The sequence below is a fragment of the Ruegeria intermedia genome (assembly GCF_900129345.1).
GTDB lineage: Bacteria > Pseudomonadota > Alphaproteobacteria > Rhodobacterales > Rhodobacteraceae > Ruegeria > Ruegeria intermedia.
Genome location: NZ_FQVK01000010.1, coordinates 1 through 55,547, shown reverse-complemented (window position 1 = coordinate 55,547; position 55,547 = coordinate 1). Strand labels below are relative to the sequence as shown.

Genomic DNA, 55,547 nt, shown 5'->3' with positions numbered 1-55,547 from the left:
AGGACGAGATCGCCGCGCTGGCCGGGCTGCCATATGAGGAAATCGCATTCCGCGTCATGTGGCCCTATGTCAGCGGTTCATTCGCCGGGGACGAATTCAAAGCGATCATTGCTCGCGCCTATGCCGGGTTCGGCCATGATGCCCGCGCACCGTTGAAGCAGCTGAACGAGAACCACTTTCTGCTGGAACTGTTCCACGGGCCCACGCTGGCCTTCAAGGATTTCGCCATGCAGCTGATCGGCCAGCTGTTCCAGGTCGCGTTGAAGCGGCGGGGCGAGCGTGTGACCATCGTCGGCGCCACCAGCGGCGATACCGGATCGGCCGCGATCGAAGCGTTCCGGGGGCTGGATGCGGTCGATGTGTTCATCCTGTTCCCGCATGGCCGCGTGTCCGAGGTGCAGCGTCGCCAGATGACCACCCCCGCCGACAGCAACGTGCACGCGCTGGCCGTGGATGGCGATTTCGACGACTGTCAGGCCGCCGTGAAGGATATGTTCAACGATTTCGACTTCCGCGACGGGGTCAAGCTGGCGGGGGTGAACTCGATCAACTTTGCCCGCGTGCTGGCCCAGGTGGTCTATTATTTTTCGGCCGCGACCAGCCTTGGCGCGCCACACCGCAAGGTCAGCTTCACGGTGCCCACCGGCAATTTCGGCGACATCTTCGCCGGCTACATCGCCAAGCGGATGGGTCTGCCCATCGACCGTCTGGTGGTAGCGACCAACCAGAACGACATCCTGCATCGCTGCCTGTCGGGGCAGGGCTATTTCAAGGGCGACACCATCCCCTCGATCAGCCCGTCGATGGACATTCAGGTCAGCTCGAACTTTGAGCGCGCGCTGTACTATGCCTATGGCGAGGACGGGCGGGCCGTGGCGCAGTTGATGGACGAGCTGAAACAGGGCGGCTTTCACGTCAGCCAGGGCGCGATGGAGGCCCTGCGCGAAAGCTTCGCCTCGGGTCGTGTGTCCGAAGAGGAAACGCTCGCCACGATCAAATCCACGCTGGAACACAGCGCCGAGCTGGTCTGCCCGCACACTGCCGTGGGCATCAAGGTGGCCGAAGACACCCGCGCCGCCGATGTGCCGATGGTGACGCTGGCCACCGCGCACCCGGCGAAATTCCCCGCCGCGGTCGAGCAGGCCAGCGGTGTGCATCCGCCTCTTCCCTCGCGCATGTCCGATCTGTATGAACGTCCGGAACGGGTGACCCGCATCGCCAACGATCTGGGCGCCATCGAGGATCATATCAAAAGGCATATTGCTGAGTGACTGTCAGACTGGACCAACTAACAAACGGCTTTTGGATCGTCAGCGAGCAGATGCCGGGGCTGCAATCGGCCGCCATCGGCATCTGGGTGACCGCCGGCGGGCGGCACGAGCGGATCGAACAGAACGGCATCGCGCATTTCCTCGAGCATATGGCCTTCAAGGGCACCGAGCGGCGCTCGGCCCTGCAGATCGCCGAGGCGATCGAGGATGTGGGTGGTTACATCAACGCCTATACCTCGCGCGAGGTGACGGCCTATTACGCACGCGTCCTGAAGGATGACGTGGCGCTGGCGATGGACGTGATCGGCGACATCGTCCTGAACCCCGTCTTCGACCCGCGCGAGATCGAGGTCGAGCGCGGCGTGATCCTGCAGGAAATCGGCCAGGCGCATGACACGCCCGACGACGTGATCTTTGACTGGCTGCAAGAGGAAAGCTATCGCGATCAGCCGCTGGGTCGCACCATTCTGGGGCCGACCGAACGGGTCAGCGCCTTTTCGCGCGACGACCTGTCGGCCTTCGTGGCCGAGCATTATGCGCCCGATCAGATGATCCTGTCGGCGGCGGGCGCGGTCGATCATGACCAGCTGATGAAACTGGCCGAAGAGATGTTCGGCCATCTGCAACCCCGCAAGGGGCTGCCGGCGGAACCTGCGCGGTTCACCGGCGGCGAGGTGCGGCGGGACAAGGCGCTGGAGCAGGCGCATTTCGCGCTGGCGCTGGAAAGCCCGGGCTATCGCGATGACGAGATCTATGCCGCGCAGATCTATTCGACCGCGCTGGGCGGCGGCATGTCCTCGCGCCTGTTTCAGGAAGTGCGTGAGACCCGCGGGCTGTGCTATACGATCTTTGCCCAGACGAGTGCCTATGCCGATACGGGAACGACCACGATCTATGCCGGCACCTCGGCCGATCAGGTGGGCGAACTGGCCACCATCACCATCGACGAGATGAAGCGCGCCGCCGAGGACATGAGCCCCGAAGAGGTTGCCCGCGCCCGCGCGCAGATGAAGGCCGGGATGCTGATGGGGCTGGAAAGCCCCTCGAACCGGGCCGAGCGTCTGGCCCGGCTGGTGCAGATCTGGGGCCGTGTTCCGCCGCTCGAGGAAACCGTGGCCAAGATCGACGCGGTCAGCACCGCCGACGTCCGCGCCTTCGCCGAAAAGATGGCGGTTCAGGCCCCGGCGGCTCTGGCGCTTTACGGGCCGGTGGGCGGTGCGCCGACGCTTGAGCAGTTGCAGGAGAGGCGCGCGGCGTGATGCTGTTGGGCAGACGCAGGCTGAAACTCGAGACCGAGCGGTTGAGCTTGCGCCCGCCCGTGCATTCCGACTTCAACGACTGGGCCGCGCTGCGGCTGGCCTCGCGCGAGTATCTGACCCCGTGGGAGCCGATCTGGGCCAAGGATCATCTGACCCGCAAATCCTTCACCAACCGTGTCTACTGGGCGCAACGCTCGGTGGCCAATGGCACGGCGGTTCCGCTGTTCCTGTTCCGCCGCGCCGACGACGTTCTGGTGGGCGCCATCACGCTGGACAATATCCGCCGGGGGCCGGCGCAGGCCGGAACGCTGGGCTATTGGACCGGGCAGGCCTTTGCCCGGCAGGGTTACATGCGCGAGGCCATCGGCGCCGTGGTGCACTACGCCTTTACCCGCCTGGACCTGAGCCGGATCGAGGCCGCCTGCCTGCCGGAAAACGCCGCCTCTCGCGGGCTATTGGAAAGCTCGGGCTTCAAATACGAGGGCGTCGCGCAGTCCTATCTGCAGATCAACGGACGGTGGCGGACGCATGTGCTCTATGCGTCGCTGCGCTCGGACCGGCGCGGGCGGACGGACGCGGGCTAGGGCGCCCGTTCGGCCCTGATGTGGGCGGGACTGTTTCCGAAATCTGGGCCCCGTGACGTGACTCGGGTGCCGGATGCGCTAGACTTCCGATCATGCGGAGTATTTTAGCGGGTCTGATCTTGCTGGCAGGGACGGCGGCGGCGCAGGAGCGTCGGCCGAGCCATTGCATCGCCATCGCCCAGAACACCCCTGGAATCCAGTATCTGCACAAGGCGGCGTGGCAGGACCCGGTGCCCGAATTCTCGGTACGGATTAGCTATGTCGCGCATGCGTCCTTTCTGATCCAGACACCGGGCGGGCTGAATGCCGTGACCGATTTCACCGGATTCATCGGCGGAGCGGACCTGATCCCCGACATCGTGACGATGAACCACGCCCATGACACCCATTGGACCGCCTATCCCGATCCGGCCATCCCACATGTGCTGCCGGGTTGGGGTGAGTTCGGGCAGGGCATCGAACATTACCTCGACCTGGGTGAATTGCTGGTGCGCAACGTATCGACCGACATCCGGTCCGCGTATGGCGGGGTGGAAGAGCGCGGAAACTCGATCTTCGTGTTCGAGGTCGAAGGCCTGTGCATCGGCCATTTGGGGCATCTGCACCATGTGCCGTCCGACGAACAATTCGCGGCCCTCGGGCGGCTGGACGTGGTCATGGCGGCGGTGGACGGGGGCACGACCATGCCCTTGCCCGAGATGATCTCGGTCCTGCGGCGGCTGAAAAGCTCGGTCATCATTCCGATGCACTGGTTCTCGGGCTATTCGCTGGACCGGTTCCTGGCCGATATCCGATCCGATTTCCCGGTGCGTCGGGACGGGGTTTCGGAAATCGAAGTATCGCTGCGGACCCTTCCGGACCGCCCGACGGTGTTGGTGCTCGAGCCGCGATACCTGATGGAATTGGAATAAGCCTTGCCGTGCGCCGCGGGCTTGGGCATGCAGAGGGCATGCATTTGAACCCTGCCGACGAAACCTTTGCCGAAACCATCCGCGCCCGCCTGGGTGACGATATACTGCGCCCGGTCGAGCCGCGCTATCTGGAAGAGCCGCGCCGCCGCTTCGCCGGGCAGGCGGGTCTGCTGGCCTTGCCCCGCACGACCGAACAGGTCGCAGCCTTGGTGCGTTTGGCGTCCGAGGTCCGCGTGCCGGTGGTGCCATACGGCGGCGGCACCGGTCTTGTAGGCGGGCAGGTCATGGTGGATGGCCCTGCGCCCCTGATCCTGTCGCTCGAGCGGATGCGCGCGATCCGGGCCGTCTATCCGACCGAAAACATCCTGATCGCCGAGGCCGGGGCGGTGCTGGCCGACATTCAGGCCGCGGCCGAAGCGGCCAACCGGCTGTTTCCGCTGTCGCTGGCGGCGCAGGGGTCCTGCCGGATCGGGGGGAACCTCGCCACCAATGCCGGGGGCGTCAACGTCCTGCGCTATGGCAATGCGCGGGATCTGTGCCTGGGGCTCGAGGCGGTTCTGCCCAGCGGGGAGATCTGGCACGGTCTGGGGCGGCTGCGCAAGGACAACACGGGCTATGACCTGCGCAACCTGCTGATCGGGTCCGAGGGCACGCTGGGGGTCATCACCGCGGCCTCGCTCAAGCTGTTCCCGCGCCCTGCCGGGCTGGGAACGGCGATCTTTCAGGTGGCCAGCCCCGAAGCGGCGATCGACCTGCTGGCCCTGGCCCGCGATCATCTGGGCGAAACCGTCAGCGCGTTCGAATTGATCCACAGACAGGGGCTGGATTTTCTGGCCGAGGTCCTGCCGGACGTGCGGCAACCCTTTGACACACCGCCAGAATGGTCGGTCCTGATCGAACTGGGATTGCCGGCCGGGCACGAGCCCGAGGCTGCGCTGGAGGCCTTGTTCGTGGCTGCCGAGGCCCGTGGTCTGGTGTCGGACGGCGTCATCGCCCAAAGCGCCGCGCAGCACGATGCGCTGTGGTCGGTGCGCGAACGCATCCCCGAGGCGAACCGGCTGATCGGTTCGGTGTCCAGCCACGATATCTCGGTTCCGATTTCGCGCATCCCCGATTTCATCCGGCAAGGCGGCGAGGCGATTGCGGCCCTCGGGCCGTTCCGGGTGAACTGCTTTGGTCATCTGGGCGACGGTAACCTGCACTACAACGTTTTCCCGCCCAAAGGCCACGACCGGACCGAGTTCGATGACCAGCGCGCCGCGATCAAGCGCGCGGTTCATGATCTGGTACATGAATTTGAAGGATCGGTCAGTGCCGAGCATGGGGTGGGCCGCCTGAAGACCGATGATCTGGAACGCTACGGTGATCCGGCCAAGTTGACGGCCATGCGCGCCATCAAGTCTGCCTTGGACCCGCGCGGGATCATGAATCCGGGTGCCGTCCTGTCAGATGCGTGAGTGCGGCGCGGGTGCCGGCCATCGCGTTGCGGGTGGCTCACAGCCCTTCGAATTCACACAGGACATGGACGTCCATGCCCATCTCCTCCAGCACCTTCCGGCCGCCCAGATCGGGCAGGTCGATGATGAAGGCGCAGCTGACGATCTCGCCGCCCAGACGTTCGATCAGCTTGATGCCTGCCGCTGCAGTGCCGCCGGTGGCCAGCAGGTCATCGACCACCAGAACCTTTTCGCCGGGCTGGATCGCGTTATCGTGGATCTCGACGATGGCCTCGCCGTATTCCAGCTTGTATTCCTCGCTGATCGTGGTGCCCGGCAGCTTGCCCTTCTTGCGGATCGGAACGAAGCCCACGCTCAGCTGGTGCGCGATCGCGCCCCCCAGGATGAAACCGCGCGCCTCGAGCCCCACGACCTTGTCGATGCGCTCGCCGGCATAGGGGTGCAGCATCTGGTCGATGGCCATGCGAAACCCGCGGGGATCGGCAAACAGGGTCGTCACGTCGCGGAACATGATCCCTTCGTGGGGGAAATCGACGATGGTCCGAATGTAATCCTTGACCGTTTTGCTTCTGGACATGGGGTGACCCTTCTTGCGTCAGAACAGGGCGGTGTTTGGCGTATCGCGGCCAGTCATGCAAGCGGCAGTTGCCGGCCTGCGCGTTTTTGCTGCGGGGCTCAGGCCGGGCGGCGCAGCACCGCCGTGGCCACGCCCATTCCGATCAGGGTCAGTCCTCCGAAACGGGTCATGCCGGTGACGATGCCGGGGCGGCCGATTACGCGGCACAGCCGGTCGGCCAGCAGCGCATAGGCCAGCGCGTTCAGCCCCGCCAACCCCACGAAGGTGGCGATCAGGATCGCGAACTGCGGGCCCAGCGGCTCGGTCGGGCGCAGGAATTGCGGCACGAAGGCGATGAAGAAGGCGATGGATTTCGGGTTCAGGGCGGTGACGGCGGCCGCATGGCCGAACACGCCGCGCGCGGTGACGTCGCGCCCGGTGGACACCGCCTGCATCCCTCCGGACGGCGCACTGCGCAGCAGCTTGATGCCCAGCCAGACCAGATAGGCGGCGCCCACCCATTTCAGCACCGAAAACAGCGTGGCCGACGCCAGCACCAGCGCCCCAAGCCCCAGCAACGAGGCGGTCATGGCGATCAGGTCCCCCAACGCAACCCCGGTGGCCGAGGCCACGGCCACGCTGCGCCCTTTGGACAGCGCATAGCTGAGCACCAGCAGAACCGTCGGGCCCGGGATCAGCAGAAGGGCGGTCGAGGCGGCGACAAAGGCCAGCCAAAGTTCAAAATCCATAACAAACCTCCGTCAGATCCGCCGCAGCGAGCCTGAAAAAAACACGTGGCCGTCAAGGCCGCCTACAATACCCGGCCCGCCACCGCATCCAGCTTGGTCAGCACTTGCGGGTCGCGCTTTTCCGGGGCCGTCAAAATCGCGTGGTCCAGCGCCCGGTCGCAGCCATGCCGGCAGGGCGCGCGCTCTGCTCCCAGCAGGGCGGGCAGGCTCTTGACCAAGGCGCGCGCCTTCTCGGCATTGCCGGTCAGCGTCGCGATGATCGCGGTCACGTCCACTTCGCCGTGATCGGGGTGCCAGCTGTCATAGTCGGTGACCATCGCCACCGAGGCATAGCAAAGCTCGGCCTCGCGGGCCAGTTTGGCCTCGGGCATGTTGGTCATGCCGACCACGTCGCAGCCCCACTGCTCGCGGTACATCTTCGATTCCGCCAGCGTCGAGAATTGCGGCCCTTCCATCGCCAGGTAGGTGCCGCCGCGATGCACGGTGATGCCCGCCGCCCGGGCGGCGGATTCACAGGCATCGCCCAGGCGCGGGCAGGTCGGATGGGCCACGCTGACATGGGCGACACAGCCGGTGCCGAAAAAGCTTTTCTCGCGGGCGAAGGTGCGGTCGATGAACTGATCGACGACCACGAAATCTCCCGGCGCCATGTGTTCGCGGAAGGAGCCGCAGGCCGAAACCGAGATCACATCGGTCACCCCCAGCCGTTTCAGCGCGTCGATATTGGCGCGATAGGGCACCTCGGTCGGCGAATGCACATGCCCGCGCCCGTGGCGGGGCAGAAAGGCCATCTCGATGCCGTCCAGTGTCCCGGTCAGGATCTGGTCGGACGGCGCGCCCCAGGGCGTTTCCACGGTAACCCATTGCGGCGTCTCCAGCCCGTCGATGTCATAAATTCCCGATCCGCCGATGACGGCAATCTTTGTCTGGGCCACGTTCGTTCTCCGCTGCGATACCTGCCTGTGGGAATTTCTGCGGGCTTGTCGGGCATTTGGCAAGGCTTGCCGGTGTTTTTGCGGCTCACAGGAGCGACAACGGGCGTCGCCTTGCAGTTTTTGCATGACAGCCTGCCATCGATGGGCTAGCAGACAGCGCCGAAGGCGGGTATACGACCGCCTTCGCGCGAACATTCTGACCCACAGGACCAATTCATGCCCCGAGCCTTGCTGGCAAGCTTTGCCAATCGCCTCGCCATTCCCGATCTGAGCTGGATGCCGGACGAAAAGCTGACCCCCGCCCGCCTGCGGATCGAGCTTTTGTCGGGCCTGACCGTCGCCCTGGCCCTGGTGCCCGAAGCGGTGGCCTTTGCCTTCGTCGCCGGGGTTCACCCGCTGGTGGGTCTGTATGCGGCGTTCCTCGTGGGGCTGATCACCGCGCTGATCGGGGGCCGTCCGGGTATGATCTCGGGCGCAACCGGTGCGCTGGCGGTCGTCATGGTGGCGCTGGTGGCGCAGCACGGGGTCGAATACCTGTTCGCCACAGTGGTTTTGATGGGCATCCTGCAGATCATCGCGGGGGCCATGCATTGGGGCCGGTTCATCCGGCTGGTGCCGCATCCGGTGATGCTGGGCTTTGTCAATGGCCTGGCCATCGTGATCTTTCTGGCGCAACTGGGCCAGTTCAAGGTGCCGGGCACTATGGAAAACACCGGCCACGGCATGAGCGGCGGTGAATGGCTGTCCGGGATGCAGCTATACACGATGCTGGGGCTGGTCGCACTGACCATGGCGGTGATCTGGGTGATGCCGCGCGTCACGCGCATCGTGCCGGCACCGCTGGCGGGCATCGTCGTGGTGGCCGCGCTGGTGATCGGTATGGGGCTGGATGTCCCGCGCGTCGGAGACCTGGCCTCGATCGAGGGCGGACTGCCAAAATTCCACATCCCCATGGTTCCGCTGACCTGGGAAACTTTCGAGATCATCCTGCCCTACGCCGTCATCCTGGCGGCCATCGGCCTGATCGAATCCCTGCTGACGCTGAACCTGGTGGGCGAGATCACCGGCAAGCGCGGCGGTGCTTCGCAGGAATGCATCGCGCAGGGTACCGCCAACGTCGTCACCGGGTTCTTTGGCGGGATGGGCGGCTGTGCGATGATCGGGCAGTCGATGATCAACGTAAAGTCCGGCGGCCGCACGCGCATCGCGGGGATCGCTGCCGCGCTGTTCCTGCTGGTGTTCATCCTTGTCGGCTCGCCTTTGATCGAACAGATTCCGCTGGCTGCGCTGGTTGGCGTGATGTTCATGGTGGTGATCGGCACCTTCGCCTGGAACTCCTTCAACATCCTGCGCAAGGTGCCGCTGACGGATGCCTTCGTCATCGTTCTGGTCACCGTCGTCACCGTGATGGAAGACCTCGCCGTGGCCGTCGTGGTCGGCGTGATCGTTTCGGCGCTGGCCTATGCCTGGAACAACGCCAAGCGCATCCACGCGGTCACCCGCGACTCGGAAACCGAAAAAGGCGCCAAAGTCTACGAAATCAAGGGTCCGCTGTTCTTCGGTTCGTCCGAGGGGTTTGTCGAACTGTTCGATGTTCAGAACGACCCGGAAACGGTGATCGTGGATTTTGCCGACAGCCGCGTGGTCGACCAATCGGCCCTGCAGGCCATCGAAAACGTTGCCGCGAAATACGAGGCGGCAGGCAAGCGCGTCATGCTGCGCCATCTCAGCCGGGACTGCCACAAGCTGCTCAAGAAAGCAGGTCACTTGATGGTCGACAGCGACGATGACCCTGATTACGGCCTTGCGGTCGACTATTCTGTTCGAACCGGCATTCTGGGCGGCCACTGAGGCAATGCGAGGCTCTGCCTCGCGCTCCGGGATATTTGCAGCCAGATGAAGACCGCGCGCGCCCTTCATCTGGCCGAAAAATATCCCGGGGGAGTCGCGCACAGCGCGGCGGGGGCAGAGCCCCCTAATCCCGCCTCAATCGTCTGGACGATTGAGGGAGAACAACTCCGTCACCACCGAGTAGTCGCGATAGCCAAGCCGCGACAAAGGTTGAAAGGTGGTGACGTCGAACTTGCCGTCCTTCAGGCAGTCATCGCGCAGGTGCACGCCGATGACCTCTCCGAAAACCACCTGGTTGGCCTGGCCGGGCAGCGTGACGATCTGGGTCAGTTTGCATTCCAGCGCGGCGGGGGCGCCTTCGATGCGGGCGCATGAGATGGTTTCGCATTCCACCGGAGTCAGCCCGGCGTGGGCGAACTCGTCCACCTCTTTCGGAAGGCTGGCCGAGCTTGCGTTCATCGCATCCCGATGGGCGTGGGCCACCACGTTGACGCAAAAGACGCCGGTCGCCTCTATATTGGCGATGCTGTCCTTTCCGCGGTCCTGGTCGTGCTTCGTACCGGTGGAGGCAAACATCACCTGCGGTGGCGTATAGGCAACCCCGTTGAAGAATGAATAGGGCGCCAGGTTGTTGATCCCATCCGCGCCGCGGGTCGAGATCCATCCGATCGGGCGCGGCGTGATGATGGCGTTGAACGGGTTGTGCGGCAATCCGTGGCCGTCTTCGGGGCGATAGAACATCTGATCTCCAAGCGTTTGCTCAAGGCCTAGCGAAGTGCTAGGGCGATTGCCAGAGTCGAAAAGAGGGCCGCGGTGCAGCAGTTCGGGATCAGACCGGAAGAGCCGAAGGATTGGTGGGAAGTCGAGGCCCTCTATGACCTGTGCTTTGCGCCGGGGCGCGAGGCGCTGTCGTCCTATCGGTTGCGCGACGACGTTCCGCCCGTGTCTGGGCTGTCGATGGTGGCCCGTGACGGGCAGGGCATTCTGGCTGGGGCCATCCGATTCTGGCCGGTTCATGTTGGCGCACACGACGCGCTTTTGCTGGGGCCCGTTGCCGTCCACCCGACCCACCAGGGCGAAGGGTTGGGTGGTTACCTGATCCGTGAAGGTATCGAAGCCGGGCGGGCCAAAGGGTGGGAGCGGGTCATGCTGGTCGGTGACGCGCCCTATTATTCACGCTTTGGGTTTGCGCGGCTCGAGGGGGTGGAGATGCCGCCGCCAACCAACCCGGATCGGGTTCTCGGGCTGGACCTGGCGCCCGGCGCCTGGCAGGGCACAGGCGGAGAAGTCACGCGTTGGACCCGCTGACCTATTGAAAGCGCGCGCGCTGATGCCGATCTTTCGGGGGCAGGAGGAGACCTAATGCACGATATCGTGCGAGTGCAGCGACCAGATCCCGAAGCCGAGCTTGACCGACTTGCCGGATACTATCGCGACGCCGGGGGCGCCGGAGTGAAGTTTCTGAACCGTCTGGGCGGATCGGCGGAGTCGCTGCTCGAGCAATTGCCAACTCCGGTTCGGTCAGGCGTGGTGGAGGCCACCGAGCAGGCGCTGTGGGTGGCCGTCCGCGCGGCGGATGGATCGCGGCGTGCAGTCCCGGATCAAGAACCGTGGGTGAACACGGTTGTCGCAACTGCCATGGGCGCAGTTGGCGGCACGGGCGGCCTGACCACCGCGCTGATCGAACTGCCGGCCACGACGACCATGCTGTTGCGTGCGATCCAGGGGGCCGCCGCCCGTGAGGGGTTCGATCCATCGGCCGAAAACGTCAAGTTCGACTGCGTGAGGGTTCTGTCGGCCGCGGGTCCGCTGTCGCATGACGATGGCGCCGATCTGGGGTTCTTCTCGGTGCGCCTGACATTGACCGGGCCGGCGACGCAAAAGCTGATCGCGGCCGTTTCGCCCAGACTGTCGGTGGCGCTTGGTCAGAAATTGGCCGCGCAGACCCTGCCGGTGCTTGGGGCCGTCGCCGGAGGCGGCATCAACTATGTCTATTCCCGTTATTACCAGCAGATTGCCCGGGTTCACTTCGGCCTGCGGCGATTGGCCATCGATGCCGACATTCCACATGAAGATCTGGTTCGGCGCTTGGAGCGCCGCAGGATAGGGTGACGGATTGACCCAAATTGGACAATTCCGCCTGAAGTGGTAGTCTGAAACTGACCGACCTGCGGGACAAGCAGGCGGTTTTGCAGGAAAACGAGGCCTGTCGAGAGGATGCTGAACGTGAAAGACGCCAGGCTGTCTTCGGACGGCGCATTCGCCTCCCAGCAACTGCCGGTCATGCGGCAGGTGGCGGCCCTGTGCCATCGCCAGACGCAGGCGGGGGTCGAGGTTCTGTTGATATCGACGCGCGGGTCCGGCCGCTGGATCATTCCCAAGGGGTGGGTGATCACCGGTCTGAGCGACGCGGATTCCGCCGCGCGCGAGGCTTGGGAAGAGGCCGGCGTGACCGGCCATTGCGACACCCGGCGTATCGGAAGCTTCGCCCATGCCAAGCACCACAAGCGGTTGGGGCGCGTGATGTGTCTGGTCGACGTCTTTCCTCTGCGGGTCACCGAAGTGGCCGAAAGTTTCCCCGAGGCCGGTCAGCGGCGCAGGGTATGGCTCAAGCCGGACGAGGCGGCCGACAGGGTTTTCGCGCAGGACCTGTCCGCATTGATCCGGGGCTTCTCGACCGTGGCGGATCGTGTCGTCGCGAGAAAGGCTTGATATCGCCATGTCTGACGGTATCTATTCGGAAACCGACCTTTTGGACGCAAGATGATTCAATATGCTCTGAAATGCAGCAACGGTCACGGGTTCGACAGCTGGTTCCAGTCGGCCGATGCCTATGACAAGCTGGCCAAGGCGGGCATGGTGACCTGCACGCAGTGCGGCTGTACCTCGGTCGAGAAGGCCGTCATGACGCCGCGGCTGAGTTCCGCGCGCAGCACGCAGGCGCCCGCGCCTCGGGCTGAGGCGGCCCCTTCCAAGGCCGAGATCGAGCGCGTCCTGAAAGAGCTGCGCGCCAAGGTCGAGGCCAATTCCGACTATGTCGGGCGCGATTTCGCGCGCGAGGCCCGCAAGATTCATCTGGGCGAAGCGCCCGAGCGCCCCATCTATGGTGAGGCCAGGGCGGAAGAGGCCAAGGCGCTGATCGAAGACGGTGTGCCCGTGGCGCCTCTGCCCTTCGTACCCAGCCGAAAGACGAACTGAGCGATGCATGTTCTGATCACCGGTGCCAATCGGGGGATCGGCCGGGCGATGGCCGATCACTTCAAAGGGCAGGGCCATCAGGTCACCGGCACCGCCCGCGATGGCAGTGGTGCGGTGAAACTGGACGTGACCGATCCGGCCGATCATGCGGCAATGGCGCGTGCGCTGCACGGGCAACCTGTTGACCTGTTGGTGTGCAACGCGGGCGTGTATCTGGACAAGGGTCAGACGATCGAGGGCTACCCGGCCGAGATGTGGGCCCAGACCTTTGCCGCCAATGTGACCGGCGTGTTTCTGACCATTCAAGCCCTGCTGCCCAATCTGCGGGCCGCGCACGGCAAGATCGCGATCATCTCGTCGCAGATGGCCTCGCACACGCGGGCGCCCGGGGGGAGTTACATCTATCGTGCTTCAAAGGCCGCCGCGCTGAATCTCGGGCGCAACCTGGCGGTGGATCTGAAGGGCGACGGCATCGCGGTGGGTATCTATCACCCCGGATGGGTGCAGACGGACATGGGCGGTCAGGCTGCCGACATCACCGTCTCACAGGCCGTTGCCGGGCTGACCGAGCGTTTCGAGGCGCTGAGCCTCGATACCACCGGGTGTTTCGAAACCTGGGACGGGCAGGCGCATCCTTACTGAGTTGCCAGCGCCGCCTTGGGGATCTCGTAGACTTCGCCGGGGTCGATGAAAATCACCAGGATATCGCCGCGTGTTTCCGACGTGATCTGAGCGGTCGAACTGCTGGAATCGGGTTCGCCATCGGTGAAATAGATGCGGCGCACCTCGCCGGTGGGCAGTTGGACCGCCAGCGTTGCGGTTCCGTCCTCTTTGCGGCGCAACTCGGCCGGGCAGCTTTGCAGCGACTGCCCTGACAAGGCGGTGCAGGGCACGGTTCCCAATGCGTTTTGACCATCCGTGCCGGACAGGGTGGCCACCTGGGCCACCGCGGGCGCGGACATCAGGACAAGGGCAAAAACGAAACGCAGCATGAAAGACCTCTTGGCGTAAACGGCTGATCCCACGCTGACATTGCCGGAGCCGGTTGTAAAGCGACCGCGCGCCGCAGGGTCTGCCGCTTTGCACCCTTGCCCTATCGGGTCCCCTCGCATAAGACGCACGGGACCGGAAATCCAAGGCGCGGAGACATTTGCCCCCATGCCCGTACTCGTGATGAAATTTGGCGGCACATCCGTCGCCAACCTCGACCGCATCCGCCGCGCGGCCAAGCGTATCGGCGTCGAAGTGGCCAAGGGCTATGACGTCATCGTCATCGTTTCGGCCATGTCGGGCAAGACCAACGAACTGGTGGGCTGGGTCGACGAGATTTCGCCGCTGTACGACGCGCGCGAATATGATGCCGTGGTGTCCTCGGGCGAGAATGTCACCGCCGGGCTGATGGCACTGACGCTGCAGGAAATGGACATTCCCGCCCGCAGTTGGCAGGGCTGGCAGGTGCCCCTGCTGACCGATGGCGCCCATTCGGCGGCGCGGATCCTGGACATTCCGACCGACAACATCAACCAGAAGTTCGGTGAGGGCATGAAGGTCGCCGTGGTGGCGGGCTTTCAGGGCCTCAGCCCCGAAGGGCGGATCACCACGCTGGGCCGGGGCGGTTCGGACACCACCGCCGTGGCCTTCGCCGCCGCCTTCGACGCCGAGCGCTGCGACATCTACACCGATGTGGACGGCGTCTATACCACCGATCCGCGCATCTGCGAGAAGGCGCGCAAGCTGGACAAGATCTCGTTCGAGGAAATGCTCGAATTGGCCTCGTTGGGGGCCAAGGTACTGCAGACCCGCTCGGTCGAGCTGGCGATGCGGTACAAGGTGAAACTGCGTGTTCTCTCAAGCTTCGAGGAACAGTCCGACGAGGCCGGAACCCTGGTCGTCGACGAGGAGGAAATCATGGAATCCAATGTAGTCTCGGGTGTGGCCTATTCGCGGGACGAGGCCAAGATGACCGTCGTGTCGGTCGCCGACCGCCCCGGCATCGCCGCGATCATCTTCAACGCGCTCAGCGATGAGGGGATCAATGTCGACATGATCGTGCAGAACATCTCGGACGAGGGGCGCACGGACATGACCTTTTCCTGCCCCACCAACCAGGTGGCGCGCGCCGAAAAGGCGCTGCTGGCAGTCAAGGAGCGTGGTGATCTGAACTATGCCGAGCTGGTCGCCGATACCGACGTGGCCAAGGTTTCGGTCGTGGGCATCGGCATGCGCTCGCAGTCGGGCGTGGCGGCCAAGATGTTCAAGGTGCTCTCGGATGAGGGGATCAACATCAAGGTCATCACAACCTCCGAGATCAAGATTTCCGTGCTGATCGATCGGAAATACATGGAACTTGCCGTTCAGGCGCTGCATGATGCGTTTGAACTGGACAAGGCGGCCTGAGCATTTCGGCCAAGGTCCCGCCTGACACCGCAGGATGAACCGGGCGATGGCAGACGGAATGGAAACGGAATCCCGCAAGCTGCTGGGGCGGCTGCGCGAGGAGATGGCAAGCGAGGCGGCCGGTCAGGAGCGTCTTGACCGGATCACGCATCTGATTGCCGACAGCATGCGGTGCGAGGTGTGCTCGATCTACCTGTTCCGCGACGACGAAACCCTTGAACTCTGCGCGACCGAAGGGCTTGCCCCCGAAGCGGTTCACCAGACCCGCATGCGTCTGGGCGAGGGCCTGGTGGGGCGCGTGGCCAAGTTCGGCGAGGTGGTCAATACAGCCGACGCGCCGGCGGCAAAGGGTTTCCGCTACATGCCGGAAACCGGCGAGGAGCGGTATTCGTCGTTCCTGGGCGTGCCGATTCAGCGGCTGGGCCAGAAGCTGGGCGTTCTGGTCGTGCAGTCGCGCGACGCGCGCGAGTTTTCCGCCGACGAGGTCTATGCCTTGGAAGTGGTCGCGATGGTGCTGGCCGAGATGGCCGAGCTGGGCGCCTTCGTGGGCGAAGGGGCGGCCCTGTCGCCGCTGCACCAGCAAGCCCTGTTGCTGCGGGGCGGCCCCGCACAGGAAGGTTCTGCCGAAGGCCATGTCTGGCTGCACGAACCACGCGTCGTGGTCACCAACCCCATTGCCGACGATCCGCACCGCGAGCTTGAACGCCTAAACGCGGCCGTCGAGGAACTGCGCGTGGGCGTCGACAAGATGCTGGAAATCTCGCGGGGGGGTGACACCGAGCAATTGCAGGTTCTCGAGGCCTATCGGATGTTCGCCAATTCCAAGGGCTGGATGCGGCGGATGGAGGAGGATATCGCCCGCGGCCTCAGCGCCGAGGCGGCGGTTGAAAAAGAACAGTCGCAGGCTCGCGCCCGGATGAGCCAGGTCACCGACCCCTATCTGCGCGAGCGGCTGGCCGATCTGGACGATCTGTCGAACCGGCTGCTGCGCATTCTGACGGGGCAGGGCCGCGACAACGGCAAGGAGATGCCGCCTGATCCGATCCTGGTGGCGCGCAATATCGGACCGGGCGATCTGTTGGAATACGGCCGGTCGCTGAAGGGCATCGTGCTCGAGGAAGGCTCGGTCGGCAGCCATGCCGCCATCGTCGCCCGCGCCCTGGCCATCCCGCTGGTGGTGCATGTGGGGCGGATCACGACCGAGGCCTTGAACGGTGATCACATTCTTGTCGATGGCGACGAGGGCGTCGTGCATCTGCGCCCCGAGGATACCGTGGTCAGCGCCTTCCGCGACAAGATGGCCATGCAGGCCGAGGCGCAGAAACGCTATGCCTCGATCCGCGAAACCCCGACCGTGACGAAGGATGGCGAGCGGATCAATCTGGTGATGAATGCCGGCCTGATGGCCGACCTGCCGTCGCTCAAGACGTCGGGGGCTGAGGGCGTGGGCCTGTTCCGCACCGAACTGCAGTTCCTGATCCGCAACCAGATGCCGAAGCGGTCCGAACTGGTGGCGCAGTACAAACGCGTACTCGATTCGGCCGATGGCAAGCGCGTGGTGTTCCGAACGCTGGATATCGGGTCGGACAAGGTGCTGCCCTACATGAAGCATGTCGCCGAACCCAACCCGGCGCTGGGCTGGCGCGCCATCCGCGTGGGCCTGGACAAGCGCGGGGTCATGCGCATGCAGCTGCAGGCCCTGATCCGCGCCGCCGAGGGGCGGCCGTTGACGGTGATGTTTCCCTTCGTGGCGCAGGCCGAGGAGTTCCGCGAGGCCAAGTGGGAGGTGAACAAGACCATCGAACGCGAAAAGCGTCTGGGCCATGTTCTGCCCGAAACGCTTGAAATCGGGGCGATGCTGGAAACACCGTCATTGGCCTTCGCCCCCCAGAAATTCTTTGACGAGGTCGATTTCATCTCGATCGGCGGCAACGACCTGAAGCAGTTCTTCTTCGCCGCCGACCGCGAGAACGAGCTGGTGCGCCGCCGCTATGACACGCTGAATGTCAGCTTCCTCAGCCTGATCGAGCGCATCGTCGAACGGTGCGGAATTTCCGACACGCCGCTGAGTTTCTGCGGCGAGGATGCCGGCCGCCCGATCGAGGCGCTGTGCCTGGCGGCGATGGGCATCCGCACCTTGTCGATGCGCCCGGCCTCGATCGGCCCGGTCAAAAGCCTGCTGTTGCGGTCCAACCTGCAGGAGGTTCGCAAGATCATCGCCGACGCCCGCCATCGCGGCGAACAATCGGTGCGTCCGGCGATCATGGAGTATCTGCGCGCCAACGGCTGAGGCCATGGTGACCGCGAAAAAAGACCCGTTTCCGAAATCCGGGCTTGCTTTTTGGGCTTGGCCTTTCTATCCAAGCCACGAATGTTAGCGGTAACAGGGTGTCTGGCTGCAGACCGCGCCGGATTGTCCGAAGAAGGGAGCCAGCCATGGTTTCACGCGTAATTCCGGTAGATCCGTTCGATCTGGTCCTGTTCGGCGCGACCGGAGATCTGGCCCAGCGCAAGATCCTGCCGGGCCTCTACCATCGGTTCGAAGTGGGGCAGATGCCCGAAGATGCGCGCATCATCGGGACCGCGCGGTCGGATATGGACGATGACGGGTTCCGCGCGCAGGTGCGCAAGTCGATGAAGGAATTCGCGCCGTCCTTCAAAAAGGACGTGCTGGACCGGTTTCTGGCGCGGGTCGAATACGTGCCCGTGGATGCGCTGGGCGAAAACGGCTGGGACAAGCTGGCCAAATCGCTGCGCCCTGACGTGGTGCGCGCCTTTTATCTGTCGGTCGGTCCGAAACTGTTTCCCGGCATCGCACAGCGCCTGCATGATCACGGGCTTGCCACGCCCGACAGCCGCATCGTGGTCGAGAAACCCTTTGGCCATGATCTGGCCTCGGCCAAGGCGCTGAACGAAGGTCTGCGCGCCTGTTTCGAAGAACACCAGATCTATCGGATCGACCATTACCTGGGCAAGGAAACGGTGCAGAACCTGATGGCGCTGCGCTTTGCCAACTCGCTGTTCGAGCCGCTGTGGAACGCGACCCATGTGGATCATGTCCAGATCACCGTGGCCGAAACCGTCGGGGTCGAAGGGCGTGGCGCCTATTACGACCAGTCCGGCGCGATGCGGGACATGGTGCAGAACCACCTGGTGCAGCTTCTGTGCCTGACGGCGATGGAGCCGCCCTCGACTTTTTCGCCCAACGCGGTGCGTAATGAAAAGGTCAAGGTGATCGAGGCACTGGAACCTGTCGCCTCGACCGACATCGCCCGCGGCCAGTACCGGGCGGACAAGGGCGGCGACGGCTATGTCGACCATGTGGGCAACCCCGACAGCCTGACCGAAAGCTACATCGCGCTGAAGGTGCGCGTGGGCAACTGGCGCTGGGCGGGGGTTCCGTTCTATCTGCGCACGGGCAAGCGTCTGCGCGCGCGTGAATCCGAAATCGCCGTGTTTTTCCGCGACCCGCCGCACACGATCTTTCCCAATGTCGGCCCGCTGCACGGCAACGTTCTGGTGATCCGCCTGCAGCCTGATGAGGGCATCACCCTGCGCACCACGATCAAGGATCCCGGCCCGGGCGGCTTCCGCCTGACGGACGTCGCGCTGGACATGAGCTTTGCCGAGGCGCTGGGTGCCGATGTGCGCGCACAGGACGCCTATGAACGGCTGGTGATGGACGTGATCCGCGGCGACCAGACCCTGTTCATGCGCGGCGACGAGGTCGAGGCCGCCTGGGCTTGGGTCGATCCCATCATCAAGGGCTGGGAAGAGCGCGGCGACCGTCCGTCGCTCTATGACCAGGGCAGTTCCGGCCCGGAAGACGCGTTGATGCTGATGCATCGCGATGGGCGCCGCTGGCGCCAGATCGGAGGTTGAGATGGTTCACGACGTCATCACCGATGTCACCCAAAGGATAATCGAGCGCAGCGCCGATCCCCGCCGTACCTATCTGCAGCGGATGGAGCAGGCCCGGTCTGACGGGCCGTCCCGCGCGCATCTGTCCTGCAGCGGTCAGGCCCATGCCTATGCCGGGGCTGGCCCCGATCAAAAGACTCTGGCAACCACCAGCGTGGGCAATCTGGGCATCGTCACCGCCTATAACGACATGCTGTCGGCGCATCAGCCGTTCGAGCGCTATCCAGAACTGATCCGTCGCGCGGCCCGTGCCGCAGGCGGCACCGCGCAGGTCGCGGGTGGGGTTCCGGCCATGTGTGACGGCGTCACGCAAGGCGAGGCCGGGATGGAGCTGTCTCTGTTCTCGCGCGACGTGATCGCGCTGGCGGCGGCGGTGGCGCTCAGCCACAATACCTTTGACGCGGCGGTGTTCCTGGGGGTCTGCGACAAGATCGTGCCGGGGCTGGTAATTGCGGCGCAAAGCTTTGGCCACCTGCCGGCGGTGTTCCTGCCCGCCGGCCCGATGACCAGCGGCCTGCCCAACGACGAAAAGGCCAAGGTACGCCAGAAATTCGCCGCCGGCGAAGCCACGCGCGAAGAACTGATGGCCGCCGAGATGGCCGCCTATCACGGGCCGGGCACCTGCACCTTCTACGGCACCGCCAACACCAACCAGATGTTGATGGAGTTCATGGGCCTGCACCTGCCGGGCTCCAGCTTCGTCAACCCCAACACGCCGCTGCGCGATGCGTTGACCGAGGAAGGCGCCCGCCGCGCCCTGTCGCTCAGCGCGCTGGGCAACAATTACACGCCGGTGTGCCAGATCCTCGACGAACGGGCTTTCGTGAACGGCATCGTGGGGCTGATGGCCACGGGCGGGTCGACCAACCTGCTGATCCACCTGATCGCCATGGCCCGTGCCGGGGGCATCGTGCTGGACTGGCAGGATTTCTCGGACATCTCGGGCGTCGTGCCCCTGGTCGCGCGGGTCTATCCCAACGGTCTGGCGGACGTGAACCATTTCCACGCCGCGGGCGGGCTGGGGTATGCCATCGGCACGCTGCTGGACGAAGGCCTGCTGCATCCCGACACGCTGACCGTGGCGGGGCAGGGGCTGCATCACTACACGCAGGAACCCAAGCTGATCGATGGCGAACTGGTCTGGCAGGACGGCGCGGGCCACAGCCTGAACGAAAAGATCCTGCGCCCGGCCAATGACCCGTTCCAACCCACCGGCGGCCTGTCGCGGCTGACCGGAAATCTGGGCACCGGCGTGATGAAGGTCTCGGCCGTGGCGCCCGAACACCAGGTGGTCGAGGCCCCGGTGCGCGTCTTCCACGACCAGGACGAGGTCAAGGCCGCGTTCAAGGCGGGCGAGTTCACCGACGATGTCATCGTCGTTGTCCGTTTTCAGGGGCCCAAGGCCAACGGCATGCCCGAACTGCACTCGCTGACCCCGATCCTGTCGATCCTTCAGGGGCGCGGGCAGAAGGTGGCACTGGTCACCGATGGCCGCATGTCGGGGGCCTCGGGCAAAGTGCCCGCGGCGATTCATGTCTGCCCCGAGGCGCTGGATGGCGGCCCGATCGCCAAACTGCGCGACGGCGACCTGCTGCGCGTCGATGCGGTGCGGGGCCAGCTTGAAATCCTGACCCCCGGCGTGCTGGACCGCCCCGTCGCCACCGCCGATCTTTCGGCGCATCAATACGGGGTCGGCCGCGACCTGTTCACGACGTTCCGCAACGCCGTCGGCTCGGCCGATGCCGGTGCCAGCATTTTCGGAGCCTGAACCCATGTCCGCAAAAACCCAACGCACCCGCGAGATCTGCGCATTGGCGCCCATCGTCCCGGTTCTGGTCGTCGATGACGCCGCCCATGCCCACCCGCTGGCCGAGGCACTGGTGGCCGGTGGCCTGCCCGCGCTCGAGGTGACCTTGCGCACGCCCGCGGCGCTGGACGCGATCCGCGCCATGGCGCAGGTGCCCGGCGGGGTCGTGGGGGCCGGCACGCTGGTCACGCCCGACGATGTCCGTGCCGCGAAAGAGGCGGGCGCCCAGTTCGGCGTATCGCCGGGGGGCACCGATGCCCTGATCGCCGCCTGTGAGGCCGAGGGCCTGCCGCTGCTGCCCGGCGCGGCCACCGCGACCGAGGCGATGCGCCTGCTCGAGCAGGGCTATGACATGCTGAAGTTCTTCCCGGCCGAAGCCTCGGGCGGGGCGCCCGCACTCAAGGCGATCGGCGCGCCGCTGCCGCAGATCACCTTCTGCCCGACGGGCGGCGTATCAACCGCCAACGCGCGCGACTACCTGTCTCTGCCCAACGTGATCTGCGCGGGCGGCAGCTGGGTCGCCCCGAAACAGATGGTGGCGCAGGGCGACTGGGCGGGGATCGAAGCCCTTGCGCGTGAGGCGGCTGCGTTGATGGATTGACCTTGCCGGACCGGGCGCTAGGGTGGGCGCCATTACAGGCAGGTTGACCCACATGACAGGCAGTAATTTCCTCGCGCAGGGGCGCGACTATTTGGCCATTCCCGGCCCTTCGGTGATTCCCGACGCGGTGCTGCAGGCGATGCACCGCCCGTCGCCCAATATCTATGCCGGTGAACTGGTCGAGATGATGCCCGGCCTGACGGCCGATCTGCGCCGCGTGGCCCGTACTCGACACGAGGTTGCGATCTACATCGCCAACGGCCACGGCGCGTGGGAGGCGGCGCTGTCCAACGTTCTGGCCCCCGGCGAGACCGTCCTCGTGCCCGCCTCGGGTCTGTTCAGCCACGGCTGGGCGGAAATGGCCGAGCGTCTGGGTGTGAAGGTCGAACTGATCGATTTTGGTCCCTCCAACCCGTGGGACATGGATCGGATCGCGCAGGCCCTGCGGGCTGATGCAGACCACCGGATCAAGGCGGTTCTGGCGGTTCATGTGGACACGTCCAGCTCGATCCGCAACGACATTCCGGCGCTGCGGGCGCTGCTGGACGACCTGAACCACCCGGCATTGCTGATGGCGGATTGCATCGCCTCGCTGGGCTGCGACCGGTTCGAGATGGATGACTGGGGCGTCGATGTCATGGTCACCGCCTGCCAGAAGGGGCTGATGACCCCGGCGGGCATGTCCTTCGTGTTCTTCAACGACCGGGCCAAGGGCAAACGGGCCGCAATGCCGCGTGTTTCGGGCTATTGGGACTGGCAGCCGCGATCACAGCCCGACTGGTTCTATCAGTACTTCGGCGGCACCGCGCCGACGCATCACCTGTACGGCCTACGCGCCGCCCTGGACCTGATCCATGCCGAGGGGATTGAGCAGGTCTGGGCCCGCCATGCGCGGCTGGCCCAAGCCGTCTGGGCCGCCTGCGAGGCTTGGGCCGAAGGCGGGGCGCTGCACCTGAACGTCGGCGACCGCGCGCATCGCAGCCATGCCGTCACCGCCCTGCGCCTGACCGAGGGGCGCGGCACGCCCCTTCGCAGCTATACCGAGCGGCATCTGGGCCTTACCCTTGGCATCGGGCTGGGCATGGCGGACGAGGACTCGTGTTTCCGGTTGGGCCACATGGGCCATCTGAACGGTCACATGGTCATGGGCATGTTGGGCGGCATCGAAACCGCCATGGCCGCGCTGGAGATTCCGCGCGGGTCCGGCGCGCTCGAGGCTGCGGCGGCGGTTCTGGCAGGTTAAGCGCTGCGTGCCGCCGCCAGCGCCTGCGGCAGGGCGGTGGCAAAGGCGTTCAGGTCGGCTTCGGTGCCGCAACTGACGCGGATGCAGCGGTTCTGCGGGGCTGCAAAGGGCATCCGCACGAAGATCCCCTGCGCCACCAGCGCCTCCAGCACCGCCTTGGCAAATGCTCCGTCGCGCCCACAGTCGATTGCCACGAAATTGGTGGCCGAGGGCAGCGGGCTCAGCCCGTTGTCACGCGCAATCGCGCCGATCCGGTCGCGGGCCGAGGCGATCCGTGTCTGAACCTGCGCCAGCCAGTCCTGATCGTGCAGGGCGGCCAGCGCACCGGCCTGCGCGATGCGGTTCATGCCGAAATGGTTGCGCACCTTGTTGAAGGCCGAGATCAACCCGGGTGCTCCGATCGCATAGCCGACCCGCGCGCCGGCCATGCCGAAAACCTTGGAAAAGGTGCGCATCCGGATCACGCGCGGATCATCCGCCGCGACCGGCGCGGCGGTGCCGTCGGGCGCGCACTCCACGTAAGCCTCGTCCAAGACCAGCAGACAGCCGTCGGGCAGAGCGTCCATCGCCGTGACGATGTCCGCGCCGCGATGCCAGCTGCCCATCGGGTTGTCCGGGTTGGCCAGATAGACCAGCTTGGCCCCGACCTCGGCCGCCTTGGTGAACAGGGCGGCCGGGTCCTCGTGATCGTTGGAATAAGGCACCTTGTGGATCGCCCCGCCATAGCCCGCGACGTGGTAGTTGAAGGTGGGATAGGCCCCGTCCGAGGTCACGACCGCATCGCCCGGAGCGACCATCAGGCGCACCAGATAGCCCAGCAGCCCGTCGATGCCTTCGCCGACCACGATGTTGTCGGGGCTGATGCCGTGATGATCGGCCAGCGCATGGCGCAGATCGTGGTTTTCGGGATCGCCATACATCCAGATGCCGCCAGCGGCCTGCCGCATCGCCTCGATCGCGCGGGGCGAGGGGCCGAACACGCTTTCGTTCGCGCCCAGCCGGGCCAGGAAGGGGGCGCCGCGCTGGCGCTCTTGCGTCTCGGGGCCGACGAAGGGCACGGTTGCGGGCAGGGATTGGGCAAGCGGGGTGTATCTGGGTCCGGTCATGGGCGCAGATAATCCCAAGGGCATGGCCGGGGCAAGCCTTGCATCGGGCCAGGGCGTCCGCACCGATCTGCCCTCACGTCGGGCTGGCGTCGGCGGCGGGTTTCGGGGCATGGTTTGCCCGGAACATCAAACCCGGAGGCCCAGATGGCGCGCGTATCAGTCGAATACAGGAACCACATCGCCCATGTCACCCTGACCCGCGGCGACAAGATGAACGCGCTGGATGATGCGATGGTCAAGGCGATCCTGGCGGCGGGGCAAGAGGTCGCCGCCTCGGACGCCCGGGCCGTGGTGCTGTCGGGCGAGGGCAAAAGCTTCTGCGCGGGGCTCGACATGGCCAGTTTCGCGACCATGGCGCACAAGGACCCGACCGAGTGGCTGATGACCCGCAGCCATGACGACGCGAATGAGATGCAGGAACTGGCGCTGATCTGGCGCCGCGTGCCGGTGCCGGTGATCTGCGCCATTCAGGGCGTGGCCTATGGCGGTGGTCTGCAGATCGCGCTGGGGGCCGATATCCGCATTGCCCATCCCGATGCCAAGCTGGCCGTGATGGAGATGAAATGGGGCATCATCCCCGACATGGGCGGCATGGTCCTGTTGCCGAAACTGGTACGGTCCGACGTGCTGCGCCTGCTGACCTATACCGCGCGGCCCATCGGTGCCGCTCAGGCCGCCGACTGGGGGTTGGTCACCAGCCTGTCGGATGATCCGCTGACCGAAGCCATCGCGCTGGCCGAGGATATCGCGGGCAAGAGCCCCTCGGCCATCCGCGCCGCGAAACGTCTGATCGAGGTGGCCGAAACCAAGTCGCGCGCCGAGGTTCTGCTGGCCGAATCCGCCGAACAGGTCGAGCTGATCGGCAAACCCGACCAGATGGAAGTGGTGATGGCCCAGATGCAGGGCCGCAAGCCCGAGTTCAAGTAACCCTCGCGGGCCGCGGCCAGATCGAACTCAGCCCCGCAGGCGCGTCGTCACCCCATAGGCGATGCCGCCTGCCAGCAGGCCCCAGACCGCCGCGCCCAGACCGAACACGGTGATGCCCGAGGCGGTGATGGCAAAGGTCAGGATCGCGGCTTCGCGCTCGGCCGGAACCTCGAGCGCGGCGAAGGTGGCGTTGGCCATGACCCCGATCAGCGCCACGCCCGTCAACGTGCCCATCAGCATCGGATCGGCATGGGCGGCAAACCCGGTGATGGCCACGGCGAATACCCCGAACAGGCAATAGAACACCCCGGCCATGACCGCAGACCAATAGCGCTGATCCCGGTCGGGGTGGCTGTCCTCGTTCGAGCACATGGCGGCGGTGATGGCCGCAAGGCAGGTCGCCGGCGCGCCGAAGGGGGCCGACAGGATGCTGGCCCCGCCCACGGCCGAGAACAGCCGCCCTGGAACCGGGGCATAGCCAAAGCTGCGCATGACCGCGATGCCGGGGATGTTCTGCGTGGCCATCGTGACCACGAACAGCGGCACCCCGATGCCGATCATCGACGCCACCGAGAATGTGGGCGTGGTCCAGACCGGCGCAGCCAGCAGGTGATCGGGGCGCACCGACGGGCCGTCAGAGAACAGAACGACGACCAGCGCGGCGGCCAGCACGGCGGCGGGGACCGCCAGCAGTCTGTGCACACGTCCAGCGATGAACCAGGTCAGGATCACCGGCAGGGCCTGCCAGGGGATCTCGACAGTGGCCTGAAACGGGACGATGCACAGCGGCAGCAGCACTCCGCCCAGCATCGCCTGCGCCAGCGTGGTGGGAATCGCCGCTGCCAACCGTCCCAGCGGGCGCCACATTCCGGCCAGCACGGTCAGCGCACCCGCAAACAGGAATGCGCCGATGGCACCCGAGAATCCCGCGGCCGGCGCGGCCGAAACCGCCAGCAGCGCCGCGCCGGGCGTGGACCAGGCCACGCTGATCGGTTGGCGGTACCACAGGCTGAGCACGATCGCCGCCAGCCCCATGGCAAGCGCGGCCATCATCAGCCCCGATGCCGCCTGCGGCCCCGAAGCGCCCATGGCATCCAACCCCTGAAGGACAATCGGAAAGGAACTGAAAAAGCCGACTACGGCCACGACCAGCCCGGTTGAAACGGTCTGCATCGGCGGAAAGGGTCTGGACATGGGGGCCTCGGTGGATTGGTCCCGAGATTGCTAGCAACCGTTTGGCCCGGTGAACAGGGGCGGGTGCAAAAAACCCCGCCGGGCGTGCGCGGCGGGGTTTCGTCAAGCGTGTGCGAGGGGCTGACGGATCAGGCGATCTCGGCCAGTCGGGCCAGGGCCTCGTTGATGCGGGCCTCTTCCTCTTCGCGGGCGGCCAGGTTGGCCTTGGCCTCTTCCACCACCTCTTCCGGGGCCGAGGCCACGAATTTGGGGTTGTTGAGACGCCCGCGCAGACCGCCTAGTTCCTTGGCCAGTTTGCCCTTGGCTTTTTCCAGCCGTTCCTTCTCGGCACCGATGTCGATGATGTCGGCCAGCGGCAGGCCAAAAGACGCGCCGGGGGCCGCGATCGAGATCGTGCCCTTGGGCAGCGTATCGGCTTTGGTCAGGCTGTCGATCCGGGCCAGCCGCTTGATCAGCGCCTCGTTCCGGTCCCAGGCGGCCTGGCCGTGGGCGTCGATCTCGGTTACCAGCATCGGCACGTACAGGCCCGCCGGAACGCGCATCTGGGCGCGGGCCGAGCGGGTGTTCTCGATCACCGAGATCACCCAGTTCATCTCGCGATCCGCGTCGGCATCGACCAGATCGGCGGCGGCATAGGTCGGCCAGTCGGCATGCACCAGCATCTTGGCACGGGTGCCGGTCAGGCCCCACAGCTCTTCGGTGATGAAGGGCATGATCGGATGCAGCAGAACCAGGCACTGATCCAGAACCCAGCGCATGGTGGCGCGGGTCTCGGCCTGGGCCTCGGCATCGTCGCCCTGCAGCAGCGGTTTGGACAATTCCACGTACCAGTCGCAAACCTTGCCCCAGACGAAGGCATAAAGCGCATTGGCCGCGTCATTGAAGCGATAGCTCGCCAGCGCCGCGTCGACCTCTTCCCGCACGCGGGCGGTTTCGCCGATGATCCAGCGGTTCACGGCGGCCTTGGGCCGCAACTCGGCCACGTCCACTTGCGGCACGGCGTCGGTAAAGACCTCGTTCATCTCGGCAAAGCGGACGGCGTTCCACAGCTTGGTGCCAAAGTTGCGATAGCCGGTGATGCGCTCGCGCGACAGTTTCAGGACGCCGCCGATGGCCGCCATCGAGGCGTTGGTAAAGCGCAGCGCGTCGGCGCCGAACTCGTCCACGATTTCCAGCGGGTCGATGACGTTGCCGGTGGTCTTGGACATCTTCTTGCCCTTCTCGTCGCGGACGAGCTGGTGCAGATAGACGGTGTGGAACGGGATTTCGTTCACCACGGCCAGCTGCATCATCATCATCCGGGCAACCCAGAAGAACAGGATGTCGAACCCGGTGATCAGGACATCGGTGGGGAAGTAGCGCTGCAACTCCTCGGTTTGTTCGGGCCAGCCCAGCGTGCCGATGGGCCACAGCCCGGACGAGAACCAGGTGTCCAGCACATCCGGGTCGCGCCAGACCGGATAGACCAGCTTGGTCGGGTCGCGGTCGATGGCGTATTGCGCCAGGCTTTCGGCGAACCGGTGGATCGCCTCGTGCTTGTCGGCCACCTCGATCACCGTGGCGTGGCTGAGCGGGCTGGGAATGTCGGCATTGTCATCCAGGAATTTTCCGGTGACGTCCTCGAAGCTGGCGGCGCATTCCATGACCGCGCCCCGGTGCAGCATGCCGCCTTCGTTCAGCAGCCGGCCCAGTTCAACCAGGTCCAGCTCGCCGTCGTTTTCGTCATCCTTGAAATCCTCGGCCGACAGGTCCAGCCCGTACCAGACCGGAATCTGATGCCCCCACCACAGCTGGCGGCTGATGCACCAAGGCTCGATGTTTTCCAGCCAGTGGTAATAGGTCTTTTCGCCCGATTCCGGGATGATCTTGACCCGGCCGTCGCGCACCGCGTCCAGCGCGGGGCCCACGATTTTTGACGTCTCCACGAACCACTGATCGGTCAGCATCGGCTCGATCACCACCTTCGAGCGGTCGCCGAAGGGCTGCATGATCGGTTTGCTCTCGACCAGCGGCACCAGCGCGTCGGCGCCCTCGGCATCGGGTTTCAGCGCGGTCGATCCCAGGCGCGGATCGTCCGCGCGGGTCATCACGGCCAGCCCTTCGCTGGTGATCTCTTTGACCACCTTGGCGCGCGCCTCGAACCGGTCCAGGCCGCGCAGATGGTCGGGCACCAGATTGATCGCGTCGATCTCGTTCTCGGTGAATGCGCGCCCGCGGGCATATTCCTGGGCCTTGGCGGCTTCGTCCGAATAGGGCGCGCCGTCGGCCCGCATGTGGCCGCGCGTGTCCATCAGGCGGTACATCGGGATCTTGCCGCGCTTGGCCACCTGATAGTCGTTGAAATCATGCGCGCCGGTGATCTTCACCGCGCCCGAGCCGAAATTCGGATCAGGGTATTCGTCGGTGATGATCGGGATCTGGCGGCGATGCTCTTTCGGACCCACCGGGATTTCGCACAGCTTGCCGACGATGGGCGCATAGCGTTCGTCCGACGGGTGCACCGCAACCGCGCCGTCGCCCAGCATGGTCTCGGGGCGGGTCGTGGCGATCGAGATATAGTCGCGCTCTTCCTCGAGCACGATGTTCCCGTCCTCGTCCTTTTCGACATAGGTGTAGGTCTCGCCCCCGGCCAGCGGGTACTTGAAGTGCCACATATGGCCGGCGACCTCGATATTCTCGACCTCGAGGTCCGAGATCGCGGTCTCGAAATGCGGGTCCCAGTTGACCAGCCGCTTGCCGCGGTAGATCAGGCCCTTGTCGTACATGTCGACAAAGACCTTGATGACCGCGTCATGGAAGTTGGGGCTGTTTTCGTGGCCCGTGCGCGGGTCGCCCGCCGCACCGGCCATGGTGAAGGCGTTGCGCGACCAGTCGCACGAAGAGCCGAGGCGTTTCAGCTGCTCGATGATGGTGCCACCGTATTCGCCCTTCCACTCCCAGACCTTGGCCAGAAACTCCTCGCGCGTGTAGTCGGTGCGCTTTTTGCCTTCCTCGGCCATCAGCTTCTTTTCGACCTGCATCTGGGTGGCGATGCCGGCGTGGTCCTGGCCGGGCTGCCACAGCGTGTCGAACCCGCGCATCCGGTGCCAGCGGATCAGGATGTCCTGCAGGGTGTTGTTGAACGCGTGGCCCACATGCAGCGCGCCGGTGACGTTCGGCGGCGGGATCATGATGCAAAAGCTCTCGTCGCGCGACTTGTTCGCGCCTGCCTTGAAGGCTCCGGCCTGTTCCCAGGCCTTGTAGATCCGGGCCTCGGCCTCGGCCGCGTTGAATGTCTTGTCCATCGCCATCGGGTGCGTCCTGCGTCATCGATCTTGGGTCAGCGCCTGCAATAGCGAATGGCGGCGGGAAGGGAAAGGGCCAAGCACCCCGCGCACTGGACATCCGCCGCATCACGGCTAGGGTCGCGGTCTGAGGCAGCGAAAGGGGCGCGTCATGGAAAAGTTCGGCAAGAGCCAACCGGTCACCCGGACCGAGGATCAGCGGTTCCTGACCGGGCAAGGCCGCTACATGGACGATACGGTGCCACCCGGCGCGCTGCATGCGGTGTTCTTCCGCAGCCCGGTGGCGCATGGCGACATCACCGGGCTGGACCTCGACGCCGCCCGCGCCGCGCCCGGCGTGCGGCTGGTGCTGACCATCGATGACCTGATCGCCGCCGGAATCGACCCGGTGCTGAGCGCCACGATCCTTGTCAACCGCGACGGCACCCGCGCCGCCAATCCGCCGCGCCACATGCTGGCCCGCGACCGGGTGCGCTTTGTCGGCGAGCCGGTGGCGATGGTCGTGGCCGAAACCCCGGCGCAGGCCCGCGACGCCGCCGAGCTGATCTGGATGGACACCGCCGACCGCCCCGCCAAGCTGGACCTCGCGCCGGGTGGCGAGCCGCTGCACCCCGAGGCCCCCGACAACCGCGCCTTTGACTGGGCCGTGGGCGACGAGGCCGCAACCCAGGCCGCCTTTGACGCCGCCGCTCATGTCGTGTCGCTGCAAGTGGCCGACAACCGGGTGATCGTGAACTCGATCGAGCCGCGCGGCTGCAATGCGGTCTGGTCCGACGGGCGGCTGCATTTCAGCTATGGCGGGCAGGGTGTCTGGGGGATGAAGGCGCAGCTGGCCGACAAGCTGCGGCTGGACCCGCAGGCCGTTCATGTCACCACGCCCGACGTGGGCGGCGGGTTCGGCATAAAGGCGATGCCGTATCCCGAATATTTCTCGGTCGCGGTGGCGGCAATGCAACTGGGCCAGCCCGTGCACTGGATGTCGGACCGGACCGAGGCGATGCTGTCCGACCATCACGGGCGCGACCTGACCTCGCTGGCCGAGCTGGCCTTTGACGCGGATCTTCGCATCACCGCCTATCGGGTCCACAGCCGCTGCAACCTGGGCGCGTACAACAGCCATTTCGGCCAGGCGATCCAGACCAACCTGTTCAAATGCGTGCTGCCCGGCGTCTATGACGTGCAGAACACCCATCTGCGGGTCGAGGGGTTCTATACCAACACCACCCAGGTCGACGCCTATCGCGGGGCCGGCCGCCCCGAGGCGATCTATGTGCTGGAACGCGCGATGGACCGCGCCGCGCGCGAGCTGGGCGTCGACCCGTGGGAACTGCGCCGCCGCAACTTCATCCGGCCCGAGGCGTTTCCCTATGTCTCGGCCACCGGTGAAACCTATGACGTGGGTGATTTCGGAATGGTCCTGTCCCGCGCCGCCGAACAGACCGCCGGTTTCGCCGCGCGCAAGGCCGTCGACGCCGAACGCGGCCTGATCCGGGGGCAGGGGCTTTGTTACTATATCGAAAGCATTCTGGGTGACCCTTCCGAAGGCGCAAAAGTCGAATTTTGTCAGGACGGAACCGTGAACCTTTATGTCGGGACGCAATCGAACGGACAGGGGCATGAAACGGTCTATGCCCAGTTCCTGTCGGATCAGACGGGGATTCCGGCCGACCGGATCCGGGTCGTGCAGGGTGACAGCGACCGCATGGCGCAGGGTGGCGGCACCGGTGGGTCGCGCTCGGTCACGGTGCAAAGCGCGGCGACGCTGGTCACGATTGACCGGATGATTGCCGCATTCACGCCCTATCTGGCGGGCAAGATGGGAGTCGAGGAAAGCGATGTGACCTTCGACCATGAAACCTTTCGCGCGCCGGGGTCGAACCTGACGCCCACGCTGATCGAAGCGGCCGAGATGGCCCGCGCGGACGGCCGCACCGACCTGCTGCAGCACGAGGCCCGCACGCGGCTCGAGGCGCGCAGCTATCCCAACGGCGCCCATGTGGCCGAAGTGGTGATCGACCCCGAGACCGGCACCACGGTTGTCGACCGCTATACGGTCGTCGATGATTTCGGCAATCTCATCAACCCGATGCTGGCCGAGGGCCAGGTGCATGGCGGGGTGGCGCAGGGTATCGGCCAGGCGCTGTGCGAACACGTTGTGCATGATGCCGAAGGGCAACTGCTGACGGCCACCTTCATGGACTATGCCTTGCCCCGCGCGGCCGACCTGCCGATGATCAGGTTTACCTCGGCGCCGGTTCCGTCCACGGCCAACCCGATGGGCATGAAAGGCTGTGGCGAGGCAGGCACGGTGGGCGCATTGGCGGCTGTGGCGAATGCGGTGCAGGACGCGCTGTGGGATCACGGGGTGCGGCAGGCGGACATGCCTTTCACACCTCGCAGGGTTTGGGAAATGCTGTCGGATGCAGTTGAAGTGGATCGGTAGAAAGCTCCTCGGATGGCTCGGCCGCCCGCTGCGGTCGGAACATTCGGCTGAAACGCGTCACCGCGAGCCGATCAGCCATGTCATCATCCTTGATGGTACCATGTCCACGCTGGAACCCGGCCGGGAAACCCATGCTGGCCTGACCTATCGGATGTGCCGCGAGATGGGTGCCCGGGTGTCTGTATTCTACGAAGGCGGGGTGCAGTGGGACAGCTGGAAATCCACGCTCGACGTGATGATGGGGCGCGGTATCAACCGGCAGATCCGCAGGGCCTACGGCTATCTGGCCTCTCGCTACAAGCCGGGCGACCGGATCTATCTGATGGGGTACTCGCGCGGGGCCTACGGGGTGCGCAGCCTGGCAGGCGTGATTGACATGATCGGTCTGCTGCGCCCCGAACACGCGACCGAGCGCAACATCAAACAGGCCTACCGCCACTACGAAAACAACCCACACGGCAAGGCCGCACAGGATTTCCGGCGGCTTTATTGCCATGACGGCGTCGAGATCGAGATGATCGGCGTCTGGGACACGGTCAAGGCGCTGGGCCTGCGGCTGCCGCTGCTGTGGCGCCTGGCCGAAGAGCGGCACGCCTTCCACCATCACCATCTGGGGCAGGCAACCCGAAACGGCTATCACGCGCTGGCGCTGGATGAGACGCGCGAAGTGTTCACCCCGGTCCTGTGGCAGGACACAGCCGACTTCAAAGGCCATGTCGAACAGGTGTGGTTCCGTGGCACCCACGGCGACGTGGGCGGACAACTCAGCGGGTTCGAACCGGCGCGGCCGCTGGCCAATATCTCGCTGGTGTGGATGCTGGACAAGGCCGAGCTGCACGGTCTGCCGCTGCCCGAGGGCTGGCGCAGCCGGTTTCCCACCGATCCGCACGCGCCCTCGGTCGGCACCTGGCGCGGATGGGGCAAGATCTTTCTGCTGCGCCGCCACCGCGTGGTCGGGCAGGACCCGTCGGAACGGTTGCATGTCTCGGTATCACCCGACGAGCTGCCCAAATGGGTGCATCTGCCGGTTGGGCCGCATTCGCACCCCGCACAGTAGGTTTCAGTCGAACATCGCCGGACTGGGTGCGCGGCGATGTGCGTCAAAGGCGGCGTGGATGTCGGCCTCGAGGTTGCGCACCTGCGAGAGGGCGGGCAGCGCATCGGGCGCGAAATAGCCCGCATCGCTGGTTTCGGCGCCCGGCTGCGGTTCGGTCCCGGCTACGGGATCGCACAGGAAAAACAGTTTGTAGAAATCGCGGGCATCCGCCGGATAGGGGTGCCGCACTTTGTGGCGCAGGGCGTACAGGCTGCGCGCGCTGACCTGCAGCCCGGCTTCCTCAAAGACCTCGCGCTCGATGTTTTCCGCCGGAGAACTGCCGATATCGGCAAACCCGCCCGGCATGGCCCACATCGCGTCGCTGCGCTCGCGCACCAAAAGGATGCTGCCGTTCCGGATCACGGCACCTCGGATATCGATGCTGGGGGTGGCGTAGCCGCCTGCATGGGGCGGGATCAGCCCCTCGATCCGCGACACGGGCACCCGGCCCAGATCGGCCAGCATGGCGCGCGCCATGCCGGCGATCTCGTCATAACGTCCGCGGTCGAACGGGTCGGTGGTAAAATGCTGGCCGGTTTCGGCCAGCGCCAACAACCGTTTGGCCCGTGCCAGCCAGGTATCCTCTGTCGCGGTCGGATCCTGGCGCACCGAGCGTCACCGCCGCCGGTCGCGGCGCGCGCTCATGGGTTGGAAGGCGACACCCACATGCGCCTCGCAATAGGGTTTGCCCGGCTCGGCCGGCAGACCGCAGAACCAGAAATCATCCGTGGCCGGATCGCCCACGGGCCATTTGCAGGTCTTCTCGGTCAGTTCCATCAGGGTCAGCTTCTTGGCCTTTTTCTCGACCTCGTTGACCTTGGCCAGCGCCTCGGGGCTGATTTCATTGGCCGAAGGCTGCGGCGGCAGCGGCTGGCCGGCCGGAATGATCTGGCGGCGCGGCGGCGTGGCCGGTTTCGCCTCGGCGGCCGGCGCGGCGGCTGCGGGGCGGGCCGGCTCGGTCTTGGGGGCGGGTTTGGGCTTGGCCTCGGCCTTGGGCGCGGTGGCCGGTTTTTCCTTGGGCTCGGCCTTGGCCGGTGCGGCACCGGCGGTCCGGTTCGACAGGCCCAGGCGATGGACCTTGCCGATCACCGCATTGCGGGTGACCCCGCCCAGTTCCTTGGCGATCTGGCTGGCCGACTGGCCTTCGCCCCACATTTTCTTGAGCAGTTCAACGCGCTCATCTGTCCAGGACATGGGTAGCCTTTCAAAAGCGGGAAAGCGGCCTCGGTCACGGGCCGCCTTCGGAATTCGTCTCAGCGCCCTATTCTAATCACTGCGGGCCGAGTTACAAGCGGTCATCGAATCAGATTGGGGGCAGGAATGCAGAATCTCGCGGATCAGGACATGCGCCGTTTCGGAGCGGTCAACTGGATGGGGCTGTGGACACTGGCCCAGCGCGAAACCCTGCGCTTTCTTGCGGTCTGGACACAGACCCTGCTGGCGCCTCTGGTCACGGCGGGGCTGTTCCTGCTGATCTTCAACATCGCCGTCGGCCCGGGGCGGCCGGATGTGATGGGCGTGCCCTTCCTGACCTTCCTGGCGCCGGGGATCATGATGATGACGGTGATCCAGAACGCCTTTGCCAACACTTCGTCCTCGATGGTGATCGCGAAGGTTCAGGGCAACATCGTCGATACCCTGATGCCGCCGCTGTCTCCGCTCGAAATCCTGCTGGGCTATCTGGCGGGCGGCATCGCGCGGGGCGTGCTGATCGCGCTGGTCGTGGCCGCGGCCTTGGCGCTGGTGCTGGGGCTGGTGCCGGCGCATCCGCTGATCGCGCTGGCCTTCGTGGTGCTGGGCGCTGCCTTCATGGGCGGTCTGGGCCTGTTTGCCGGCATCTTCGCCAACAAGTTCGACCAGATGGCAGCCATCACCAACTTCATCGTCACCCCGCTGGCCTTTCTGTCGGGCACCTTCTACTCGGTCGAGGCGCTGCCGCCGCTGCTGAACCGCCTCAGCCATGCCAACCCGGTGTTCTACCTGATCGACGGGCTGCGGTTCGGGATGATCGGCGTGTCGGACAGTTCGCCGCTGCTGGGGCTGGCCGTCTGCGGCGGGGCCACGCTGGCCGTCTGTGCGGTGACCTGGCAGATGCTGCGCACGGGCTATCGGCTCAAGGCCTGACCCGCCGCGCCCGCCCCTCGCGCCACACCAGGATCAGCGCTCCGGTCAGGATGATGGCCGACCCGGTCACGCTGACCGCATCCGGGATCACGTCGAACACAGCAAAATCGTACAGGCCCGCAAAGATCAGCGTGGCATAGCTGATCGGCGCCACGAACGAGGCATCGGCCCGCGCCATGCCGTTGACGAAACAGGCCTGCGCACAGGCCATCAACACCCCGATCCCAGCCAGCGCCGCCCATTGCGCGGGCGCAGGCGGTGCCCAGACCGCCAGAACCGCGACCGTGGCGATGGTCACCCCCATCGCGTTGTTCACCATCAGGATCTGGATCGGCGCCTCGCGGCCCGACAGTTTCTTGATGAAGATCAGTTCCATCCCGATCACGGCCGCCGCACCCAGCGCCAGCAGGGCGGCCGGCTGAAAGCTTGCAGGCGTCGGACGCAACAGGATCAGCGCGCCCGCCAGCGCCACCACCGCGGCCAGCCAGCGCCAGGGGCCGACGCCCTCTTTCAGCAGCGGGATGGCCAGCACCATCGCGAATACCGGGTTCAGGAAGGAAATCGCGGTGGCATCGGCGATCGGGATATATGCGACCGAGGCGAACATCAGCGAAATCCCCGCCCAGCCGAAACTGGTGCGGCCCAGATGCAGCCCCCAATGCGGTCGCCGCAGCCGAGGGCGCAGCACCGCGACGGTGGCCGCGATCGCGACGAAAGCGAACAGGAACCGCCCGTGGCTGATCTGCAGCGGATGCAGCGGCGGACCCAGCGCATCGGTACCCAGCGCCTTGGCCAGCAGCGTGGTGCCCGCAATGAAGGCGCTGGCGCAAAAGATCAGACCGGCGGCCAATGCCGGGTTGTGAGCCTTGGGCGTGAACATGGACCAGCGGTGCGGCAGCGCGGCCCGAATGACAAGCCCCAAACGCCCGCGGTTCCAACAAATTCAATTGTCGTCGAGATTTCGGCTTTTCACATCGTGGCGGTCCCGCTATACGGGCGCCCATGATCAAACCCGTGCATATCCTGCCGCTCCGACGCCGACGCATCACCGCGTAACCGGCCCGTTTGATCCTGCGCGCGCGACCCAAATCCGCGCATCTCTCACCAAATCTGTTGACGAACCCGGTCTCAGTGTTTCAGTCACTGGGTTCAAGTTTTCCAAAAAGGATGATCCGATGATCCCGTCCGTTCTGCCGACCTACAACCGTGCTCCGCTGACCTTCGTGAAGGGCGAAGGCGCCTGGCTGACCGAGGCAGACGGCCGACGTTTCCTTGACCTGGGCGCGGGGATCGCGGTGAACGCGCTGGGCCATGCCCACCCGGCCCTGGTCAATGCCCTGACCGAGCAGGCGCATGCGCTGTGGCACGTGTCGAACCTGTACCAGATCCCGCAGCAGCAGGCGCTGGCCGACAGGCTGGTGGATCTGACCTTCGCCGACACGGTGTTCTTCACCAATTCGGGTACCGAGTCCTGCGAATTGGCGGTCAAGATGGCGCGCAAGCATTTCTACGACCAGGGCCAGCCGGACAAGGTCGAGATCATCACGTTCGACGGGTCTTTCCACGGGCGTTCTTCGGCGGGCATCGCCGCTGCCGGGTCCGAGAAGATGACCAAGGGGTTCGGCCCGCTTCTGCCCGGGTTCGTGCATGTCGCCTTCGGCGATCTGGACGGCGTGACCAACGCGATCAGCGACAAGACCGCCGCGATCATGATCGAGCCGATCCAGGGCGAGGGCGGCATCCGCCCCGTCCCCGATGTCGAGCTCAAGGCCCTGCGCCAGATCTGCGACGACAACGGCCTGCTGCTGATCCTAGACGAGGTGCAATGCGGCGTCGGCCGGACCGGGAAACTCTTTGCCCATGAATGGGCGGGCATCACACCCGACATCATGATGGTGGCCAAGGGCATCGGCGGGGGCTTCCCGTTGGGTGCGGTGCTGGCCACCGAAGCGGCCGCCAGCGGCATGACCGCGGGCACCCATGGGTCGACCTACGGCGGCAACCCGCTGGGCTGCGCGGTGGGCTGCGCGGTTCTGGACCATGTGGCAACCCCGGCCTTCCTGGACGGCGTCAACCGCAAGGCGGGGCTGCTGCGCCAAAAGCTCGAGGGCCTTGTCGCCGATCACCCTGAGGTGTTCGAAGAGGTCCGCGGATCCGGTCTGATGCTGGGCCTGAAATGCAGGGCGCCCAACGCTGACGTGGTCGCGGCCGGTTATGACAACGAAGTCATCACCGTGCCCGCGGCCGACAACGTGATCCGTCTGCTGCCGCCGCTGACCCTGACCGAGGATGACATCGCCCAGGCCCAGATCCGCCTCGAGAAAGCCGCCCGGCAGGTTCAAGGCCAACTCGCCTCGGCCTGACGCCCCCTATTCCCGAATGCGCCGGGGGCGACGCCCCCCGGCAACCGACAGTGAAAAAGCGAACCGACATGAACCATTTCCTTGATATCCACAAAACCGACGCCGCCGCGCTGCGGTCGATGATCGACCAGGCCGGCGCGATGAAGCAGGCCCGGTTGGGCCGCCCAAAGGCCGCACCCGACGATGAACAGCCGCTGGCCGGCCGCATGGTGGCGCTGATCTTCGAAAAGCCCTCGACCCGGACCCGCGTGTCCTTCGATGTGGGCGTGCGCCAGATGGGGGGGCAGACCATGGTGCTGTCGGGCAAGGACATGCAGCTGGGCCATGGCGAGACCATCGCCGACACCGCCCGCGTGCTGTCGCGCTATGTCGACATGATCATGATCCGCACCTTCGACGAAACCATCCTGACCGAGATGGCCGAATACTCGGACGTGCCGGTGATCAACGGCTTGACCGACCGCACCCATCCCTGCCAGATCATGGCCGACGTGCTGACCTATGAGGAACACCGCGGCCCCATCGCCGGCAAAAAGGTGGTTTGGACGGGTGACGGCAACAATGTCTGCGCCTCGTTCCTGCATGCGGCGGGTCAGTTCGGTTTCGACCTGACCTTTACCGGCCCCGCCCAGTTCGACCCCGAGGAAGAGTTCATGGGCTTTGCCCGCCAGAAGGGCTCGAAGATCGTGATCGAACGCGACCCTTACAAGGCCGTCGAAGGCGCCGATCTGGTGGTGGCCGACACCTGGGTTTCGATGCATGATTCCCAATCCGCGAAGGAACGCCGGCACAACCTGCTGCGGCCCTATCAGGTCAACGCGGAGCTCATGTCCCACGCCAAGCCCGACGCCCTGTTCATGCACTGCCTGCCCGCCCACCGCGAAGAGGAAGCGACCTCCGAGGTGATGGACGGGCCGAACTCGGTGATCTTCGACGAGGCCGAAAACCGCCTGCACGCGCAGAAGGCGGTGATGCGCTGGTGTCTGGGGGTCTGAAGCCGGCGCGACTGCCAGACCTCCAGGCGGGCGCGCGTCGTAACGCGCGCATTCGGCAGAGCCGACAGCGCGGGTGTCGGGCGTCAAAATCTTTGACGCCTGTACCATCCGGGTGCGATCCTTTTCCTTGTACGCCAAAAGGGGGATTGCGATGACGGATGCCAGCCTGCTGACAAAGGATGAAATCGCCGCCTACCGCCGCGACGGCGCGGTGGTGCTGCGCCAGAAATTCAGCGCGGACTGGCTGGAGATGCTGCGCGTGGGCATCGACGCCGATCTGCAAACCCCGACCGAGAACTTCACCCGCCACACCAAGGACCCGGACGCGCCGGCCTATCTCGAGGATTACTGGGCCTGGAGCAAGATCCCCCAGTTCGAGGAATTCGTCCGCAACTCGCCCTGTGCGCCGATCGCGTCCGAATTGCTGGGCGCCGCGCCGATCAATCTGGTGATGGACAACTGGTTCCTGCGCGAGGCCGGATCGACCTCGCGACCGCCATTCCATCAGGACCTGTCCTATTTCGATTTCGAAGGCTCGATGTGCGTGCTGTGGCTGCCGCTTGAGCCGGTCAGCAAAGACAACGGGATCGCCTTCTTGCGCGGCTCGCACCTGTGGGACAAGCTGTTCATGCGGGTGCGTTTCGCCGACGGGCACCCCGGCTATGAACCCACGCAGGTTGCAGGCCGCACCTATCACCCGCCACCGGACGTGAATGCCGATCCCGGCGCCTATGACCTGCTGCAATGGGATATGGAGTTGGGCGACTGCATCTATTTCGATATGCGCACGCTGCACGGGGGGCTGTCCTCGGTCACGCCCACGGAAACCTTGCGCCGTTTCACCCTGCGCATGACCGGGCCGGACGGGGTGATCCGGTATCGCGGCGATTGGGCAAAGGAGGAGCGGGCGCGATTTGAGGCCGCTGGCTATGCCGAGGGCGACCGGATCGCCGGCCCGTTTTTCCCGCAGCTCTGGCCCCGCCCACAGGGCTGATCCGGGCCGCAGCCTGTCTGTGCGCAGATGCACTTTGTCCGCTGATATTTTGCGCTAGTTTGGCAAAGGTGAACATCCCATTGCCCCGGATTGGAGGCCGACATGAGCTGGAACCCCACCCACAGCCCCGAATGCGTCAGCGAAGGTTCGGCGCTTGAAACCCTGATCATCCCGCGCGCCCGCGATCTGGGCGGGTTCGAGGTGCGCCGCGCGCTGCCCTCGGTCAAGCGCCAGTTGGTGGGGCCCTTCATCTTCTTCGACCAGATGGGACCGGCCGAGTTCATCACTGATGGCGGCATCGACGTACGCCCGCATCCGCATATCGGGCTGGGTACGGTCACCTACCTGTACCAGGGCGAATTTGAACATCGCGACAGCCTCGGCACCCATCAGATGATCTATCCCGGCGAGGTCAACTGGATGGTCGCGGGCCGCGGCGTCACCCATTCCGAACGCACCAGCGCCGAAACCCGCGCCAAGCGGCACAGCCTGTTCGGAATCCAGACCTGGATCGCGCTGCCCGAAGCGCACGAAGACATGGCCCCCGATTTCGAACATCACAAGCAGGCCGCGCTGCCGCATATTCAGGATGCCGGTGTCAGCGCCCGGCTGATCCTCGGCTCGGCCTATGGGGAAACCAGCCCGGTCTCGATGCTGTCGGAAACCTTCTATCTGGACGTGCAACTGGACCCCGGCGCCGCGTTTCCGCTGCCCGACGATCACGAGGATCGGGGCGTCTACGTCACCCAGGACTCGGTCGAGATCGCGGGTGACCGGTTCGAGGAAGGCCGCATGATGGTCTTCCGCCCGGGTGACCGCCTGTCGGTGACCGCTGGGCCGGCGGGGGCGCGGCTGATGCTGCTGGGCGGAGCCACGATGAACGAGGAACGGTATATCTGGTGGAACTTCGTGTCGTCTTCGAAGGACAAGATCGAAACGGCGATCCGCGAATGGAAATCCGCCGATTGGGCCAACGGCGCCTTCCACCTGCCGCCGGGGGATGAAGATGAGTTCATTCCGATCACCCCGGAACTGGAACGCACCAAACCCCGGCGCGCGCGCTGAACGTCACGTCAGCGCTCGCCCCGCTTGCCCGCCCAAGGGATCCCGGCGATCCTTGGCGGCAAATCGGAAGGGGACGGCATGAAACTGGTGATCGCGGGCGCGGGCAGCATCGGATGCTATTGCGGGGGGCTGTTGGCCGATGCCGGGCATGACGTTACGCTGCTGGGCCGGGCGCGGGTGCTGGATCCGATCCGGCAGAACGGGCTGACCGCGACCGACTATTCGGGCCTGCGCAAAACGATCCCCGCCGACCGTCTGATCCTGTCTGAAAACCCTGCCTGCCTGTCCGACGCCGATCTGGTTCTGGTCACGGTGAAAACCGGCGCCACCGCCGAGATGGCCCGCCTGATCGCCGCGCACGCCCCGGCCGCGGCCTCGGTCATTTCGTGGCAGAACGGGATGGAAAACGCGCGCACGCTGCGCGCCGCGCTGCCCGGGCGGGACGTGCGCGCCGGGATGGTGCCGTTCAACGTGGTGCCTGCCGGTCCGGCCACTTGGCATCGCGCGACATCCGGCGACATCGTGATCCGGGCCGGCCCCGGCGCGCTGGCGCGCCGCCTGTCCTCGCCCGATCTGCCCGTCACCGAAACCGACGGGATCGAGGCGGTGCAATGGGGCAAGCTGGTCATCAACCTCAACAACGCGCTGAACGCGCTGTCGGGTCTGACGCTACGCGAGCAGCTTTTGAACCGCGACTGGCGCCGTCTGATGGCCGACCAGATGGCCGAGGCGCTGGCGGTTCTGGCCGCCTCCGGGCGCCCCGTGGCCTCGACCACGCCGCTGCCGGCCTGGATGACGCCACATATCCTGCGCTTGCCAACGCCGCTGTTTTCGCGCATCGCGGCGCGGATGCTGACGATCGACCCCGCCGCGCGCACCTCGATGGCTTATGATCTGGATGCCGGTCGTCCGACCGAAATCGACAGCCTGCAGGGCGAGATCATTCGCCTGGGCCGCGAAACCGGCACGCCGACCCCGATCTGCGACCGGGTGGCAGCGTTGATCACGCGGGGCGAGACCGGTCCGCTGACCCCCGATCAGATCCGGGCAGGGCTGATCGGTGCCGGCGGTTAGATCCGCAACAGCAGCTTTTTCAGCTCTGGTTCATGCACGCGTTCGGACGCCTCTTGCGGCGAGACCCACTCGCGGGTGCGTTCGTGCATTTCGGGAAATTCATCGGCCAGGTCGGTGACCCGCAGCCGATAGACCGTGGTGCAGACTGGATCGATCGCGCCGCTTTTGCGGACCTTGCCGTAGCAATAGCTGCCGACCGGCTCTGGATCGACCTCGGCGTTGCGCACCCCGGCCTCTTCCCAGGCCTCCTGCGCCGCCGCCTCGGCCCCGTTCAGCCCGTCAATCGGCCAGCCCTTGGGGATGATCCACCGCCCGGTGTCGCGGCTGGTGACCAGCAGCACCTGCGTATCGGGGCCATCGCCACGGGTACACAGCGCCGCGAACTGCACGAGGCGCGGACGCTGAAACAGGGGTTTCAAGACCCCCTCCCAGAATTTGTGCAGCCATGTCATTGCGGGTGCCTGCCGTTTTTTGTTGTTCTGCCTTCCAAACGGCGAGAGATATCAATCTGACAGGCGGTATTCAAGCACCCCTGCGTTTGGCCCGCAGGGTCGGGTCGGCCTGGGTCGGGTCCTCGGGCCAGGGGTGCTTGGGATATTGCGCGCGCATGTCCTTGCGCACATCGGCATAGGACCCGGCCCAGAACCCCGGCAGGTCGCGGGTGATCTGGATCGGGCGTTGCGCGGGGGACAGAAGGGTGATCTTCAGCGGCTCGCCGCCCACCATCGGGTGCTGGGTGACCCCGAACATCTCCTGCAGGCGAACGGCGATCTCGGGCACCGCCTTGCCATAGTCGATCGGGACCTTGCGCCCCAGCGGCGTGACGAAGGCCGGGGGCGCGCGGCGGTCCAGTTCCTGCATCTGGTCCCAACTCAGCCGCGCCTGAAGAGCGGGCAGCAGGTCGAACCGCTTCCAATCCTCGGCGCTGCGCACGCCGGTCAGCATCGGCAGCAGCCAGTCCTCGAGCGTGTCCATCAGCCCGTTTTCCGAGAAATCGGGCAGGTCGACGCCCGCCGCCCGCACCAGCTCGACCCGCGCGGCCAGTCGCGCGGCCTTGCCCTCAAGCCGCAGGCCCAGATCGCGCACGCCGTCCAGCATCGCGCGAGCCACGGACTCGTCGGGCACGTCCTTCCAGATGCGGTCATCCAGCACCAGTGCGCCGAACCGTTCCTGCCGCCGGGCCACCACCCGACGGTCCCGCTTCGACCAGGCGCAGGTCTCGACCCATTCGATCTGGTCGGCGAACAACGCCCGGATCTCGGCCTCGGAGATCTGCGCGGCCATGCGCAGCCGGGCCTCGCGCGGGTTGCCGTCCGTATCGATGGCCACCAGATACGGCGCCGCGGCCAGCGGGTCGCCGGGGTCCATCACGACCCCCTTGCCGCCCGACAGCACATAGCGCGGCGCGTCGCCCTTTCGCCGCTGGCCGACCCGGTCGGGATAGGCCAGCGCGGCCATCGCCGCCGGGCTCAGCGGGTCGCCTTCGGTCTTGATCTGGCCGCGCAGCCGTTTCGCCTCGGACCGGATCCGGTCCAGAACGCCGGGATTGGCGGGCCAGACCCGGTTGCGCTGATAGGCGCGCGGATCGCGTAGCGCCTCGAGCCGCAGCGACAGGTCCACCGGTGCGCCCTTCAACGGGTCGCGCTCTGCCATCAGGGCGGCAAGCGGGGCGGCCTGCGCGCCGGCCGTGACCAGCATGTGCCCCAACCTCGGATGCAGCGGCAGACCAGCCAGTGCGCGGCCATGGTCGGTGATCCGGCCCTTGCCGTCCAGCGCGCCCAGCATCCGCAGCAGCGCGCACGCCTCGGCCAGCGCGCCTTCGGGCGGGGGTGTCAGAAAGGCCAGATCCTGCGGCTCGGCCCCCCACAGGGCCAGTTCCAGCGCAAGTCCGGTCAGGTCGGCGGCCTCGATCTCGGCGGGTGGAAAGGCGGGCAGGGCGCCTTCCTCACCCTTCGACCACAGGCGATAGCACAGCCCTTCGGCCACGCGGCCCGCGCGGCCCGCGCGCTGGGTCGCCTCGGCGCGGGTGACGCGCTCGGTCACCAGTCGCGACATGCCCGAGCCCGGATCGAACCGCGCGCGGCGGGCCTGGCCCATGTCCACTACCACCCGGATGTCGGGAATGGTCAGCGAGGTCTCGGCGATCGAGGTGGCCAGCACCACCTTGCGCCCGGTCTCGGCCGGCGCAAGGGCGGCGCGCTGGGCGGCAAAGGGCAGGGCGCCGAACAAGGGCCGGATCGCGCAATCGCCGGGCAGCCGCCCGGCCAGCGCGGCCTCGGCCCGGCGGATCTCGCCCTCGCCGGGCAGGAACACCAGAATGCCGCCGCCAGTGGCGCGGGTCTCGCGCTCGGCCTGAACCACCAGATCGACCAGCGCGTCCAGCCGCCGCGCCTGCGGACCCAGCGGGCGGTCCAGCCAGCGGGTCTCAACCGGGAAACTGCGCCCCTCGGATGTCACCAGCGGCGCGTCCATCAACCGGGCAACCGGATCGGCATCCAGCGTGGCCGACATCGCCAGCAGGATCAGGTCGCCGCGCAGCGCGCCCGCGACTTCAAGGCACAGGGCCAGCCCCAGATCGGCGTTCAGAGAGCGTTCGTGGAATTCGTCGAAGATCACCGCCCCAACACCGGGCAGGTCGGGTTCGGATTGCAGCGTCCGGGTCAGGATGCCTTCGGTCACCACCTCGATCCGGGTGGTTTTCGACACTTTCGCCTCGCCCCGCACGCGATAGCCGACGGTCTGGCCCGCGCGTTCGCCCAGTGTCTCGGCCATGCGTTCGGCGGCGGCGCGGGCGGCCAGCCGCCGCGGTTCCAGCATCACGATCCGCCCGTCGCACAGGCCGGCGTCGCGCATCGCAAGCGGCACGCGCGTGGTCTTGCCGGCGCCGGGCGGGGCCTGCAGCACGGCGCGGCCGCGCTTGCGCAGCGCGGCGATCAGGTCGGGCAGGGCATCGTCGATCGGTAGGCGGGTCATGCCGCCTTATCGCCAAAGCCCCGGCCAAGGTCCAGAACGCCTGCGTCAAATCCCGCGCGCGGCGGTACTGGACAAACCCGGCCCATCCCCGTCATCTAGGGCAGATTTCGACGAAGGACCCCGCCCATGACCACAACCGAGCTTGCCGACAGGATCCTCAAAGGCGACCGCCGGGCGCTGGCCCGCGCGATCACCCTTGTCGAAAGCACCCGCGCCGATCACCGCGCCCAGACGACGCAGCTGCTCGAGGCGCTGTCGGGTGCCGGGCGGCAGGCGCTGCGCATCGGGTTGTCGGGAACGCCGGGGGTGGGCAAATCCACCTTCATCGAAAGCTTCGGCATGATGCTGATCGGGCAGGGGCTGCGGGTGGCGGTTTTGGCGGTCGATCCCAGCTCGGCCCGGTCGGGCGGCTCGATCCTGGGCGACAAGACCCGGATGGAACGCCTCAGCCGCGAGCCGAACGCCTTCATCCGCCCCTCGCCCAGCCAGAGCCATCTGGGCGGCGTCGCCCGTCGCACGCGCGAGGCCATCGCCCTGTGCGAGGCGGCCGGGTTCGACGTGGTGCTGATCGAAACGGTGGGCGTGGGCCAATCGGAGACCGTGGTGTCGGAAATGTCCGACCTGTTCCTGCTGCTGCTGGCCCCGGCCGGCGGGGATGAATTGCAGGGCGTCAAGCGCGGCATCATGGAGATGGCCGACATGATCCTTGTGAACAAGGCCGACGGCGACCTGAAAGCCACCGCCACCCGCACCTGCGCCGATTATGCCGGGGCGCTGCGCCTGCTGCGCAAACGCCCGCAGGACCCCGAGGGCTTTCCCAAGGCGATGACCGTTTCAGCGGTCGAGGAACACGGCCTGGACCAGGCCTGGGCCGAGATGCAGGCCCTGGCCGATTGGCGCAAACAGAATGGCCATTGGGACGCCAACCGCGCCGAACAGGCCCGCTACTGGTTCGACCAGGAGGTGCGCCACGCGCTGCTGGCCAAGCTGGAGGCCCCGCAGGCCCGGTCCGAGATGGACCACCTGGGTGCCGAGGTCGGGGCGGGGCGGCTCAGCCCTTCGGCCGCGGCTGAACGGATGCTGCAGGCGCTTGCGCAGATCTAGGCGCCCTGTGGGCACGGCAACGAAAGCTTTGTGCGACCGCGCGTTGTCATGTAGCCTGAATGCGAAAACCGAGGCCGGCCGGCTGCATTGGACAGGGCGTCATACCTCCCATGCGGGGCGGGCAAACGCGACGGGACGGGCCGACCATGCCCAATATCAACGGGACGACGGGCAATGATAGTATCGATGTCTCCAATGACAGCGGTACCCTGAACGGTGCTCCGCAGGGCAGCCCGATCAACGACATCCGAGCCCGTGGCGGCAATGATGTCGTAACCGTCAGCAACAGGATGTCGTAACCGTCAGCAACAGCACCATTTCCGGTTCGGTGCGCGGCAATGCCGGAATCGATACGCTGACGATCGTCAACAGCACCATCGGCGGCCGGCTGAATGCCGGCCGCGATGACGACACCGTGACGGTGCAAGGCTCGACCATCGGCAACATCCGACTTGGCACTGGCAACGATACGCTGACCTTGCAGGCGACCTCGGTATCCGGCGACATCCGGGGCGGGTCGGGCACCGATACGCTCAACCTGCCGGCCGGGACGGTCGTCACCGACAGCAGCTTTGGCACGTTCACTGTCGTCGACGGCGCCAGCTACTCGCTGACCAGCGGAACCTTTGCCCTGCCATCCGGCCAGACGATCACCTATTCGCAGTTCGAAAACGGATCCGGCGTCCCCTGCTTCACCCGTGGCGTGCGCCTCCTGACACCGCATGGCCCGGTGCCCATCCAGAACCTGCGCCCAGGGCAACTTGTTCGGACCGATTCGGGCGGCGACCAGCCGATCCGCTGGATCGGATGTCGCGCGTTCAGCGCGGCCGAGATCCGCGCAAACCCCAGGCTGGCCCCGGTGCGGATTGTTGCCGGTGCGCTTGGGGCCGGGCTGCCTGCGCGCGATCTTCTGGTGTCTCGGCAGCACCGGATGCTGGTCCAGTCGCCCATCGCGCGGCGCATGTTCGGGCAGGATCAGGTGTTGATCCCCGCCATCAAGCTGACGGCGCTGCCCGGCATCTTCGTCGATGACGCCGTGCCGGGGGTAGAGTATTTCCACTTGCTGTTCGACCAGCACCGAATCGTGTTCGCAGAGGGCGCGCCGACCGAAAGCCTGTTCACCGGCCCCGAGGCGCTGCGGTCGCTGGGCGCGGAAGCGCGTGAAGAGATCCTCGCCATCTTTCCGCAACTGGCGGGCGGGGTCCAGGTGTCGAACCCGGCCCGCACCATTCCACGCGGGCGCCAGCAGGCCCGCTTGATCGCGCGGCACCTGCGCAACGCAAAGCCGTTGCTGGCCGAAAATTGGGGTGCAGGGACATGACCGGACGGGGGCGCAAAGATTTCGCGCTACCCGTCTTGACCCTTGAAGCGATTCCCACTAAACGCATCCAACCAGTTTTCGGGCGCGACTTCGGGTTGCGCCCCTTGTGATTTGGCTGCGGGCGGCTGCCCGGCCCACCAGAAACAAAGGATGAAACCATGTCGCGCCGTTGCGAACTGACCGGAAAAGGCCCGATGACTGGCAACAATGTCAGCCACGCCAACAACAAAACCAAGCGTCGTTTTCTGCCCAACCTGAACGACGTGACCCTGCAGTCGGAAACCCTGGGCCGCGGCGTCAAGCTGCGAATCTCAGCGGCTGCCCTGCGCTCGGTCGATCACCGCGGTGGTCTGGACGCCTTCCTGGCCAAGGCCAAGGACGAGGATCTGTCGCCGAACGCGCTGAAAGTGAAGAAGGAAATCGCCAAGGCACAAGCCTCGGCCTGATTTTCCCCGCAAGACCGAATTTCGACCCCCGTGCCCAACCGCGCGGGGGTTTTTCGTGCGCAAGCTATCCCTGAGCAGATCGAGGCCTTCGCAGGTGATTGCCGTTGATGCAAAACAATCTCACGTCAATCGGTGACATTGTTCACATACGTTGCAAGAGAGTTGCTTTAAGTATGTACATATTACAGCGGCGGAGCGATGAAATGTCTGCAAAAACCTCCTACTTTCTTTCAGTCCTTTCGACAGTTCTGGTCGAGTCGGTGTCCATCTGCGCTCGGATGCAGCGGCGGGTGAATCGCCTGCACACCGGACTGAAGGCACAGCGCGACGACCGCGATTTCTCCTGATCCTCCTGACAACTTGATACGGGGCAGCCCATTTGGCCGCCCCGTTTTTTTCCGGGGGCGCCAAACTGTCTCAGGGGCCCCAATCCGGTTGCCAATTTTCCGTGACGGGGCCTATATCTGGCGCAAGATGACCCGCGCATTCCGTATCTTCCTGCCATATGCCCTTTCGGTGCTGCTTGCACTGATGGCTCAGGGCGTTGCCGCCTCGCGCGGCATGGACAGGGCCGTGGGGCAGATGGTTCTGTGTACGGGCACCGGGCCGGTCGTGGTCTATATGGACGAAAACGGCCAGCCGACGAAGGCGTCGCATTATTGTCCCGACTATGCGCTGAACCTTCTGGGGGCAGTGTTTGCAGACCAACCACCGCATTCTTCGGCGCCCGATCGGGTTCAACCCGACCCGCCGCGCGAAACATCGAATCTGGTGGTCGCGCGGGTCCACGGTCAACCGGCAAGGGGGCCTCCGGTTCGCGTCTGAAACCGTTTCCAGAACATTCAGACACGTTTCAAGGAGAGGCCCAATGCGCTTCCAACCCACCTTTCTGGCCACTTTGGCCGCTGCCGTCCTGTCTACCGCCGCTTTTGCCGACAGCATCATCTCGGTCGAGGATGCCTATGCCCGGTCCTCGGGCATGAACGCCAAGGCCGGTGCGGCATTCATGATGATCAAGAACACCGGCGACACCGATGACCGGTTGGTTTCAGCCCAGTCGGAGGTCGCCGCGCGGGTCGAGCTGCACACGCACAAGATCGACGAGAACGGCGTCGCCAAGATGATGCAGGTCGAGGAAGGCTTTGCCATCCCGGCCGGAGAAGCCCACATGCTGCAGCGTGGCGGCGACCACGTGATGTTCATGGGGATCAAAAAGCCGTTCGAGCAGGGTGCGAAAATTCCGGTCACGCTGGTGTTCGAGCAGGCCGGCGAGGTGCAGATCGAGATCCCTGTCGATCTCGAGCGCCAGGACGGTCACATGAAACATTCGCACTGACGGCACGCCTGTCTTCGGGCCGCGCTGCGGCCGTCATCCATGCGTCAGGCCGGGCGATGCCCGGCCTGTTCGCGTCGGACCTACCTGTTGACGGTGCGGATCGTCACCCGATCGCCTGCGCGCTTGAGCCGGGCCGCCATGAACAGCATGACCGCGGCAAAGGCCAGCGCGGAAAAGGAGATGGCCCATCCCAGGGCGACCAGCCCGCTGCCGGGCCAGAAGATCAGCACCAGCCCTATAACCAGCGCAACAAGGCCCGAGTTGCGCACCGTGGCTCGTTCGGGGTCCAGCGGGTGCATCTGACCCAGCGACATCAGCGACCCGATGCCGATGATCAGCGCCCAGGCCCCCAGCAGGAAGAATGCCAGCCTGGCGGTGCCCTCGGGCCAGATCAGCAGGACCAGCCCGATCAGCACAGCGCCGATACCCGCGCCACCGATCAGCCCGCGCCGGCCAAAGCCCAGCAGCGTCAGCCCGCCATCGAGGATCAGCAGAACACCCACCAGCCGCAGCAGCAGCGCGATGCTGCCGGTGGGCCAGAACAGCGCCGCGATGCCAACCGGCCCCGCCAGCAAACCGCGCAACAGGAATGTCCACCACAGGTCGGCCAGGGTTTCCCCAAGCGCCGCGCGCCCATCCAGCGCGCCGTCATCAAGGATCTCGCCCTGCGGTCTGTCCGGATCGGTCATTGCAAACTCCCTGTCTGGTTTCGTTCAGCATAGCCCGCGAGGCGGCCTCAAGTCACCTCTGACCCAACAGCAGATCAACCCAGCGCGGCACCACCTGCGTTGCCGGTCCGAACAGGGTCTCGTCGAAACTGGAGACGCCGGCCGAGGGCTCCAGGTTCAGCTCGACCGTTCGCGCACCGGCGGCGATGGCCTCGTGCACGAAGGCGGCGGCAGGGTAGACCTGTCCCGAGGTGCCGATGGCCGCAAAGATATCGGCCTGCGCAAGGTGACCATAGATCTGATCCATGGAATACGGCACTTCGCCGAACCAGACGATATCGGGTCGCGCGGTCGGACCGGCGCAGGCGGGGCAGGGTTCATCCACCGCCATTTCGGCCGGGGCGGGCCAGCGGTGGCCACAGGCCGCGCAGAGCGCGCCCGCCAGCGTGCCGTGCATGTGGATCACGCCCGACGCGCCCCCGGCTTCGTGCAGGCCATCCACGTTCTGCGTCACGATCACCACCTCACCGGGCCAGTCGCGCTGCAGCCGGGCCAGGGCCCGGTGGGCCGCGTTCGGCTGCGCCTGCGCCGCCTGCACCCTTCGCGCGTTGTAGAAGGCGTGAACCAGCGCGGGGTCGCGGGCAAAGCCCTCGGGGGTGGCCACGTCCTCGATCCGGTGTTGCGCCCACAGCCCGCCCTCGTCGCGAAAGGTGCCCAGCCCGCTTTCGGCCGAAATCCCGGCCCCGGTCAGAATCACGATCTTTTCCATCCGCCCTCCGCGCGCTACACCCGAGTCATGTCACAGCGTATCCTGTTTGTCTGCCTCGGCAATATCTGCCGCTCGCCCGCCGCCGAGGGCGTTTTCCGCGCCCGCGCACACCACCACGCCGCCGACAGCGCCGGCACCTCGGACTGGCATGTGGGCGAGCCGCCCTACGGCCCGATGCAGCGCGCAGCCCGTGCCCGTGGGCTGGACCTGAGCGACCTGCGCGCGCGACAGTTCATCGCCGCCGATTTCGACCGGTTCGACCTGATCGTCGGGATGGATGACGGCAACATCGCCAAGATCGAAGCGCTCCGCCCGGCGGGAAACGCGACCCCCGTGCGCCTGTTGACCGATTTCGCGGCCCAGACCGGCGCCGATCATGTGCCCGATCCGTACTATACGCGCGACTTCGATGGCGCGCTGGATCTGATCGAAACCGCCATCGACGGGCTGATCGCGTATCTGGACGCCTAACCGCCGATCACCCTGAACTGCCCGGACAGCCAGGGCAGACGGGTCAGGCAAGGGTCGATCATCTGGCTCTGCATCAGGTGGCGGGTCATGCCGGCCACCTCGCGCGGGACTTGATCGGACCAGTCCGATCGGGTGAACAGGGAAATCCTGCGCGAAGCCGCGCCGAACGGGGCGGGGTGCACCTCGAGCCCGTCATGGAACCGGGCGGCCCGCATGTAGCCCAGCGGCGTGGTGATCGCCCAGCCCAGCCCGCGCGCGACCATCGCCATCAGCGCCAGGTGCGAGCCGATCTCGAACCGGTCCTCGAACTCCAGCTGCGCGCGGGACAGATGGCTTTCGATCTGGCGGCTGATCAATTGTTCGCGCGCATAGCGCAGAAACGGCAGGGATCGCAGCGCTGCCTCGTCCACAGCGCTGCCCTGGGGTGCCACAAGGATGAACGGGTCCTGCACCAGCGGATATTCGACCACGTCCTCCAGAACCTCGCCGCTGTGGGCCGATACGGCCATGTGCAGGCTCTGGTCCTCGAGCGCGCGGAACAGGTCCAGGCTGGACAGGGTGATCAGCTTGAACCGCGACCGGGTCAGACGCTCGGCCAGCAGCGTGGCCAGGCGCGGGGTCAGGTCATTGTCGAAATCGTCGATCAGCCCGATCGACAGGGTGGTCAAGTGGCCCAGGTCCATGACCGAAAGCTCGCTTTGAGCCATCTGCAGCTCGGCCAGGACCGCCTCGGCCCGGGCCAGAAAGCTGCGCCCGGCGGGCGTCAGGCGCATCGGGCGGCGGCCGTGATCGACCAGATCGGTGCCCAACGCCTTTTCCAGATTGCGCAACTGCTGGCTGACCGACGGCTGGCTCAGCCCCGTGGTCTCGGCGGCCTGCGCCACCGACCCGGTCCGCGCCAGGGCCGCGAACACTTCCAGCCCACGCAGGGTCAGCCCCTTCATTCCCATGCAACACACCTTTCGCTGCGCCATTCCTGCGGTTCGGCGCAGGTCAGGTCAAGCTCTGGCCCGTTGCCCACCTAGCTGCAGCTGGCCTGCGCGACCTGCCCAAAGGCCTGATACCGTTCCCACAAGGCATCGTCGCGGGCGCTTTTCGACATCTTGATTTCCTGCGCCTGGTTCGGGTCGGTGAACCATTTGGCGACGGTCTTCTGGTCGCGGCGGGTCAGAACCTGGTCGGCCACGCTCTGGATACATCTGCATCGCTGCCGTGTCGCGGCGGCGCGGTCCGACGCCAGACAGGCCCGTTTGATCTGCGCCGCATCCGCAACGGCGGGTGTCACCGCCGTCAGCGTGGACGCGCAGAACGCAATCAAGAGGAAGTGTTTCATGCTCATGCCTCGCTTTGCCTGCCCGGAGAGGTCTTGCGCCTCTCTCAGCTGCGCGCAGTATGAATCAAACCTCGATCCCGATCAACACGCATCATCTCGTGCATCAGCATCGCGCCTTCGCGCCGGGTCAGGGCCGGCTGGGCGATGGGCATCGGCCGCGCCCGCTGCAATTCGGGAAAGAACAGCGCGTCCGGTGTGCCCGATTGCGCCGCCGATACCAGCAGGCTTTCGGAAAGTGCGCCATTGGCGCGTACGATGGCGTGCCGGTCCAGCATGAAATGGTGATACGTCACCGTAAGGGCCGGCGACAGCACAGCGGCCCCCGCGTCGACAAGGCTGATGGCCGGTACGAAAACCTGATCCATCCCGAACAGCAACTCAACCGACGGATGCGCAACCAGAAGCCGGTGCTGCTGCGATACGCACAGCGGAGCCGTGTTGCCCAGTGTTCCCGCCGGTATCGTCACCATGCGGAACCGTCCGGCGGCGATCACGCTCTGCCGGCCGACCCACCGCACCGGCTGAAACCCATTGGCCAACGTCCAGACGCGGTCCCCGATCGCAAGGTCTTCTACTGCGACCGGTCCGTGCTGGGTCTCGATCAGGGTGCCGGGCGCATAACAGATCGGGGTGACATAGGCGCTTGAATCGAAATTGGGGCCTTCCTGGGCGCTGATCACCGTCAGCGGGACGCCCGCGGGCGGAAAGCTACCGGGTCCGCCGATGAAGGCCAACCCCTCGACCGTGGCATAGCTGGGCGAGGAGTTGTTCACGTTGAATCCGACCGCCTGCCAGGTATTGGTGCCGTCGGTCAGGGTGATGCCGTATTCGGCCTCGACCCGGGCGCCGCTTGCGAACGGCGTCCCGTCGATGGTCTGGTCGCCGTTCAGTCGCTGGTTGCCGTCATTGTCGCGGAAATCGGTGTCGGCGCCAGCGTCGGAGATGAACACTTCGGTCGGGTTGACCGTGTTGAAGGTGATCGTCTGCCCCACCAGGTGCGAGCCGTCCCCCTGGGTGATGCCGTCCAACTGTTCGCCGCCCGAGATGGTCAACTGCGACTCGCCCAAAACGTAGATCGAATAGTCTGCCATGTCCTGCCTTTACGCCTCGCCCCGTGCCGCAGCTTCGCCTGCCGGTCCCAACAACCGGTAAACGCCTGTTGCCAAAGTCGCCGCTGACCCCTTGTACCTTGCGCTTCCCCGCTTGACGAGGTGGCAATCTGCGGACATATCCCCCTTCATGACTGACCTCGCTCATATCCGCAATTTCTCCATCGTCGCGCATATCGACCATGGCAAATCCACCCTTGCCGACCGGCTCATCCAAGAGACCGGGACGGTGCAGGATCGCGACATGAAGGAACAGCTGCTCGACAGCATGGATATCGAGCGCGAACGCGGCATCACCATCAAGGCCAACACGGTCCGCATCGACTATACCGCCGACAATGGCGAGCAGTACGTGCTGAACCTGATCGACACCCCCGGCCACGTCGACTTCGCCTACGAGGTCAGCCGCTCCATGCGCGCGGTCGAAGGTTCTCTGCTGGTGGTGGACTCGACGCAAGGGGTCGAGGCGCAGACCCTGGCCAACGTCTATCAGGCCATCGACGCGGATCACGAGATCGTGCCGGTGCTGAACAAGATCGACCTGCCGGCCTCGGACTGCGACCGCGTCGCCGAACAGATCGAGGACGTGATCGGCATCGACGCCACCGACGCCATCCAGGTTTCCGCCAAGACGGGGCAGGGGATTCATGAGACGCTCGAGGCGATCGTGCACAAGCTGCCCGCACCCAAGGGCGAACGCGACGCGCCGCTCAAGGCGATGCTGGTGGACAGCTGGTACGATTCCTACCTCGGCGTGATCGTCCTGGTCCGCATCATGGATGGCGTTCTGAAAAAGGGGATGCGGGTCAAGTTCATGTCGAACGGCACCCTGCACCATGTCGACCGCGTCGGCGTCTTCCGCCCCGAGATGCAGATGGTCGACCAGCTCGGCCCGGGCGAGATCGGCTTCCTCACCGCCTCGATCAAGCAGGTGCGCGACACCCGCGTCGGCGACACCATCACCAACGACCGCAACGGCTGCGAGGAACCGCTGCCGGGCTTCAAACCCGCGCAGCCGGTGGTGTTCTGCGGCCTCTTCCCCGTGGACAGCGCCGAATTCGAAGACCTGCGCGACGCGATCGAGAAACTGGCCCTGAACGACGCCAGCTTCTCTTTCGAGATGGAAACCTCGGCCGCGCTGGGCTTTGGCTTCCGCTGCGGCTTCCTGGGCCTTCTGCACCTCGAGGTCATCCGCGACCGCATCGAACGCGAATACGATATCGAGCTCATCACCACCGCGCCGTCGGTGATCTATCACGTCTACATGAAAGACGGCGAGATGATCGAGCTGCACAACCCCGCCGACATGCCCGACATGTCCAAGGTCGACCACCTGGAAGAGCCGCGCATCAAGGCCACCATCCTCGTGCCCGACGAATACCTGGGCGACGTGCTGAAACTCTGCCAGGACCGCCGCGGCATCCAGATGGACCTGACCTATGCGGGCAGCCGCGCGATGGTCGTCTATGACCTGCCGCTGAACGAGGTCGTCTTCGACTTCTACGACCGCCTGAAATCGGTGACCAAGGGCTATGCCAGCTTCGACTACCAGATGACCGGCTACCGGCAGGACAACCTGGTCAAGATGTCGATCCTGGTGAATGACGAGCCGGTGGACGCGCTGTCGGTCATGGTCCACCGCGACCGCGCCGAGACCCGCGGCCGCGCCATGTGCGAAAAGCTGAAAGAGCTGATCCCGCGCCACATGTTCAAGATCCCGATCCAGGCGGCCATAGGCGGCAAGGTCATCGCCCGCGAGACCCTCTCGGCCCTGCGCAAGGACGTGACCGCGAAGTGCTATGGTGGCGATGCCACGCGGAAGCGGAAACTGCTGGAGAAGCAGAAGGCCGGCAAAAAGAAGATGCGCCAGTTCGGCAAGGTCGACATCCCGCAGGAGGCGTTCATCTCAGCGTTGAAGATGGACAGTTAGCCGGTTTCTCTCAAGGGGGTGCTTTACATAAATCATCTACAACCTTAGGTGGATTTGACTGCCATTCGATACTAGGGTTTGGACATGCAGCGACGTCTTTGGGACTTGGATGAGCTCATTTTGGAGTGTCGTAGCGACACTGTAAGGGAGTATATCAAAGAAGCAGTTGTTTGTTTGGAGGCAGGAGCAATAAGAGCTTCAATTATCTCAACATGGTCTGCTGTTTTCTTCGATCTGGTGGAAAAAATAATGGAACTCGCGGTTTCCGGCGAGGCAGCGGCCTCTGAAATTGTCGCGCGTCTTGAGAATGCGGAGTCCCGGAATGACATACCCGCATTGCTGAAATTCGAAAGAGAAATTCTAAGTCAGGTTAAAACCCGCTTAGAATTGATATCCGAATTTGAAATGACTGATCTTGGTAGAATTCAGGATGATCGCCATCGATGTGCCCATCCAACTTTTGACAGGTCAGGGAGAGGTGGTCCGAGAAATCTGAACAGATGGGTTAGGTGGATTTTCCGCTCCTGATCCGGCAGCGTGCCGGGACGAAGGAGTGAATATGGCAAGACGACCGAGGCGGAACCACCGCCCTGCATTCAAGGCGAAAGTGGCATTGGCAGCTTTGAAGGGCGACAAAACGATGAGCGAATTGGCGACGCAGTTTGACGTTCATCCGAACCAG

Annotated in this window: 55 protein-coding genes (1 of these 55 running past the window's edge); 37 read left to right on the top strand and 18 right to left on the bottom strand. The window is 65.5% G+C overall.

The features are described 5' to 3' along the window. The 5 genes from thrC to F3H26_RS08970 all read left to right on the top strand — a co-directional run. Window positions 1–1,271 carry the 3' portion of a threonine synthase gene (gene thrC / locus F3H26_RS08990; RefSeq protein WP_149775723.1) on the top strand. The gene continues 118 nt to the left of window position 1, outside the view, so only the last 1,271 of its 1,389 coding nucleotides appear in the window; its start codon lies off the left edge, out of view; it ends in the stop codon at window positions 1,269–1,271. Further along, the gene (locus F3H26_RS08985) at window positions 1,268–2,530 is read left to right on the top strand and encodes a M16 family metallopeptidase (RefSeq protein ID WP_149775722.1); all 1,263 of its coding nucleotides are present in this window, start codon (window positions 1,268–1,270) and stop codon (window positions 2,528–2,530) included. Before thrC ends, F3H26_RS08985 begins: the two co-directional genes overlap by 4 nt. Next, window positions 2,530–3,114: a GNAT family N-acetyltransferase gene (locus F3H26_RS08980; RefSeq protein ID WP_149775721.1), complete on the top strand. Its 585-nt coding sequence runs from the start codon at window positions 2,530–2,532 to the stop codon at window positions 3,112–3,114. The genes F3H26_RS08985 and F3H26_RS08980 overlap by 1 nt, the downstream gene beginning before the upstream one ends. Before the next feature lie 92 nt (window positions 3,115–3,206). Next, window positions 3,207–4,025, top strand: coding sequence for an MBL fold metallo-hydrolase (locus tag F3H26_RS08975; RefSeq protein ID WP_149775720.1), 819 nt, complete (start codon window positions 3,207–3,209; stop codon window positions 4,023–4,025). 38 nt (window positions 4,026–4,063) lie between these two features. Next, window positions 4,064–5,482, top strand: coding sequence for an FAD-binding oxidoreductase (locus tag F3H26_RS08970; RefSeq protein ID WP_149775719.1), 1,419 nt, complete (start codon window positions 4,064–4,066; stop codon window positions 5,480–5,482). A 37-nt stretch (window positions 5,483–5,519) separates the two neighbouring features. Here the strand turns inward: F3H26_RS08970 and F3H26_RS08965 are convergent, their stop codons facing one another. The 3 genes from F3H26_RS08965 to F3H26_RS08955 form a co-directional block, all read right to left on the bottom strand. Further along, window positions 5,520–6,059: an adenine phosphoribosyltransferase gene (locus F3H26_RS08965; RefSeq protein ID WP_149775718.1), complete on the bottom strand. Its 540-nt coding sequence runs from the start codon at window positions 6,057–6,059 to the stop codon at window positions 5,520–5,522. Window positions 6,060–6,157: 98 nt separating this feature from the next. Next, window positions 6,158–6,787, bottom strand: coding sequence for a LysE family translocator (locus F3H26_RS08960; RefSeq protein WP_149775717.1), 630 nt, complete (start codon window positions 6,785–6,787; stop codon window positions 6,158–6,160). Window positions 6,788–6,849: 62 nt separating this feature from the next. Further along, complete coding sequence (locus F3H26_RS08955; RefSeq protein WP_149775716.1) at window positions 6,850–7,722, bottom strand: S-methyl-5'-thioadenosine phosphorylase; 873 nt, start codon at window positions 7,720–7,722, stop codon at window positions 6,850–6,852. Between the two features lie 216 nt (window positions 7,723–7,938). Between F3H26_RS08955 and F3H26_RS08950 the strand changes: the two genes are divergently transcribed. Beyond that, window positions 7,939–9,573 carry a SulP family inorganic anion transporter gene (locus tag F3H26_RS08950; protein ID WP_149775715.1) on the top strand — a complete coding sequence of 545 codons (1,635 nt, stop codon included), beginning with the start codon at window positions 7,939–7,941 and terminating at the stop codon, window positions 9,571–9,573. Between the two features lie 135 nt (window positions 9,574–9,708). Here F3H26_RS08950 and F3H26_RS08945 read toward each other — a convergent pair whose 3' ends face one another. Beyond that, window positions 9,709–10,314 (bottom strand): flavin reductase family protein, encoded by a 606-nt coding sequence (locus F3H26_RS08945; protein WP_149775714.1) that lies wholly within the window; start codon window positions 10,312–10,314, stop codon window positions 9,709–9,711. 72 nt (window positions 10,315–10,386) lie between these two features. On the opposite strand from F3H26_RS08945, the gene F3H26_RS08940 reads away from it, so the two are divergent. The 5 genes from F3H26_RS08940 to F3H26_RS08920 all read left to right on the top strand — a co-directional run bounded on the left by F3H26_RS08940 (window position 10,387) and on the right by F3H26_RS08920 (window position 13,413). Next, a complete protein-coding gene (locus F3H26_RS08940) occupies window positions 10,387–10,881 on the top strand; it encodes a GNAT family N-acetyltransferase (RefSeq protein ID WP_149775713.1) in 495 nt (164 codons plus the stop codon). Window positions 10,882–10,935: 54 nt separating this feature from the next. After that, complete coding sequence (locus F3H26_RS08935; RefSeq protein ID WP_149775712.1) at window positions 10,936–11,685, top strand: EcsC family protein; 750 nt, start codon at window positions 10,936–10,938, stop codon at window positions 11,683–11,685. A 114-nt stretch (window positions 11,686–11,799) separates the two neighbouring features. After that, a complete protein-coding gene (locus F3H26_RS08930; protein ID WP_223162470.1) occupies window positions 11,800–12,285 on the top strand; it encodes an NUDIX hydrolase in 486 nt (161 codons plus the stop codon). Between the two features lie 51 nt (window positions 12,286–12,336). Then, complete coding sequence (locus F3H26_RS08925) at window positions 12,337–12,771, top strand: DUF1178 family protein (protein ID WP_149775710.1); 435 nt, start codon at window positions 12,337–12,339, stop codon at window positions 12,769–12,771. 3 nt (window positions 12,772–12,774) lie between these two features. Next, window positions 12,775–13,413, top strand: a complete 639-nt coding sequence (locus tag F3H26_RS08920) for an SDR family oxidoreductase (RefSeq protein WP_149775709.1) — start codon at window positions 12,775–12,777, stop codon at window positions 13,411–13,413. Here the strand turns inward: F3H26_RS08920 and F3H26_RS08915 are convergent. Beyond that, window positions 13,407–13,763 carry a hypothetical protein gene (locus F3H26_RS08915; RefSeq protein ID WP_149775708.1) on the bottom strand — a complete coding sequence of 119 codons (357 nt, stop codon included), beginning with the start codon at window positions 13,761–13,763 and terminating at the stop codon, window positions 13,407–13,409. The two genes, F3H26_RS08920 and F3H26_RS08915, sit on opposite strands and share 7 nt — an antisense overlap. A 166-nt stretch (window positions 13,764–13,929) precedes the next feature. On the opposite strand from F3H26_RS08915, the gene F3H26_RS08910 reads away from it, so the two are divergent. The 6 genes from F3H26_RS08910 to F3H26_RS08885 all read left to right on the top strand — a co-directional run bounded on the left by F3H26_RS08910 (window position 13,930) and on the right by F3H26_RS08885 (window position 22,740). After that, complete coding sequence (locus tag F3H26_RS08910) at window positions 13,930–15,168, top strand: aspartate kinase (protein WP_149775707.1); 1,239 nt, start codon at window positions 13,930–13,932, stop codon at window positions 15,166–15,168. 46 nt (window positions 15,169–15,214) lie between these two features. Beyond that, window positions 15,215–17,458: a phosphoenolpyruvate--protein phosphotransferase gene (ptsP, locus tag F3H26_RS08905; protein ID WP_149775706.1), complete on the top strand. Its 2,244-nt coding sequence runs from the start codon at window positions 15,215–15,217 to the stop codon at window positions 17,456–17,458. Window positions 17,459–17,604: 146 nt separating this feature from the next. After that, window positions 17,605–19,050 carry a glucose-6-phosphate dehydrogenase gene (gene zwf / locus F3H26_RS08900; RefSeq protein ID WP_149775705.1) on the top strand — a complete coding sequence of 482 codons (1,446 nt, stop codon included), beginning with the start codon at window positions 17,605–17,607 and terminating at the stop codon, window positions 19,048–19,050. 1 nt (window position 19,051) lies between these two features. Next, window positions 19,052–20,857, top strand: a complete 1,806-nt coding sequence (gene edd, locus F3H26_RS08895; protein ID WP_149775704.1) for a phosphogluconate dehydratase — start codon at window positions 19,052–19,054, stop codon at window positions 20,855–20,857. 4 nt (window positions 20,858–20,861) lie between these two features. Next, on the top strand, window positions 20,862–21,497 hold the full coding sequence (gene eda, locus F3H26_RS08890; protein ID WP_149775703.1) for a bifunctional 4-hydroxy-2-oxoglutarate aldolase/2-dehydro-3-deoxy-phosphogluconate aldolase: 636 nt from the start codon (window positions 20,862–20,864) through the stop codon (window positions 21,495–21,497). A 52-nt stretch (window positions 21,498–21,549) separates the two neighbouring features. Then, a complete protein-coding gene (locus F3H26_RS08885; protein WP_149775702.1) occupies window positions 21,550–22,740 on the top strand; it encodes a pyridoxal-phosphate-dependent aminotransferase family protein in 1,191 nt (396 codons plus the stop codon). Here F3H26_RS08885 and F3H26_RS08880 read toward each other — a convergent pair. Next, the gene (locus F3H26_RS08880; RefSeq protein WP_149775701.1) at window positions 22,737–23,846 is read right to left on the bottom strand and encodes a pyridoxal phosphate-dependent aminotransferase; all 1,110 of its coding nucleotides are present in this window, start codon (window positions 23,844–23,846) and stop codon (window positions 22,737–22,739) included. The two genes, F3H26_RS08885 and F3H26_RS08880, sit on opposite strands and share 4 nt — an antisense overlap. Window positions 23,847–23,990: 144 nt before the next feature. Here F3H26_RS08880 and F3H26_RS08875 point away from each other — a divergent pair, with 144 nt between their 5' ends. Continuing rightward, on the top strand, window positions 23,991–24,773 hold the full coding sequence (locus F3H26_RS08875; RefSeq protein ID WP_149775700.1) for a crotonase/enoyl-CoA hydratase family protein: 783 nt from the start codon (window positions 23,991–23,993) through the stop codon (window positions 24,771–24,773). 27 nt (window positions 24,774–24,800) lie between these two features. Here the strand turns inward: F3H26_RS08875 and F3H26_RS08870 are convergent, their stop codons facing one another. Further along, window positions 24,801–25,967 (bottom strand): benzoate/H(+) symporter BenE family transporter, encoded by a 1,167-nt coding sequence (locus F3H26_RS08870; protein WP_223162469.1) that lies wholly within the window; start codon window positions 25,965–25,967, stop codon window positions 24,801–24,803. A 128-nt stretch (window positions 25,968–26,095) separates the two neighbouring features. Beyond that, a complete protein-coding gene (locus F3H26_RS08865) occupies window positions 26,096–29,257 on the bottom strand; it encodes a valine--tRNA ligase (protein ID WP_149775699.1) in 3,162 nt (1,053 codons plus the stop codon). Window positions 29,258–29,402: 145 nt separating this feature from the next. On the opposite strand from F3H26_RS08865, the gene F3H26_RS08860 reads away from it, so the two are divergent. Continuing rightward, the gene (locus tag F3H26_RS08860) at window positions 29,403–31,694 is read left to right on the top strand and encodes a xanthine dehydrogenase family protein molybdopterin-binding subunit (RefSeq protein WP_149775698.1); all 2,292 of its coding nucleotides are present in this window, start codon (window positions 29,403–29,405) and stop codon (window positions 31,692–31,694) included. Further along, complete coding sequence (locus F3H26_RS08855) at window positions 31,672–32,751, top strand: DUF2235 domain-containing protein (RefSeq protein WP_149775697.1); 1,080 nt, start codon at window positions 31,672–31,674, stop codon at window positions 32,749–32,751. The genes F3H26_RS08860 and F3H26_RS08855 overlap by 23 nt, the downstream gene beginning before the upstream one ends. 3 nt (window positions 32,752–32,754) lie before the next feature. Here the strand turns inward: F3H26_RS08855 and F3H26_RS08850 are convergent, their stop codons facing one another. Beyond that, the gene (locus F3H26_RS08850) at window positions 32,755–33,399 is read right to left on the bottom strand and encodes an NUDIX hydrolase (protein WP_149775696.1); all 645 of its coding nucleotides are present in this window, start codon (window positions 33,397–33,399) and stop codon (window positions 32,755–32,757) included. A gap of 6 nt (window positions 33,400–33,405) precedes the next feature. After that, the gene (locus F3H26_RS08845; protein ID WP_149775695.1) at window positions 33,406–33,984 is read right to left on the bottom strand and encodes a GcrA family cell cycle regulator; all 579 of its coding nucleotides are present in this window, start codon (window positions 33,982–33,984) and stop codon (window positions 33,406–33,408) included. A 126-nt stretch (window positions 33,985–34,110) separates the two neighbouring features. Here F3H26_RS08845 and F3H26_RS08840 point away from each other — a divergent pair, with 126 nt between their 5' ends. Next, window positions 34,111–34,914, top strand: a complete 804-nt coding sequence (locus tag F3H26_RS08840; RefSeq protein ID WP_149775694.1) for an ABC transporter permease — start codon at window positions 34,111–34,113, stop codon at window positions 34,912–34,914. Here F3H26_RS08840 and F3H26_RS08835 read toward each other — a convergent pair. Then, complete coding sequence (locus F3H26_RS08835; protein WP_149775693.1) at window positions 34,904–35,794, bottom strand: DMT family transporter; 891 nt, start codon at window positions 35,792–35,794, stop codon at window positions 34,904–34,906. The two genes, F3H26_RS08840 and F3H26_RS08835, sit on opposite strands and share 11 nt — an antisense overlap. Before the next feature lie 295 nt (window positions 35,795–36,089). On the opposite strand from F3H26_RS08835, the gene F3H26_RS08830 reads away from it, so the two are divergent. The 5 genes from F3H26_RS08830 (at window position 36,090) to F3H26_RS08810 (ending at window position 41,405) form a co-directional block, all read left to right on the top strand. Then, complete coding sequence (locus F3H26_RS08830) at window positions 36,090–37,277, top strand: aspartate aminotransferase family protein (protein ID WP_149775692.1); 1,188 nt, start codon at window positions 36,090–36,092, stop codon at window positions 37,275–37,277. A gap of 68 nt (window positions 37,278–37,345) precedes the next feature. Next, window positions 37,346–38,272: an ornithine carbamoyltransferase gene (gene argF / locus F3H26_RS08825; RefSeq protein ID WP_149775691.1), complete on the top strand. Its 927-nt coding sequence runs from the start codon at window positions 37,346–37,348 to the stop codon at window positions 38,270–38,272. Between the two features lie 151 nt (window positions 38,273–38,423). Further along, a complete protein-coding gene (locus F3H26_RS08820; RefSeq protein ID WP_149775690.1) occupies window positions 38,424–39,266 on the top strand; it encodes a phytanoyl-CoA dioxygenase family protein in 843 nt (280 codons plus the stop codon). A gap of 102 nt (window positions 39,267–39,368) precedes the next feature. Continuing rightward, complete coding sequence (locus F3H26_RS08815; RefSeq protein ID WP_149775689.1) at window positions 39,369–40,331, top strand: pirin family protein; 963 nt, start codon at window positions 39,369–39,371, stop codon at window positions 40,329–40,331. A gap of 78 nt (window positions 40,332–40,409) precedes the next feature. After that, window positions 40,410–41,405, top strand: coding sequence for a 2-dehydropantoate 2-reductase (locus F3H26_RS08810; protein WP_149775688.1), 996 nt, complete (start codon window positions 40,410–40,412; stop codon window positions 41,403–41,405). Here F3H26_RS08810 and F3H26_RS08805 read toward each other — a convergent pair. Together F3H26_RS08805 and hrpB are read right to left on the bottom strand one after the other, a co-directional pair. Beyond that, window positions 41,402–41,857 (bottom strand): NUDIX hydrolase, encoded by a 456-nt coding sequence (locus F3H26_RS08805; protein WP_149775687.1) that lies wholly within the window; start codon window positions 41,855–41,857, stop codon window positions 41,402–41,404. The two genes, F3H26_RS08810 and F3H26_RS08805, sit on opposite strands and share 4 nt — an antisense overlap. A gap of 70 nt (window positions 41,858–41,927) precedes the next feature. Next, complete coding sequence (gene hrpB / locus F3H26_RS08800; RefSeq protein WP_149775686.1) at window positions 41,928–44,378, bottom strand: ATP-dependent helicase HrpB; 2,451 nt, start codon at window positions 44,376–44,378, stop codon at window positions 41,928–41,930. Window positions 44,379–44,504: 126 nt separating this feature from the next. Between hrpB and meaB the strand changes: the two genes are divergently transcribed. The 7 genes from meaB (at window position 44,505) to F3H26_RS08775 (ending at window position 48,585) form a co-directional block, all read left to right on the top strand. Next, entirely contained in the window at window positions 44,505–45,482 is a 978-nt protein-coding gene (gene meaB, locus F3H26_RS08795; protein WP_149775685.1) for a methylmalonyl Co-A mutase-associated GTPase MeaB, read from the top strand. Between the two features lie 146 nt (window positions 45,483–45,628). Next, the gene (locus F3H26_RS19615) at window positions 45,629–45,781 is read left to right on the top strand and encodes a hypothetical protein (RefSeq protein WP_223162468.1); all 153 of its coding nucleotides are present in this window, start codon (window positions 45,629–45,631) and stop codon (window positions 45,779–45,781) included. 29 nt (window positions 45,782–45,810) lie between these two features. Further along, window positions 45,811–46,803 (top strand): Hint domain-containing protein, encoded by a 993-nt coding sequence (locus F3H26_RS08790; protein ID WP_223162467.1) that lies wholly within the window; start codon window positions 45,811–45,813, stop codon window positions 46,801–46,803. 158 nt (window positions 46,804–46,961) lie between these two features. Beyond that, window positions 46,962–47,249 (top strand): 50S ribosomal protein L28, encoded by a 288-nt coding sequence (rpmB, locus tag F3H26_RS08785; RefSeq protein WP_040634222.1) that lies wholly within the window; start codon window positions 46,962–46,964, stop codon window positions 47,247–47,249. 203 nt (window positions 47,250–47,452) lie between these two features. Further along, window positions 47,453–47,596 carry a hypothetical protein gene (locus tag F3H26_RS19445; RefSeq protein ID WP_188127733.1) on the top strand — a complete coding sequence of 48 codons (144 nt, stop codon included), beginning with the start codon at window positions 47,453–47,455 and terminating at the stop codon, window positions 47,594–47,596. Window positions 47,597–47,723: 127 nt separating this feature from the next. After that, window positions 47,724–48,074 (top strand): hypothetical protein, encoded by a 351-nt coding sequence (locus tag F3H26_RS08780; RefSeq protein WP_149775794.1) that lies wholly within the window; start codon window positions 47,724–47,726, stop codon window positions 48,072–48,074. 43 nt (window positions 48,075–48,117) lie between these two features. Continuing rightward, window positions 48,118–48,585 (top strand): copper chaperone PCu(A)C, encoded by a 468-nt coding sequence (locus tag F3H26_RS08775; protein WP_149775684.1) that lies wholly within the window; start codon window positions 48,118–48,120, stop codon window positions 48,583–48,585. An 80-nt stretch (window positions 48,586–48,665) separates the two neighbouring features. Here the strand turns inward: F3H26_RS08775 and F3H26_RS08770 are convergent, their stop codons facing one another. Both F3H26_RS08770 and F3H26_RS08765 read right to left on the bottom strand, forming a co-directional pair. Beyond that, window positions 48,666–49,274: an HdeD family acid-resistance protein gene (locus F3H26_RS08770; RefSeq protein ID WP_149775683.1), complete on the bottom strand. Its 609-nt coding sequence runs from the start codon at window positions 49,272–49,274 to the stop codon at window positions 48,666–48,668. A gap of 52 nt (window positions 49,275–49,326) precedes the next feature. Further along, a complete protein-coding gene (locus F3H26_RS08765) occupies window positions 49,327–50,022 on the bottom strand; it encodes an NAD-dependent deacylase (protein ID WP_149775682.1) in 696 nt (231 codons plus the stop codon). 27 nt (window positions 50,023–50,049) lie between these two features. Here F3H26_RS08765 and F3H26_RS08760 point away from each other — a divergent pair, with 27 nt between their 5' ends. After that, window positions 50,050–50,493 carry a low molecular weight protein-tyrosine-phosphatase gene (locus tag F3H26_RS08760; protein ID WP_149775681.1) on the top strand — a complete coding sequence of 148 codons (444 nt, stop codon included), beginning with the start codon at window positions 50,050–50,052 and terminating at the stop codon, window positions 50,491–50,493. On the opposite strand, the gene F3H26_RS08755 is transcribed toward F3H26_RS08760, so the two are convergent. The 3 genes from F3H26_RS08755 to F3H26_RS08745 form a co-directional block, all read right to left on the bottom strand. Next, window positions 50,490–51,443, bottom strand: a complete 954-nt coding sequence (locus F3H26_RS08755; protein WP_149775680.1) for a LysR family transcriptional regulator — start codon at window positions 51,441–51,443, stop codon at window positions 50,490–50,492. The two genes, F3H26_RS08760 and F3H26_RS08755, sit on opposite strands and share 4 nt — an antisense overlap. 71 nt (window positions 51,444–51,514) lie before the next feature. After that, window positions 51,515–51,826 carry a hypothetical protein gene (locus F3H26_RS08750; RefSeq protein WP_149775679.1) on the bottom strand — a complete coding sequence of 104 codons (312 nt, stop codon included), beginning with the start codon at window positions 51,824–51,826 and terminating at the stop codon, window positions 51,515–51,517. 44 nt (window positions 51,827–51,870) lie between these two features. Next, window positions 51,871–52,917, bottom strand: a complete 1,047-nt coding sequence (locus F3H26_RS08745; RefSeq protein WP_149775678.1) for a Hint domain-containing protein — start codon at window positions 52,915–52,917, stop codon at window positions 51,871–51,873. A 148-nt stretch (window positions 52,918–53,065) separates the two neighbouring features. On the opposite strand from F3H26_RS08745, the gene lepA reads away from it, so the two are divergent. From lepA to F3H26_RS08730, 3 genes are all read left to right on the top strand, one after another. Beyond that, on the top strand, window positions 53,066–54,865 hold the full coding sequence (gene lepA / locus F3H26_RS08740; RefSeq protein WP_149775677.1) for a translation elongation factor 4: 1,800 nt from the start codon (window positions 53,066–53,068) through the stop codon (window positions 54,863–54,865). Window positions 54,866–54,949: 84 nt separating this feature from the next. Then, window positions 54,950–55,393, top strand: coding sequence for a hypothetical protein (locus F3H26_RS08735; protein ID WP_149775676.1), 444 nt, complete (start codon window positions 54,950–54,952; stop codon window positions 55,391–55,393). Between the two features lie 31 nt (window positions 55,394–55,424). Beyond that, the coding region (locus F3H26_RS08730; RefSeq protein WP_394349765.1) for a transposase at window positions 55,425–55,547 on the top strand (123 nt) is incomplete at its 3' end.

Bases quoted from the DNA above. Each gene is read 5' to 3' on its own strand.
- eda (WP_149775703.1), top strand. From the start codon at position 20,862: ATGTCCGCAAAAACCCAACGCACCCGCGAGATCTGCGCATTGGCGCCC.
- zwf (WP_149775705.1), top strand. From the start codon at position 17,605: ATGGTTTCACGCGTAATTCCGGTAGATCCGTTCGATCTGGTCCTGTTC.
- F3H26_RS08745 (WP_149775678.1), bottom strand. From the start codon at position 52,917: ATGGCAGACTATTCGATCTACGTTTTGGGCGAGTCGCAGTTGACCATC.
- F3H26_RS08980 (WP_149775721.1), top strand. From the start codon at position 2,530: ATGCTGTTGGGCAGACGCAGGCTGAAACTCGAGACCGAGCGGTTGAGC.
- F3H26_RS08945 (WP_149775714.1), bottom strand. From the start codon at position 10,314: ATGTTCTATCGCCCCGAAGACGGCCACGGATTGCCGCACAACCCGTTC.
- meaB (WP_149775685.1), top strand. From the start codon at position 44,505: ATGACCACAACCGAGCTTGCCGACAGGATCCTCAAAGGCGACCGCCGG.
- F3H26_RS08925 (WP_149775710.1), top strand. From the start codon at position 12,337: ATGATTCAATATGCTCTGAAATGCAGCAACGGTCACGGGTTCGACAGC.
- F3H26_RS08810 (WP_149775688.1), top strand. From the start codon at position 40,410: ATGAAACTGGTGATCGCGGGCGCGGGCAGCATCGGATGCTATTGCGGG.
- F3H26_RS08780 (WP_149775794.1), top strand. From the start codon at position 47,724: ATGACCCGCGCATTCCGTATCTTCCTGCCATATGCCCTTTCGGTGCTG.
- F3H26_RS08815 (WP_149775689.1), top strand. From the start codon at position 39,369: ATGAGCTGGAACCCCACCCACAGCCCCGAATGCGTCAGCGAAGGTTCG.
- F3H26_RS08865 (WP_149775699.1), bottom strand. From the start codon at position 29,257: ATGGCGATGGACAAGACATTCAACGCGGCCGAGGCCGAGGCCCGGATC.
- F3H26_RS08880 (WP_149775701.1), bottom strand. From the start codon at position 23,846: ATGACCGGACCCAGATACACCCCGCTTGCCCAATCCCTGCCCGCAACC.
- F3H26_RS08770 (WP_149775683.1), bottom strand. From the start codon at position 49,274: ATGACCGATCCGGACAGACCGCAGGGCGAGATCCTTGATGACGGCGCG.
- ptsP (WP_149775706.1), top strand. From the start codon at position 15,215: ATGGCAGACGGAATGGAAACGGAATCCCGCAAGCTGCTGGGGCGGCTG.
- F3H26_RS08760 (WP_149775681.1), top strand. From the start codon at position 50,050: ATGTCACAGCGTATCCTGTTTGTCTGCCTCGGCAATATCTGCCGCTCG.
- F3H26_RS08830 (WP_149775692.1), top strand. From the start codon at position 36,090: ATGATCCCGTCCGTTCTGCCGACCTACAACCGTGCTCCGCTGACCTTC.
- F3H26_RS08875 (WP_149775700.1), top strand. From the start codon at position 23,991: ATGGCGCGCGTATCAGTCGAATACAGGAACCACATCGCCCATGTCACC.
- edd (WP_149775704.1), top strand. From the start codon at position 19,052: ATGGTTCACGACGTCATCACCGATGTCACCCAAAGGATAATCGAGCGC.
- argF (WP_149775691.1), top strand. From the start codon at position 37,346: ATGAACCATTTCCTTGATATCCACAAAACCGACGCCGCCGCGCTGCGG.
- F3H26_RS08750 (WP_149775679.1), bottom strand. From the start codon at position 51,826: ATGAAACACTTCCTCTTGATTGCGTTCTGCGCGTCCACGCTGACGGCG.
- F3H26_RS08885 (WP_149775702.1), top strand. From the start codon at position 21,550: ATGACAGGCAGTAATTTCCTCGCGCAGGGGCGCGACTATTTGGCCATT.
- F3H26_RS19445 (WP_188127733.1), top strand. From the start codon at position 47,453: ATGTCTGCAAAAACCTCCTACTTTCTTTCAGTCCTTTCGACAGTTCTG.
- F3H26_RS08910 (WP_149775707.1), top strand. From the start codon at position 13,930: ATGCCCGTACTCGTGATGAAATTTGGCGGCACATCCGTCGCCAACCTC.
- F3H26_RS08950 (WP_149775715.1), top strand. From the start codon at position 7,939: ATGCCCCGAGCCTTGCTGGCAAGCTTTGCCAATCGCCTCGCCATTCCC.
- hrpB (WP_149775686.1), bottom strand. From the start codon at position 44,378: ATGACCCGCCTACCGATCGACGATGCCCTGCCCGACCTGATCGCCGCG.
- F3H26_RS08870 (WP_223162469.1), bottom strand. From the start codon at position 25,967: ATGTCCAGACCCTTTCCGCCGATGCAGACCGTTTCAACCGGGCTGGTC.
- F3H26_RS08755 (WP_149775680.1), bottom strand. From the start codon at position 51,443: ATGGGAATGAAGGGGCTGACCCTGCGTGGGCTGGAAGTGTTCGCGGCC.
- F3H26_RS08960 (WP_149775717.1), bottom strand. From the start codon at position 6,787: ATGGATTTTGAACTTTGGCTGGCCTTTGTCGCCGCCTCGACCGCCCTT.
- F3H26_RS08975 (WP_149775720.1), top strand. From the start codon at position 3,207: ATGCGGAGTATTTTAGCGGGTCTGATCTTGCTGGCAGGGACGGCGGCG.
- F3H26_RS08820 (WP_149775690.1), top strand. From the start codon at position 38,424: ATGACGGATGCCAGCCTGCTGACAAAGGATGAAATCGCCGCCTACCGC.
- F3H26_RS19615 (WP_223162468.1), top strand. From the start codon at position 45,629: ATGCCCAATATCAACGGGACGACGGGCAATGATAGTATCGATGTCTCC.
- F3H26_RS08860 (WP_149775698.1), top strand. From the start codon at position 29,403: ATGGAAAAGTTCGGCAAGAGCCAACCGGTCACCCGGACCGAGGATCAG.
- F3H26_RS08965 (WP_149775718.1), bottom strand. From the start codon at position 6,059: ATGTCCAGAAGCAAAACGGTCAAGGATTACATTCGGACCATCGTCGAT.
- F3H26_RS08935 (WP_149775712.1), top strand. From the start codon at position 10,936: ATGCACGATATCGTGCGAGTGCAGCGACCAGATCCCGAAGCCGAGCTT.
- F3H26_RS08805 (WP_149775687.1), bottom strand. From the start codon at position 41,857: ATGACATGGCTGCACAAATTCTGGGAGGGGGTCTTGAAACCCCTGTTT.
- F3H26_RS08840 (WP_149775694.1), top strand. From the start codon at position 34,111: ATGCAGAATCTCGCGGATCAGGACATGCGCCGTTTCGGAGCGGTCAAC.
- F3H26_RS08735 (WP_149775676.1), top strand. From the start codon at position 54,950: ATGCAGCGACGTCTTTGGGACTTGGATGAGCTCATTTTGGAGTGTCGT.
- F3H26_RS08775 (WP_149775684.1), top strand. From the start codon at position 48,118: ATGCGCTTCCAACCCACCTTTCTGGCCACTTTGGCCGCTGCCGTCCTG.
- F3H26_RS08855 (WP_149775697.1), top strand. From the start codon at position 31,672: ATGCAGTTGAAGTGGATCGGTAGAAAGCTCCTCGGATGGCTCGGCCGC.
- F3H26_RS08765 (WP_149775682.1), bottom strand. From the start codon at position 50,022: ATGGAAAAGATCGTGATTCTGACCGGGGCCGGGATTTCGGCCGAAAGC.
- lepA (WP_149775677.1), top strand. From the start codon at position 53,066: ATGACTGACCTCGCTCATATCCGCAATTTCTCCATCGTCGCGCATATC.
- rpmB (WP_040634222.1), top strand. From the start codon at position 46,962: ATGTCGCGCCGTTGCGAACTGACCGGAAAAGGCCCGATGACTGGCAAC.
- F3H26_RS08835 (WP_149775693.1), bottom strand. From the start codon at position 35,794: ATGTTCACGCCCAAGGCTCACAACCCGGCATTGGCCGCCGGTCTGATC.
- F3H26_RS08920 (WP_149775709.1), top strand. From the start codon at position 12,775: ATGCATGTTCTGATCACCGGTGCCAATCGGGGGATCGGCCGGGCGATG.
- F3H26_RS08915 (WP_149775708.1), bottom strand. From the start codon at position 13,763: ATGCTGCGTTTCGTTTTTGCCCTTGTCCTGATGTCCGCGCCCGCGGTG.
- F3H26_RS08845 (WP_149775695.1), bottom strand. From the start codon at position 33,984: ATGTCCTGGACAGATGAGCGCGTTGAACTGCTCAAGAAAATGTGGGGC.
- F3H26_RS08970 (WP_149775719.1), top strand. From the start codon at position 4,064: ATGCATTTGAACCCTGCCGACGAAACCTTTGCCGAAACCATCCGCGCC.